This is a genomic window from Pectobacterium versatile (genome assembly GCF_003932035.1).
GTDB lineage: Bacteria > Pseudomonadota > Gammaproteobacteria > Enterobacterales > Enterobacteriaceae > Pectobacterium > Pectobacterium versatile.
The window spans coordinates 4379481-4436686 of sequence record NZ_CP034276.1; the positions used below are offsets into that span (position 1 = coordinate 4379481).

Genomic DNA, 57206 nt, shown 5'->3' on the forward strand with positions numbered 1-57206 from the left:
CATCAGGACGATACCGATTTATTACGTTGAGCGTTCGAGTGAGTGAATAATGCGGTGAGAGCGGATTTCTCCACTCTCACCGGGTTTTTCTTTAGCTTAAGGACATTTGTAAACGCTGCCGTTCATCTTGCTGTCTAGCGGCGCAAAGCTTGACCAGAAGGTTTCGCTCGAACTGGTTGTGCCATAGATGGTATTGCCACCCATCGCTGCAGCTTTATTGCGCAGATCGTTTGCCGCACTGCGCATAGAACTGCCGTCGCTATGGTTTCCTGCCAGCCAGTTAGACTGGCTACCGCTGGCTTGCCCTAATAGCTGACATTCGCTTCCTGGTTTGGTATCCGTGAACGCCACGGCTTGCCCAGCAGCGCTGAGTTGGCTGGTGCTGCTGCACCCCGCCAGCAAAACTGCTGCTGATAGCCCCAACAAAATACGAACCTGCATGTCTTCCTCCTTGCGATTGAAAAACCAAAGGGCACAGGCCCGATTAGTTACGCCACGCCTTGAAGCGGTTGATCAGTCCGTTGGTAGAACTGTCATGGCTGTCGATCGTACTGTCATTTTCCAGTTCTGGCAGAATACGGTTCGCCAGTTGTTTCCCTAACTCCACGCCCCACTGATCGAATGTGAAGATGTTCAGGATCGCGCCCTGAGTGAAGATCTTGTGCTCATACAGCGCAATCAACGCGCCCAGACTGTACGGGGTGATTTCGCGCAGCAGGATAGAGTTGGTCGGGCGATTGCCTTCAAATACTTTAAACGGCGCGACGTGTTCCACTTCTTTTGCACTTTTGCCTGCCGCCGCAAATTCGGCTTCCACCACGTCGCGGCTTTTACCGAACGCCAGCGCTTCCGTCTGTGCAAAGAAGTTCGACAGCAGCTTGCTGTGATGATCGCTTAATGGGTTGTGGCTAACCGCTGGCGCAATGAAATCACACGGAACCAGCTTGGTGCCCTGATGGATCAATTGGTAGAAGGCATGCTGGCCGTTCGTACCCGGTTCACCCCAGATAATCGGCCCGGTCTGGTAATCCACTGGATTGCCGTTGCGATCGGCAGATTTCCCGTTGGATTCCATATTTCCCTGTTGGAAATAGGCGGCAAAGCGGTGCATGTATTGGTCGTACGGCAGAATCGCTTCAGTTTCGGCACCGAAGAAATTGTTGTACCAAATGCCGATCAGCGCCAGCAGCACGGGCAGGTTTTTCTCCGCTGGCGTGGAAGCAAAGTGCTTGTCCATCGCGTGCGCACCGCTGAGCAGTTTCTCAAAGTTCTCAAAGCCCAGAGAGAGAATGATCGACAGCCCAATCGCCGACCACAGGGAGTAACGTCCGCCAACCCAGTCCCAGAATTCGAACATGTTGTCGGTATCGATACCAAACTCGCCGACGGCTTTCGCGTTGGTGGACAGCGCGGCAAAGTGCTTGGCAACGTGCTTATCGTCCTGCGCCGTTTTCAGGAACCAGTCGCGAGCGCTGTGCGCGTTGGTCATGGTTTCCTGTGTGGTGAACGTTTTCGACGCGACGAGGAACAGCGTGGTTTCTGGGTTCAGCGGCTTCAACGTTTCAGCGATATGCGTGCCGTCAACGTTGGAGACAAAGTGCATATTGAGGTGATTTTTATAAGGCTTCAGCGCTTCCGTTACCATGAACGGGCCCAGATCGGAGCCGCCGATACCGATGTTAACCACGTCGGTAATTGTTTTGCCGGTATAGCCTTTCCACTCACCGCCAATCACGCGTTCGCTGAAATTTTTCATCTTCGCCAGCACTGCGTTGACTTCTGGCATCACATCTTTGCCATCCACCAGAATCGGCGTGTTGCTGCGGTTACGCAGGGCAACGTGCAGAACAGCGCGATCTTCCGTACGGTTGATTTTCTCGCCAGCAAACATGGACTGAATCGCCGCAGACAGGTCGGTTTCTCGTGCCAGCGCGTGCAGTTTTTCCATCGTTTCTGCCGTGATGCGGTTTTTGGAGAAATCCACCAGCATCTGATCGTCAAACGTCGCGGAAAAATGCGCGAAACGATCGCTATCTTGTGCAAACAGCTCGCTGATTTGCACCTCTTTCATCGTATCAAAATGGGTTTGTAATGCCTGCCAGGCGGCAGTTTGGCTTGGATTAATATTTTTCATAATGCGACTTTCTCTCTAAGCATGAGTTCAAAGTGACTGAATCGATTGTATCCCTTAAAATCCCGATTGAGATCCCTTTTCTTGCTAAAAGCGGTTTATGCTCTGTCGTTTACTGACAGCTTGTAGTTTACAGGCAGATTGTTTATTGACAGAAACGGCATAACCCGTTATTTCTAACACCGTACTTGCACACTCGGTGTGCAAGCCAGAAGAGGCGCGTCGCCCAGGTAAGATATCGGAGGAACCGTAATCCGCTGATGATATCCGAGGGGGAGCGACGCCGAGATGCGGTGAAATACGGCTTTCACCCTATCGACTACAGAGGCTGAATCCTCTGGGTTGTCACCGGATTAGTCCTGACGGACGTCCAGCAAGGTGGAGCGCTTCTGGGTGTATCGTAGTAATTTTCTACGCCTGCCCCCTACTTTTGCTCTCCCCCTGTGCCAAGGCTGATTAATGGAATGCTGTTTACTGAAAACAGCCTACCCCCTGACACGAGGTTTTTTGACATGTCTGCAATTGAAGTATCCGCAAACGCGAATTCTACCGTTATTGCCAAATTTGGCGGCACCAGCGTGGCGGACTTTGACGCCATGAATCGCAGTGCCGATGTGGTGTTATCCAACCCGAATGTGCGCGTTGTTGTGCTGTCGGCGTCGGCAGGTATCACCAATTTACTGGTCGCGCTCGCGGAAGGTCAAACGCCCGAAACACGTGCCGAGCATCTGGCGAAAATCCGCCAAATCCAATACGCCATCATCGACAAACTGACCAACCAAAGCGTGATTCGCGATGAGATTGATCGCATGCTGGACAGCGTCACCACGCTGTCTGAAGCGGCGGCACTCGCGACATCCAACGCCCTGACCGATGAACTGGTCAGCCACGGCGAACTCATGTCTACCCTGCTGTTTGTCGAGATTCTGCGCCAGCGTGATGTCGTTGCAGAATGGTTCGATGTGCGCAAAATCATGCGTACCGACGATCACTTTGGCCGTGCACAGCCAGACTTCGAGGTTTTAGGTGAACTGACTCGCAGCCAGTTGCAGCCGCGTCTTGAGCAAGGTCTGGTGATCACTCAAGGCTTTATCGGCAGCGAAGCGAAAGGTCGCACGACCACGTTGGGTCGCGGCGGTAGCGATTATACGGCGGCGCTGCTGGGCGAAGCGCTCAACGTCAGCCGGATTGATATCTGGACCGATGTTCCCGGCATCTACACCACCGATCCACGCGTGGTGCCGACTGCAAAACGCATCGACCAAATCATGTTTGAAGAAGCCGCCGAAATGGCGACATTTGGTGCGAAAGTCCTGCATCCGGCTACGCTACTGCCTGCGGTGCGTAGCGATATTCCGGTGTTTGTCGGTTCCAGCAAAGATCCGGCCGCTGGCGGTACGCTGGTGTGCAATAAAACTGAAAATCCGCCGCTGTTCCGCGCGCTGGCGCTGCGTCGTAAACAAACGCTGCTTAAGCTGTATAGCCTGAACATGCTACACGCACGCGGTTTTCTGGCCGAAGTGTTCAGCATTCTGGCGCGTCACAACATCTCCGTTGACCTGATCACCACGTCAGAAGTCAACGTCGCGCTGACGCTCGACACAACCGGCTCCACCTCAACGGGCGATAGCCTGCTCTCCAGCGCCTTGCTGACCGAGCTGTCATCGCTGTGTCGGGTTGAGGTTGAAGAGAATCTGTCGCTGGTCGCGCTGATCGGCAACAATCTGTCTCAGGCCTGTGGCGTCGGGAAAGAAGTATTTGGCGTACTGGAACCGTTCCGTATTCGCCTGATCTGCTACGGCGCCAGCAGCAACAACCTGTGCTTCCTGGTACCGGGTGACGACGCCGAGCGTGTGGTACAGACGCTGCACCGCAGCCTGTTCGAGTAAATTCGCTATTCCAGCTGCCTCTGAGTCATATTTTTATGCAGACACGGAGGCAGTTTCGTGCGCTAGAATACCATCATTCTTATGCTACCTCGTAGCACGCGCCCGACACAGGGCGGCTCAGTTGCCGTCGCCCTGTGAACCCTGGCTTCCAGCTAAATTATGTCGCTGCGCGATGCCTTCGTCGGTATCAGGCTTAACGGACCGCTTGCGACACGTTCCCGACGTGGCGCAAGCTTTCGCCGCATCCATGCGGCTCATCCTAAGCCTGCTATCTCCTCAGCATAATTTCTTACGCCGGATAACAACCAACCCCGCTTGCACCTGCATTCATTGAGTATACAAGACAGAGCTTTTTGGGAGTTCTTCACCGAAGGTTGTCACAGCGTCAGCGGTGATTCTTCGCGTTCCTCTTCCCCATCCTGTTGCACAATCAAGACGTTATACGCTACCGCACAGAACAGTGAATTCAGTCGGTTCATGTCCCCAAGTAAGCTCAAATGGAGCGAACTGGTTTCCAGACTCTGTACGTTGTGCTGATGTAAGCGATCGACATGCGCATGGGCATAACGGCGGTTCATAATGCGGAAACGGTGTTTGGCGCGGCGCAGGCGTTTCGCACTGGTGACATCCTCCGACAGGAAAACCGACAACCCCAGACGCAGATTCGCCAGCAGTTGTTCATGTAGGTGGTTCAACTCTTCCAACCCCTGTGCGGAAAACGCCATGCGTACGCCAGATGAATGATTGGCAATGTCATCTGCCATGCGTTCGATAATGTCTCCCGCCTGTTCCAGATTCAGCGCTACCTCGATCACCTCAGCCCAGCGCCGAGAATCTCGCTCATCCAATCCGTCTTTCTGAATCTGCGCCAGATAGAGCTTAATCGCGGTGTAAAGGATATCGACATCATCATCGAGTCGGCGAATCTCCCGCCGCTGCATATGGTCGCCCTGTAAAACCTCACGGTACAAACGCAGCATTTGCTCCAGCACATCGCCAATGCGCAGCGTTTCTCGTGCAGCATTGGTCAGCGCCAACGCTGGCGTGTCCAGCGAGCTGGTGTCCAGATGACGCGGTTTCATCTGGAGATCGACCTGCGGCGAATCAGCAATCATCGCACAGGACAGCCGCGCCACTACGCCGGTAAGCGGAATCAGCAGCAAGCAACGAATCAGGTTGTAGAACAGGTGGAAGTAGATCACCAACTCTTCGGCGCTTAACGGAATACGTGTCAGCCAGCGCGAAAGCGGTTCAACCAGCGGCAGCACAACCAAACAGCCTATCAGCTTAAACAGCATGCTGCCGAGCGCGACGCGTCGGCCTGCCGCATTCTGCGTCGAGGTGCTCATCATTGTCAGTAATCCGCTGCCCAGATTGGCACCAATGACCAGGCACATCGCCACTTCCAGCGAGATCACACCGCTTGCCGTCAAGGTTGCCGTCAGCAGCACGGCTGCCAGACTGGAATAGGTAATCACCGCGAACAGCGCGCCAGCCAGTGCATCCAGCATGACGTCGCCCGTCAACGAGGAAAACAGCACTTTCACGCCCGACGTTTGCGTGATCGGCGCTGCGGCCACGACAATCATTTCCAGCGCCAGCAAAATCAGCCCGAGCCCAATCGCCACGCGACCAACCTGACCCACCCGCGTCTGCTTACGGCTGAGGAAAAATATCACGCCCAGAAAAATCAGCAGCGGAGAAAGCCAGGACAGATCGAACGTCAGAATTCGCACCATCAGTGCCGTACCGACATCCGCCCCGAGAATAATCACCAGCGCAGGCGTTAATGCCACCAGCCCCTGTGAGACAAAAGAGGTTGTCAGCAACGCGGTCGCATTGCTGCTCTGCACCAGCGCAGTGACGCCGATGCCAGCCATGAAAGCTAACGGTTTTTTCTCAACGCTATCGCTGAGAACCCGCCGTAACTGGGTGCCATAAACCCGCATGATACCAGTACGGACAATGTGAGTGCCCCATACCAGTAACGCAATCGCAGAAAGGAGATTCAGCAGTGTTAACAAAAAGTCCGCGCCTCCAGCTAAACGTGTGTTGATGAAATAAACGTGTTGATGACGTAATGAACGACCATCTTACCAGATGTTGGCAGGCCTTACTGCGAGGCGGCCCGCGTCAAAGCAAAATCGCCCTGCGATCAAGGACTGATAAAAATTAATTAACTGACAATATTTAAAAAACAGAATCCAAATCAATAAGCCCATAATTTTGCCTCACGCCTTTCCCAGTTAGCGCTATGCTCTTTTTATCCCTATAACTCTTATGGGTTATAACGCTGCACAATTTTGCAGCCCTCGAGTAAGGAAAATGGATGAAGACGAAAACCTCATATGGACTGAACTGGCTCCCGCTAATCATTATTCTCGCCATCGCCGCTTTTTTTTGGCACATGGAACCCCCAACCGGCCTAAGCCCCGCCGCCTGGCACTCCGCCGTCATTTTCGTGGCCACGATCGTCTGCATTGTCGCGAATGTTCTCCCGATTGGGGCCATCGGTATTATCAGTATCACGCTCTTTGCGCTGACGTATGCCGCGGGGGATACAACGGCCAGCGGCGCGATACAAACGGCACTCAGCGACCTGAACAGCTCGCTGATCTGGCTGATTGTTGTCGCCTTCATGATCGCACGCGGCTTTATCAAAACAGGGCTGGGCCGCCGCATCGCCTTGCAGATGATCCGCATGTTGGGAAAACGCACGCTGGGTCTGGCTTACGGGCTGGCCTTTGCCGATCTGGTGCTTTCCCCCGCGATGCCAAGTAACACTGCACGCTGCGGCGGGATTATTTATCCGATTGCCGACTCGCTATCACGCAGCTTCGATTCCAAACCGGAAGATGCCTCGCGCAGTAAGATTGGCACCTTCCTGATTACCTGCATCGGTAACGTTAACGACGTGACGGCGGCGCTGTTTATGACCGCTTACACCGGCAACCTGCTGGCGGTGAAACTCGCAGCCAACGCGGGCGTAACCATTACCTGGGGAAGCTGGTTTCTGGCGGCGCTCGTGCCCTGCTTAATCTCTCTGGCGGTTGTTCCCCTGCTCGTCTACTGGCTGACCAAGCCGGAAATTCGTCATACGCCAGATGCCCCAAAACTGGCTGTCGCCGAACTGGCAAAGATGGGCCACATGAGCCGCGGTGAATGGCTGATGGCATTCACCGTTGTCCTGCTGCTGGTGCTGTGGATTTTTGGCGATAAACTAGGCGTGGATGCCACGACGGCCTCGTTCGTCGGGCTTTCTTTCCTGCTGTTAACCGGCGTACTAAGCTGGGAAGACGTGAAGAGCGAGAAAGGAGCTTGGGATACGCTGATTTGGTTCGCCGCCCTCCTGATGATGGCAAATCAGTTGAAAAAGCTCGGCTTCACCAACTGGTTTGGCGATCTCATCGGCAGCAATATCGGTCATTTAATGCAGGGAACCAGTTGGGTATTGGTGCTGTTACTGCTGAATGCAGCCTATTTCTACACTCACTATTTCTTCGCCAGCGGCAACGCGCAGATCGCCGCGCTTTTTGCCGTATTCCTCGGTGTCGGGATCAACCTGAATATTCCAGCGGTGCCAATGGCGTTCATGCTGGCGTTTACCAGCAGCCTGTACTGTTCACTGACGCAATATACACACGCACGCGGCCCAATCCTGTTCGGCGCAGGCTACGTGCCCACCGCCGTCTGGTGGCGCACTGGTTTCGTCGTCAGTCTGGTGAATCAGGCGATTTTCATGAGCGCAGGCCTATTGTGGTGGAAAGCGATTGGCCTGTATTGATCGTTAGCTCACATAAGATGTGAAAAAGCCGGGTTACCCCGGCTTTTTCATTTCATTGCCGCAACACGCGCGATCAGAACGAATAAGAGACGCTGCCGACGACACTGCGCTCTGCACCGAAGTAGCAGAACTCCAGCGAGTTACAGGCAGCCACGTAGCGTTTGTCGGTCAGGTTGTTGACGTTAAGCTGCGCACTCAGCCCTTTCAGGCCGACCTTCGAGAGATCGTATCCCACCGCCATATCCACCAGCGTATAAGAAGGCAGCGTGTGAGTATTGGCACGATCGGAAGTCACACCGTTCACGTAACGCACGCCAGAACCAAGCGTCAGACCGTCCAGCGGACCGCTTTTAACATCATAGCTAGCCCAGGCGCTGGCCTGATTGCGTGGCGCATACACCGCACGTTTTCCTTGCTCGGCTACGCTGCTTTTCTTATAGCGAATATCCGTATAGGTATAGGCCGCTTGCAGACGCAGATTGTCGGTAATATGGCTCACAGCCTCCAGTTCCACCCCTTCAGACTCGATTTCACCCACGGAGCGATAAGGATCGTTAGGCTGAACTTTCGTCGCCACATTCTTCTGGTTAATACGGAATACCGACAGGCTGTACTGATCCTGAGAACCTTCAGGCTGATATTTCATCCCGGCTTCCCACTGCTTGCCTTTCATCGGTTCCAGCACGTTGCCGTTATCATCGGCGAAGCTGGTTGGCGTAAAGGCCGTGGAATAGCTGACATACGGCGCAAGGCCATTATCAAATAGGTAGAGTAAGGCGGCGCGCGAGCTAAAGTTGTTTTTATCCAACTCACTGTGTGTGCCGTTGGTATGGTTAACGTGGGTCACTTTCACCCGATCGTGGCGACCGCCCAGCGTTAAGCGCCAGCGCTCCCAGCTCATTTGATCCTGCATATAGATGCCCGTCTGTTGCAGCTTGTGCTTTTCCAGCGTGCCGGACATGGCCGTTGGGCCCGAACCGTAAACAGGGTTAAACGCATCGATCGCAGGGAAAGAACCCGAAGTCCAGTCCACATTATTATTACGCTGCTGATAGTCGATTCCCACCAGCAGACGGTGGTTCACCGCACCGGTATCCACGCTGCCATCGAGCTGATTATCTAACGTTAACGCAGACAGCGACTCGCGGGAACCCGAGTAATAACGGGTCAACGTGTCGGCGTTAGGCTGCGTCCAACCATAGGCGTAAACCTGATCCAAATGCACTTTGGTACGCAGATAACGCACTTTTTGACGTACAGCCCAGCCGCTATCAAAACCATGTTCAAAGTTGTATCCCACCATGTTTTGCTTACGGTCGTATTTCTCATAATTCTCTTCCCCTTCATAGAAGGTGTTTGAGATTTTCTGCCCGTTATGCGCCACCACGGTGCCTTCATACGGTAAACCTGAATGGCTACCGCCCTCAGGATCGCGTTGCAGGTAAGCCATAAATTCCAGACGGGTTTTGTCGGAAATCCGCCACAGCAGGCTAGGCGCAATCGCATAGCGTTCTTCTTTCAGCGGCCCAAATTGCGTATCCGCCTCACGCACCATCCCGCCTAGGCGGAACGCAAAACGTTCGTCATCATCTAACGGTCCGGTAACGTCAAACGCCGCGCCACGCTGCGCATTATTGCCTGCGAACAGTTTGATCTGCCCGCTGCGATCGAACGACGGCTGACGGGAATTCAGCGCCACAATCCCGCCCGGAGAAGAACGCCCGTAGAGTACGGACGCCGGGCCTCTGACCACTTCAATGCTGTCGAGGAACCAGGGATCGATAACCAGTGAGCTATGGGAGTTGGTATCCCCCATCATCTTCAGCCCGTCGAGATAGACGTTATCAAGGCTGCCATCGGAAAAGCCGCGCAGTACCATGTAGTCAAAACGGTTGGACGCGCCGATTTGGTTGTTATACACGCCCGGCGTATAACCGACCGCCTGACGAACGCTGGTCGCACCCTGCTCCTGAATCTGGTCGCGCGTAATGATAGAAACGGCCTGAGGAGTCTCAATATCGGGCGTTTCCAGCTTGGTTGCACCACGTTGTGTTTGAGACGTCACGACTAGCGTCTCGCCCTGAGAGGAAGAGGGCGTATCCTGCGCGAGTGCCGACACCGTAAATCCACTGGTGAAACAGCTAACCACCAGCGCCAGCCGCGTTTTTCTGAACATGGGAATCTCCACAGACCTTATTATTGTAAATAAGAATTATTACCGTTTTCGGTCTGGCGATAGCTATGCGCAGTGACAGCTTACGTATGCGCAATGACAAAACGGGAACTCAGCGAGAAAACCCCAGATGAGCGGCACGGCGGAAAAGTCAGGCGTAAAGGGTCAATGAGTTGATATGGATTGATGTTGATAAGGAAGGAAACGTTAGCTGACCATGCGTGCATCGCTCGGCGCCATACCGTAACGCCGCCGGAAAGCCGTGGCAAAGTTGGTCGCGTGCTGGTAGCCCGACATCCAGGCCGCCTGCTGAACGCTGTATCCCTGCACCAGATAGCGCCGGGCCAGTTCCAGCCGGCAGTCACGCAGGTAGTCAAAAACCGAATGACCATACGCCTGACGAAACTTGGTACGCAGGCTGCTGGTGCTCATCGCGGCCATCTGCGCCAGTTCATTAAGGGTGTATTCTTTTTCAGGCTGTTGCGCCAGAAGCCGACGAACGTTCTCCAGTCGATCCTGTTCGCCGGGCGGGGGCAATACGCGCCGTTCTCCCCCACGTTGCCCGAATGACAGACCTTGCCCTAGCAACTGTAGCATCACACCTTCCAGCATCAGTTGGCGCGATAATCCCGGCGCGGTATTTTCCAGCGCGTGCTGCAACCCAGATAATAAATAGCCGGGAACCTGCCATAAAAACGTCGGATTACCGCCCTGTTCCCACTCGTTCAGCAGCGAGCCCAACAGCGGATCCAAAGCGAAAGTGGTGGGGAAGATACCCAGCGACACGGTACGAAGGTGACAGTCCGCAAGGTGGCTGGCGTTCATGACTAACGGGTCACCCAACCGAGTGCTGAATGCCATACCTGAGCGCACAACAAATTCCTTACCGTTCAGACGCAGCGCGACACGACCTTCCAGCACCACCAGCGTATAGAACGGACAGCAGTGCAAAGACGTCGATTCGTACGGTTGCAACACGCGCACGTTAGAATTTGTCAGGCAAATCCCAGAGGACAGCGTCATCTCTTCGACATCGCCCTGCACCACGATACGCTTTTCTTTCGCGCGCTCGCGGCAGGACGACAGCAGCGGGAAGTGGTAATCAATCCCGTAACGTTCACCGATGTCGAAGAAATCCTCAATGGAAAAGAGTCGTTTTAGCATGAGCGGGAAGATACCCTCATCCTGTTTAACGCCCAGAATCAGGCCTGCGGTTAGTGGAAATGCGTGGAATGAAAACAGAACAGCGCTTTCTGCTTAATTGATGCTCACCTTACCATTACCATGAAATCGCATCAATAAGACTGATAACTATTCTCATTGAAATGCATTCTAAATCCTGAACACCTTAGCTAGCGTAGGAAAGGTTCTTTGGCTGGCATCAGAAATCATGCTGAGGTATCAGTGAACGCCGAGTGAGCGACAGGACGTCGCGAAAGCCAGTGCCGCGTAGGGAACGCGTCACTGGCGGCTCGATAAGCGTTCAATGATTCCGAAGGCACCGCGTAGCGGCAGGATTTCAGCCAATAGCCTGGGTACATAGGGCAAGCGGCGTTTGAGCTGCCCTATGTCGGGCGTGGCACTAGTGTCACAGAGAAAAATGTGGCTCATCACGCACGAAACGCCCACCCTGCAATACATAATTCAGACAACAATATCAGTAAGTCACTTACTCAATTTCTTAATCTGCATCATAGCCGAGGTTTGGCGCCAGCCAGCGCTCAACTTCACTCACGCTCATACCCTTACGTACCGCGTAATCTTCCACCTGATCGTGTTGGATTTGCGCGACGGCGAAGTATTTGCTGTCGGGGTGGCTGAAATACCAGCCGGATACCGACGCACCCGGCCACATGGCATAGGATTCAGTGAGCTTCATGCCGGTATGCTTTTCGACATCCAGCAACTGCCAAATTTGCACTTTCTCCGTGTGGTCAGGACAAGCCGGATAGCCCGGTGCAGGACGAATGCCTTGATAGTTCTCGCGAATCAGCAGCTCATTACTGAGATTCTCATTCGGCGCATAGCCCCAGTACACCTTGCGCACGCGTTCATGCAGGTATTCTGCAAAAGCTTCCGCCAGACGGTCAGAGATCGCTTTCACCATGATCTTGTTGTAATCATCATGTTGAGCTTCCCACAGATCGGCCAACGTATCCTCTTCCAGCCCGCCGGTCACGGCAAACGCCCCGAGATAGTCCGGCTTGCCGCTGGATTTCGGTGCCACAAAATCAGACAGGCAGTAGTTCGGGAAGTCGGTTTTTTCCGTCTGTTGACGCAGGTGGTGGCTCACTGACAGCACCGTTTCACGCCGTTCATCGGTATAAATCACCACGTCATCGCCAACGCGATTCGCCGGGAAGAGGCCTACCACGCCGCGAGGATTCAGTGCGCCACGTGCGGATAAGTCGTCCAGCATCACGTTGGCATCGGCAAACAGGCGCTTGGCCTCTTCACCCACCACCTCATCTTCCAGAATGCGAGGATATTTCCCCGCCAGCGACCAGGTCATGAAGAACGGCGTCCAGTCGATGTAGTTGCGCAGCGTTTCAATGCTGGCCGTCACTTCCTGGACACCCAGACGATGCGCAACCGGCGGCGTGTAATTTTCCCAATCCAGATCGGAGGCGTTAGCACGAGCCGCTTCCAGCGTCACGGGCGGCGTTCTCGGTTTTTTACGCGCGTGCTGAATACGCACGGTTTCATACTCTTTACGAGTGCGCGCAACAAAGTCGTCATACTGCGTACTGGACAGCAGGGCCGACACCACACCAACAGAGCGCGAGGCATTCTGCACGTAGACCGTTGGGCCGCTATAGTTCTGCTCAATCTTCACAGCGGTATGCGCTTTAGAGGTCGTCGCGCCGCCAATCAGCAGCGGCAGCGTGAAGCCCTGACGCTCCATCTCTTTCGCCACGTTGACCATTTCATCCAGCGACGGTGTAATCAGCCCGGACAGCCCGATGATATCGACATTCTCTTCACGCGCGGTCTTCAGGATTTTATCCGTCGGCACCATTACGCCAAGATCGATAATTTCGTAGTTGTTACATTGCAGCACCACGCCGACAATATTCTTGCCGATATCGTGGACGTCACCTTTTACCGTCGCCAGCAGGATTTTCCCTGCGGACGAACCTTTGTCTTTACTGGCATCAATATAGGGTTCGAGATAGGCCACCGCCTGCTTCATCACACGGGCGGATTTCACTACCTGTGGCAAAAACATTTTCCCCGCACCGAACAAGTCGCCGACCACGTTCATTCCATCCATCAGCGGGCCTTCGATCACCTCGATCGGACGCGCCGCCTGCTGGCGCGCTTCTTCCGTATCCAGCTCGATGAATTCGGTAATACCTTTAACCAGTGAATACTCCAAACGCTTCTTCACGTCCCAGCCACGCCATTCCGCCTGCGTTTTGCTGCCTTCATCTTCCGTTTTGCTGCCGCGATATTTTTCTGCCAGATCGAGCATACGCTCGGTCGCATCGCTGCGACGGTTAAGGATCACGTCTTCAACCGCATCGCGCAGCTCAACAGGCAGATCGTCATAGATCGCCAACTGGCTGGCGTTCACGATCCCCATGTCCATCCCATTGCGGATCGCGTAATACAGGAAGACGGCGTGGATCGCCTCACGGACCAGATCGTTGCCGCGGAATGAGAACGACACGTTGGACACGCCGCCGGAGATCATCGCATGCGGTAGCTGCGCCTTGATGTCCGCACAGGCTTCGATGAAATCCACCGCGTAGTTGTTGTGCTCATCGATCCCCGTTGCCACGGCGAAAATATTCGGGTCGAAAATAATGTCTTCCGGCGGGAAACCAACTTCTTCCGTCAGGATGCGGTACGCCCGGCTACAAATTTCAATTTTGCGCGCGCGGGTATCTGCCTGCCCGACTTCATCGAAGGCCATCACTACCACGGCGGCGCCATAGCGCCGCACCAGCTTAGCGTGATGAATAAAGGCCTCAACGCCTTCCTTCATGGAAATCGAGTTAACAATCCCTTTGCCCTGAATGCATTTAAGCCCTTTCTCAACCACATCCCATTTTGAGGAGTCAATCATGATCGGCACACGGGCGATATCAGGCTCACCGGCAATCAAATTCAGGAAGCGGATCATCGCCGCTTCCGCATCCAGCATGCCTTCATCCATGTTGATGTCGATGATCTGCGCGCCGCTTTCCACCTGCTGACGGGCGACATCCAGCGCTTCGTTGTATTTCTCTTCTTTGATCAGACGTTTAAAACGTGCGGAGCCGGTGACGTTTGTCCGCTCCCCGACGTTAACAAACAGCGTGTTGGCATCGATATTCAGCGGTTCCAGGCCGGATAAACGGCAAGCCACTGGAATCTCCGGCAGCTTACGTGGCGGCACGCCTTCCACCACTTTCGCCATCGCGGCAATGTGCGCAGGCGTCGAACCACAGCAACCGCCCACGATATTCAGGAAGCCGGATCGCGCCCATTCTCCGATATGTTTCGCCATATCGGCCGGATCCAGATCGTATTCCCCGAAGGCATTAGGCAGCCCCGCATTCGGGTGTGCGCTCACATAGCATTCTGAAATACGTGATAGTTCGGCGACATACTGGCGCAGCTCATCCGGCCCCAATGCACAGTTCAGGCCGAAGGAAAGTGGGCGGGAATGACGCAGAGAGTTGTAAAAGGCTTCCGTGGTTTGGCCAGATAACGTACGCCCTGACGCATCCGTGATCGTGCCGGAAATCATCACGGGCAGTACGATCCCTAGCGCCTCAAATTCACTTTCGACGGCGAAACTCGCCGCTTTAGCATTCAAGGTATCGAAAATGGTTTCGATCATGATCAGATCGACACCGCCTGCGATCAAGGCACGTGTCGATTCGCGATACGCTTCCACCAGTTGATCAAAACTCACGTTACGAAACGCCGGATCGTTAACATCGGGAGAGATCGACGCGGTGCGGTTCGTTGGGCCAAGCACACCGGCAACATAGCGCGGCTTATCCGGCGTTAAGGCAGTCCATTTGTCAGCGCTGGCACGCGCCAGCTGTGCGGCGACGGTGTTGATTTCCGCCGACAGCGCTTCCATATCATAGTCCGCCATCGCAATGGTGGTGGCGTTGAAGGTGTTGGTTTCGAGAATGTCGGCGCCGGCTTCCAGATAGGCGTCATGGATTTCACTAATCACCTGCGGCTTGGTCAGCACTAGCAGATCGTTATTTCCCTTCACATCGCTCGGCCAGTCAGCAAAGCGCTCACCGCGGTAATCTGCTTCCTGCAGGCGATAACCCTGGATCATGGTTCCCATACCACCATCCAGTACCATAATGCGTTGCGCCAACTGACGCCGCAATTCGTCTACCCGATTACTCACGCGAACCCCATCCCCGGCCAATAAATACGATATATATTGCGTCTATCCTAGCATAAGTTATGAGCACGCTAACGCCGTGTAGCATGAGACTTTTTCAGATCATTCGCCGATAAAAAGCGCAGAGAAAGAAGAGTTGCATTCTGTGGTAAAAAAACGAAAATCAATTCCATAACCCTAAAAAGGAATCGACGCCATGACGCCACCAGAGCCAGCCAAACGCGGGAAGAAACCCAGAGCCAGTACGGGCACCACCGCGCAGCCAACCGGGCAGGTTCAGTCGCTGACCCGTGGCCTGACGCTGCTTGAATATATCGCCAAAGCAAACGGCAGCGTGGCGCTAACCGATCTCGCTCAACAGGCCGGTTTACCGAATTCCACGACCCACCGCCTGCTCACCACCATGCAGCAACAGGGCTTTGTGCGTCAGGTTGGCGACTTGGGGCTGTGGACGATTGCTTCACACGCGTTTATCGTCGGCAGCAGCTTTCTGCAAAGCCGCAACCTGCTGGCCATTGTGCATCCGATACTACGCAAGCTAATGGAAGATTCTGGCGAAACTGTCAATCTGGCCGTGCTCGATCAGACCGACAGTCAGGCGATCATCATCGATCAGGTGCAATGTACGGCGCTGATGCGCATGTCCGCCCCTATCGGCGGTAAATTACCGATGCATGCCTCTGGTGCCGGAAAAGCGTTTCTGGCGCATTTACCCGATGCTCAGGTCACTCAACTGCTGCACAAGAAAGGGCTGCACGGCTACACACCACATACCTTCAGCTCGCCACAAGCGTTGAAAGAAAACCTGTCGCTGATTCGCAAACAGGGCTATTCGTTCGATGACGAAGAGCACGCGCTGGGGCTACGCTGTATCGCAGCCTGTATTCTGGATGAACATCATGAAGCCTTCGCCGCCATTTCCATCTCTGGCCCTGTGTCGCGCATCACGGACGACCGTGTCACAGAACTCGGCGCGCTGGTGATCAAAGCCGCTAAGCAGGTCATGCAGGAATACAGTGGGTTATGAATAACGTGTATGACACGAAAGGTCTTTTGGTCACATTTTTATGCCAATCTTGGGGCAGTTTCGTGCGCGATAATACCGTCATTTTCATGCTACCTCGTAGCACGCGCCCGACACAGGGCGCTCAGTCGCCGCCGCCCTGTGTACCCAGGCTTTCGGTGGGAATTATGCCGCTGACGCGGTTCCATCGGTGTTCCTGACCGCTAGTCGAGCCGCCAGTGACGCGCTCCAGACGCGGCACTGGCTTTCGCGACGTCCTGTCGCTCACTCGGCGGTCAAACCCACCGCTGCATAATTTTTTACGCCGGATAACGGCAAAAGTCAGAACCATCCTCAGCCGTTGTGTATACCGGCTCAACACGTTGACTAAAACGCTTGCGGCGTCGGTAGGCGTAAACATCCTCAATGTGCCCGTCCCTGATGCGCTGCTGTAGTGCTCGCCAGTAGTCCGCGCAAAACAGATCGCCGTGCATTTCCTCAAATAGCGTACGAATGTGACGGTCACTGCACAGGAAATGGGGGAACTCTTCGGGAAACACGTCATTCGGCGCGACGCTGTACCACGGCTCTGCGGCCAGTTCGTCCTCTGGGTGACGTGGCGGCGGTATTTTGCGGAAATTCACCTCAGTCATGTAGCAAATTTCATCGTAGTCATAAAAGACGACTCGCCCATGACGTGTGACGCCGAAATTCTTGAATAGCATGTCGCCGGGGAAAATATTTGCAGCAGCCAGCTGTTTGATGGCATTACCATACTCTTCAATCACATCGTGCAGCTGCTGTGCGTTTGCCTGTTCCAAATAAAGGTTCAGCGGCGTCATCCGGCGTTCCATATACAAATGTCGGATCACCAGTTGGTCGCCCAGATCCTCCAGTTTTTCCGGCACCTCCCGCCACAGCTCATCCAGCAACTCTGGACTGATGCGATGCTTATCAATGACGAAGTTTTCATATTCCTGCGTATCCGCCATGCGCCCGACGCGATCGTGCTCTTTCACCAGTTGATAGCACGCCATGACCCGCTCGGCGCTCACCTCTTTCTGCGGCGCGAAACGATCTTTGATGACCTTAAATACGCGATCGAAGGAAGGCAGCGTAAACACCAGCATCACCATACCTTTAACGCCGGGGGCGATAATGAATTGCTCTTTTGATTCGGCAATGTAGTGCAGATATTCGCGGTAATACTCAGTTTTACTGTGCTTCTGGCAGCCGATGGCCAGATACAGCTCCGCTGTCGTCTTCCCCGGTAAAATATCACGCAGCCAGGCCACCAGCGCCGACGGCAGGGGGGCATATACCATGAAGTAAGAACGGGCGAAACCAAACACAATGCTCGCGTCAGCCTGATTGGTTAAGCAGGTATCAATAAATAGCGCACCGCGTTCGTTGTGGTGAATCGGCAGCAGGAACGGGAAAACACCGTCAGGGAGCGACAGTTTGCCCACCAGCCAGGCCGCTTTGTTACGATAAAACAGCTCATTCGCCACCTGTAACGTCGCGTGCTCAAGCTGCTCCGTTGAGAAAGTGCGCTGTAAATACGCCGTGATATAACCAATATCACGCGGCAAATCTTCCCACGGCAAACGCAGCGGCACGTCATCCAGCAGCTTTTCCAGCATGCTCTGCCAGCCGTCAGTGGGCAAAAACGTCTTGGCGATAGGCCGGGGGATCTCACGAAATCGCTGTTCCGGCTGAGAACTGAAAACAAACAGTTTGTCAGGTGCCAGTTCCCGATGATTAAACAGCCGACAGTAGACGGAATTGAAGAAACTCTCAGCAATCTCAAAACGCGGGTAATCCGGCAGTAAGCGGGTGTAGATATGTTTCACGCGAGCCAAAAAATCCGCATCATCGCAGCGAATACCGGTAATACAGCGCAGCTGTTCGACCACCAGACCAACATGGTGATCGTATAAGTGAATACGCTGTTTCATTGCCTGTTGTACAGCGGACCAGTCAGCCTGTTCAAAGCGCTGCTGCGCCCCCGCTGTCACTTCGAGAAAACGTCCATATTGCGCATCAAACCCTTGCAGGATCGTTTGCGCCACCAACTTTTCAAGGTCACGCGTCATCATGATCTCCAGATGAGACCCGGCCAGCCAAACGCTGACCGGGTAGGATCAGAACTGCTGTTCTTCCGTCGATCCCGTCAGCGCCGTCACTGAAGACTCGCCTCCCTGAATGATGTTCGTTACCTTATCAAAGTAGCCAGTCCCGACCTCCTGCTGATGCGATGAGAAGGTATAGCCGTCTTTAATCGCTTCAAATTCAGGCTGCTGCACTTTTTCTACGTAGTGCCTCATCCCTTCGCCCTGCGCATAGGCATGCGCCAGGTCAAACATGTTGAACCACATGCTGTGGATGCCGGCCAGCGTAATGAATTGGTACTTGTAGCCCATCGCCGACAGCTCATCCTGAAAACGCGCAATCGTGCTGTCATCCAGATTCTTCTTCCAGTTAAAGGAAGGCGAACAGTTGTACGCCAGCAGCTTACCGGGGAATCTTGCATGGATGGCCTCGGCAAAACGACGCGCCAGCGATAAATCCGGCGTTGACGTTTCGCACCACACCAGATCGGCATAAGGCGCATACGCCAGACCACGTCTGATTGCCTGCTCGATCCCGGCTCGCGTGCGATAGAAGCCTTCCACCGTACGTTCTCCGGTGATGAAATCACGGTCATACTCATCGCAGTCGGAGGTCAACAAATCCGCCGCATCCGCATCGGTTCGCGCGACCAGCAAGGTGGGGACACCCAAAACATCCGCAGCCAGACGCGCTGCAACCAGCTTCTGAACGGCTTCCTGAGTCGGAACCAGCACTTTGCCGCCCATGTGGCCACATTTCTTCGCCGATGCCAGTTGATCTTCAAAGTGAACTGCAGCCGCGCCCGCTTCAATCATCGACTTCATCAGCTCAAACGCATTAAGCACGCCACCAAACCCCGCCTCCGCATCCGCAACAATCGGCAGAAAGTAGTCGGTATAACGCTTATCACCCGGCTCAATGCGGTTCGACCACTGAATCTGATCGGCGCGCCGAAAGGTATTATTGATACGTTCAATCACCGCGGGTACGGAATTCGCTGGGTAGAGCGACTGGTCGGGATACATGCTGGACGCCAGATTGGCATCCGCCGCCACCTGCCAACCGGAAAGATAAATCGCTTCGATGCCCGCTTTCGCCTGCTGTAAAGCCTGTCCTCCCGTCAGCGCGCCCAGACAATTAACATAGCCTTTGCGTGAGTCACCATGCAGCAGGTTCCATAGCTTTGCCGCGCCGAGCTGCGCGAGCGTGCATTCCGGGTTCACCGATCCCCGTAGATTAATCACATCTTCTGCGCTGTAGGGGCGCGTAATACCTTCCCAGCGAGCGGTTTTCCACTCTTTTTCGATATGCTGGACTTGTTGGGTACGAGAGATCGTCATAGCAGAGGTTCCTTTTTATTATCAGTCAGGATTAATCAAGCAATGCGTAGCCAGGTAGCGTCAGGAAGTCGATCAGCTCATCTTGCGTGGTAATTTGCTCCATTAGCCGAGCGGCTTCATCAAAGCGCCCTCCGCTGAAACGGGCATCACCGAGTTCCTCTTGAATCACGAACATCTCTTCAGCCAGCATTTGGCGGAACAGCACTTTGGTGATCACACGACCATCGCTCAACGTCTTGCCGTGGCGAATCCACTGCCAGATTGAAGTGCGAGAAATTTCTGCCGTCGCCGCATCTTCCATCAGTCCATAAATCGGGACGCAGCCATTACCGGATATCCATGCTTCGATGTACTGCACCGCAACGCGGATATTCGCGCGCATCCCCACTTCCGTGCGATCTCCCGAGCAAGGCTCCAGCAGCTCTTCTGCACGAATAGGCGCATCGTGTTCACGGCTGATATCGAGCTGATTTTTACGCTCACCTAACGCCCGATCGAACACCTCCATCACGGCATCGGCCAGCCCCGGATGGGCCACCCAAGTGCCGTCATGGCCATTGTGAGCTTCCAGCTCTTTGTCTTTACGTACCTTATCCAACACCCAGTTATTGCGTTCCGCATCCTTACTTGGGATGAACGCCGCCATCCCGCCCATGGCGAACGCACCGCGACGGTGACAGGTTTTGATCAACAGCCGCGAATAAGCACTAAGGAAGGGTTTTTCCATCGTCACCGACTGGCGATCGGGCAAAACGCGGTCGCTGTGGTTCTTTAATGTTTTGATATAGCTGAAGATATAATCCCAGCGGCCGCAGTTCAGCCCAACGATATGATCGCGTAGGTGGTAGAGGATCTCGTCCATCTGGAAAACGGCGGGCAACGTTTCAATCAACACCGTTGCTTTGATCGTCCCGCGCGGCAGATCAAAACGATCTTCCGTGTAGCAGAAGACATCGTTCCACCAGGCCGCTTCCTGCCATGACTGCGTCTTTGGCAGATAGAAATAAGGGCCACTTCCTTTCTTCAGCAGTTCCTGATAGTTGTGGAAAAAATACAGCGCGAAGTCGAACAGGCTGCCGGGAATCGCTTCCCCCTGCCAGGACACGTGCTTTTCTGGCAAATGCAAACCGCGTACCCGGCAAATCAATACGGCAGGATTGGGTTTCAGCTGGTAGATTTTTCCTGTTTCATTGATGTAGGAAATCGTACCGCGTACGGCATCACGCAAGTTGATTTGCCCGTCGATCACTTTTTCCCAACTCGGTGACAACGAATCCTCAAAGTCCGCCATGAAAACTTTCACGTTGGCATTCAATGCGTTGATCACCATCTTTCGTTCGACCGGACCGGTAATCTCAACACGACGATCCTGAAGGTCATCGGGAATACCGCGTATTGTCCATGTCTTATCACGAATGGAAGCCGTTTCTGAAATAAAATCAGGCAACTTACCCTGATCGATACTACGCTGTTGTACCTGCCGCTCGGCGAGTAATTGATTACGAGCTGGCGTAAAATGCGCGACCAACTCAGTTAAGAAATCAATCGCTTCTTCCGTAAGAATTTGCTTCTCACCTTCGCCAAAACGCTGACTAAACGCCAATTCTCTGTTTATTGTCTGCTGCATCATTCGTGGTTCCTTTTCAGATTCCGCTTCATTTATCAACAACCGCCAAATCGGCAAATCAGTATGTACATTTCTTAGCCGACAGGATTAAGCGTAATACAATAAAAAACAAAATCAAAAACAATTTCCATTTTAATAACAAAGTAAAAATAACCTCATGATAAAAATGAAAATTAAAATCAAAAAGGAAGAGAAATAACTTTCACTAACCAACAGAAATGAAATGATTCAGTACAAAAAAGAAAGGCACCCTTGAAGGTGCCTTAGAGAAAAGAAGGGGAACGGGTTAGTCCAGCGTAGGATTCATCCGGCGTAAATCGTAAGGCGTAATCTGGTAAACATAGTAATTCAGCCAGTTAACAAAAAGCAGATGCCCGTGGCTACGCCAGCTCGCTTTCGGTGCCAGTTCAGGATTGTCATCGGGGAAATAATTTACTGGCACAGTCGGATCCAATCCGGCGTCACAATCGCGGAAAAACTCACCCGCTAGCGTCAAGACATCATACTCTGGGTGTCCGGTAACAAACGCCAAACGTTTATCTTTGCTGGCAAACAGGTAAGCACCAGCCTGCTCCGACTCAACCAGAATCTCTAAATCCGTATGCTGACGAATTACATCGGCCGGAAAATCCGCATAGCGTGAATGTGGTGCCAGGAACGTTTCATCAAAACCGCGGGTCAGCAAAGCGTGGGGTTGTAACGTTTGGTGCAAGTAAACGCCAGATAGCTTTTCCTTGCGGGTCATCTTGGGAATGCCGTAGAGGATATTGAGAGCAGCCTGTACAGCCCAACACACGAATAATGTGGAGGTAACATGCTCTTTTGCCCATTCGATAACACGTGCGATCTGCGGCCAATAGACAACATCACAGAAATCGACCAATCCCAACGGTGCACCGGTCACAATCAAGCCATCAAAATTTTCGTCCTGAATATCGTCGAAATTGCAGTAAAAGTTATTCAAATGCTCGGTTGGCGTGTTCTTCGACTCACGGCTATCGATACGTAGCAGTTGGATATCGATCTGTAAGGGGGAGTTAGATAACAGGCGCAGAAACTGGTTTTCAGTCTCGATCTTTTTAGGCATCAGGTTCAGAACCAGCACTTTGAGGGGACGAATTTCCTGCGTTTTAGCACGCGAGGACGTCATCACAAAGACGTTCTCATTACGCAGAAAATTGACAGCTGGTAACTCATCAGGAACCCGAATTGGCATAACCTTATATCCTCAAAGCATACGTTTAAACGTTTAGACATCCAGATGCCCGAAGATAGCGAGTTTTCGTACTAATGTCGAGCGCTCAACGCATAAGGTGAAAATGTTTCACTGTGTCCAGAGAACGAGCCACATGCTTTATCTTTTTTTCCTTGCCAGTTCAATAAGTTCTGCATCGACTAACGCCTGAGAGCTTTCTATTACAATCAATCGCGCCCTCGGTGAAGCAGCTACGGCTATTTCCTGAAGAATACGTTCCTCAACCTGAGACAATCCACCCTCATTCATTTCAAGAGCATGAATAATCAGCACATCCTGACCAAATTTAAACCAGCTACGTTTTATAAACTTGTCGGCTAAATCTTGAAGAACTTTCTCTGCACGAAAAAAATCAGCAACCAGTAAGCGTGAATTACTAAAAACCTGGCTGGAATCACTTAGCTCCTGAGACGTTTCAGGATCACGAACAACCATTTTATTCTTACGGATCTGGATATATAAGATCGTCATTTATTTCCCTATATTTATTATTCCGTATGGGTTTCTACGTACAAACGGTGAGCAAATCTTTGCAGCTAACACCAAAAATTTCCCATAGCAAAAAGCCCCTGTCTTTCGACAGAGGCTTTCCACTTGTTTGATGCCTGGCAGTTCCCTACTCTCACATGGGGAAGCCCCACACTACCATCGGCGCTACGGCGTTTCACTTCTGAGTTCGGCATGGGGTCAGGTGGGACCACCGCGCTATCGCCGCCAGGCAAATTCTGTTTCATTCCAACCGTCATGCTTCGCTTTCGCTCTCGCATAACCATCAGAACCAATCCTAAAACAAGCTGATTATCAAAATCTCTCTGAGTCCATCTCAAAACACCTTCGGTGTTGTAAGGTTAAGCCTCTCGGGTCATTAGTACTGGTTAGCTCAACGTATCGCTACGCTTACACACCCAGCCTATCTACGTCGTAGTCTTCAACGGCCCTTCAGGGGCATCTAGTGCCCAGGGAAGACTCATCTCGAGGCAAGTTTCCCGCTTAGATGCTTTCAGCGGTTATCTCTTCCGCACTTAGCTACCGGGCAATGCAATTGGCATCACAACCCGAACACCAGTGGTGCGTTCACTCCGGTCCTCTCGTACTAGGAGCAACCCCTCTCAATCTTCCAACGCCCACGGCAGATAGGGACCGAACTGTCTCACGACGTTCTAAACCCAGCTCGCGTACCACTTTAAATGGCGAACAGCCATACCCTTGGGACCTACTTCAGCCCCAGGATGTGATGAGCCGACATCGAGGTGCCAAACACCGCCGTCGATATGAACTCTTGGGCGGTATCAGCCTGTTATCCCCGGAGTACCTTTTATCCGTTGAGCGATGGCCCTTCCATTCAGAACCACCGGATCACTAAGACCTGCTTTCGCACCTGCTCGAGCTGTCACTCTCGCAGTCAAGCTAGCTTATGCCTTTGCACTAACCTCCTGATGTCCGACCAGGATTAGCTAACCTTCGTGCTCCTCCGTTACGCTTTGGGAGGAGACCGCCCCAGTCAAACTACCCACCAGACACTGTCCGCAACCCGGATCACGGGCCCACGTTAGAACATCAAACATTAAAGGGTGGTATTTCAAGGTTGGCTCCACGCAGACTGGCGTCCACGCTTCAAAGCCTCCCACCTATCCTACACATCAAGGCTCAAGGTTCAGTGTCAAGCTATAGTAAAGGTTCACGGGGTCTTTCCGTCTTGCCGCGGGTACACTGCATCTTCACAGCGAGTTCAATTTCACTGAGTCTCGGGTGGAGACAGCCTGGCCATCATTACGCCATTCGTGCAGGTCGGAACTTACCCGACAAGGAATTTCGCTACCTTAGGACCGTTATAGTTACGGCCGCCGTTTACCGGGGCTTCGATCAAGAGCTTCGCCTTGCGGCTGACCCCATCAATTAACCTTCCGGCACCGGGCAGGCGTCACACCGTATACGTCCACTTTCGTGTTTGCACAGTGCTGTGTTTTTATTAAACAGTTGCAGCCAGCTGGTATCTTCGACTGATTTCAGCTCCATGAGCAAGTCACTTCACCTACCATCAGCGTGCCTTCTCCCGAAGTTACGGCACCATTTTGCCTAGTTCCTTCACCCGAGTTCTCTCAAGCGCCTGAGTATTCTCTACCTGACCACCTGTGTCGGTTTGGGGTACGATTTGATGTTACCTGGAGCTTAGAGGCTTTTCCTGGAAGCGTAGCATTGGTTACTTCATCACCGTAGTGACTCGTCATCACGCCTCAGTGTTAATGACGACCCGGATTTACCAAAGTCATCCACCTTCACGCTTAAACCGGGACAACCGTCGCCCGGATAACCTAGCTTTCTCCGTCCCCCCTTCGCAGTAACACCGAGTACAGGAATATTAACCTGTTTCCCATCGACTACGCTTTTCAGCCTCGCCTTAGGGGTCGACTCACCCTGCCCCGATTAACGTTGGACAGGAACCCTTGGTCTTCCGGCGTGCGGGTTTTTCACCCGCATTATCGTTACTTATGTCAGCATTCGCACTTCTGATACCTCCAGCAACCCTCACAGGCCACCTTCGACGGCTTACAGAACGCTCCCCTACCCAACAACACCTGAGTGTCGCTGCCGCAGCTTCGGTGCATGGTTTAGCCCCGTTACATCTTCCGCGCAGGCCGACTCGACCAGTGAGCTATTACGCTTTCTTTAAATGATGGCTGCTTCTAAGCCAACATCCTGGCTGTCTGTGCCTTCCCACATCGTTTCCCACTTAACCATGACTTTGGGACCTTAGCTGGCGGTCTGGGTTGTTTCCCTCTTCACGACGAACGTTAGCACCCGCCGTGTGTCTCCCGTGATAACATTCTTCGGTATTCGTAGTTTGCATCGGGTTGGTAAGTCGGGATGACCCCCTAGCCGAAACAGTGCTCTACCCCCGAAGATGAATTCACGAGGCGCTACCTAAATAGCTTTCGGGGAGAACCAGCTATCTCCCGGTTTGATTGGCCTTTCACCCCCAGCCACAAGTCATCCGCTAATTTTTCAACATTAGTCGGTTCGGTCCTCCAGTTAGTGTTACCCAACCTTCAACCTGCCCATGGCTAGATCACCGGGTTTCGGGTCTATACCCTGCAACTTAACGCCCAGTTAAGACTCGGTTTCCCTGCGGCTCCCCTATACGGTTAACCTTGCTACAGAATATAAGTCGCTGACCCATTATACAAAAGGTACGCAGTCACCCTGATTAATCAAGGCTCCCACTGCTTGTACGTACACGGTTTCAGGTTCTATTTCACTCCCCTCGCCGGGGTTCTTTTCGCCTTTCCCTCACGGTACTGGTTCACTATCGGTCAGTCAGGAGTATTTAGCCTTGGAGGATGGTCCCCCCATATTCAGACAGGATGTCACGTGTCCCGCCCTACTCATCGAACTCACAATTTGTGCATTTTTGTGTACGGGACTATCACCCTTTACTGTGCGACTTTCCAGACGCTTCCACTAACACACAAACTGATTCAGGTTCTGGGCTCCTCCCCGTTCGCTCGCCGCTACTAGGGGAATCTCGGTTGATTTCTTTTCCTCGGGGTACTGAGATGTTTCAGTTCCCCCGGTTCGCCTCATTACGCTATGTATTCACGTAATGATAGTGTGTCGAAACACACTGGGTTTCCCCATTCGGGTATCGTCGGGTATAACGCTTCATATCAGCTTACCGACGCTTATCGCAGATTAGCACGCCCTTCATCGCCTCTGACTGCCTAGGCATCCACCGTGTACGCTTAGTCGCTTAACCTCACAACCCGAAGGTGTCTTTGATAAATCAAAGCCACTGTCGCGCTGCGATTATTTGAGAGACTCATTGACACACTGATACACCATTCATACCCGCAGGTACCAATGCATGTTCAGCTGTCATGTTTCAATTTTCAGCTTGTTCCAGATTGTTAAAGAGCAATATCGTAAACATGACTCCGAAGAATCATCTTTAAGATATTCATGATAATGTCTTTCACTCATTATCGGATTGGCGTCCCCAAGGGGATTCGAACCCCTGTTACAGCCGTGAAAGGGCAGTGTCCTAGGCCTCTAGACGATGGGGACACGAAAAATCCGTACCGAATCAGAAATTCGGCACTATCGTGTCAGCATGAGTTTACACTCATCGCATCAACAGGTGCGCTTGCTCAGTATTTTCATCAGACAATCTGTGTGAGCACTTCACTTAACACACATCTTCTTGGTAAGGAGGTGATCCAACCGCAGGTTCCCCTACGGTTACCTTGTTACGACTTCACCCCAGTCATGAATCACAAAGTGGTAAGCGCCCTCCCGAAGGTTAAGCTACCTACTTCTTTTGCAACCCACTCCCATGGTGTGACGGGCGGTGTGTACAAGGCCCGGGAACGTATTCACCGTAGCATTCTGATCTACGATTACTAGCGATTCCGACTTCATGGAGTCGAGTTGCAGACTCCAATCCGGACTACGACGTACTTTATGAGGTCCGCTTGCTCTCGCGAGGTCGCTTCTCTTTGTATACGCCATTGTAGCACGTGTGTAGCCCTACTCGTAAGGGCCATGATGACTTGACGTCATCCCCACCTTCCTCCGGTTTATCACCGGCAGTCTCCTTTGAGTTCCCGACCGAATCGCTGGCAACAAAGGATAAGGGTTGCGCTCGTTGCGGGACTTAACCCAACATTTCACAACACGAGCTGACGACAGCCATGCAGCACCTGTCTCAGAGTTCCCGAAGGCACTCAGCTATCTCTAGCTAATTCTCTGGATGTCAAGAGTAGGTAAGGTTCTTCGCGTTGCATCGAATTAAACCACATGCTCCACCGCTTGTGCGGGCCCCCGTCAATTCATTTGAGTTTTAACCTTGCGGCCGTACTCCCCAGGCGGTCGATTTAACGCGTTAGCTCCGGAAGCCACGCCTCAAGGGCACAACCTCCAAATCGACATCGTTTACAGCGTGGACTACCAGGGTATCTAATCCTGTTTGCTCCCCACGCTTTCGCACCTGAGCGTCAGTCTTTGTCCAGGGGGCCGCCTTCGCCACCGGTATTCCTCCAGATCTCTACGCATTTCACCGCTACACCTGGAATTCTACCCCCCTCTACAAGACTCTAGCCTGTCAGTTTTGAATGCAGTTCCCAGGTTAAGCCCGGGGATTTCACATCCAACTTAACAGACCGCCTGCGTGCGCTTTACGCCCAGTCATTCCGATTAACGCTTGCACCCTCCGTATTACCGCGGCTGCTGGCACGGAGTTAGCCGGTGCTTCTTCTGCGAGTAACGTCAATCGATAAGGTTATTAACCTTACCGCCTTCCTCCTCGCTGAAAGTGCTTTACAACCCGAAGGCCTTCTTCACACACGCGGCATGGCTGCATCAGGCTTGCGCCCATTGTGCAATATTCCCCACTGCTGCCTCCCGTAGGAGTCTGGACCGTGTCTCAGTTCCAGTGTGGCTGGTCATCCTCTCAGACCAGCTAGGGATCGTCGCCTAGGTGAGCCATTACCTCACCTACTAGCTAATCCCATCTGGGCACATCTGATGGCGAGAGGCCCGAAGGTCCCCCTCTTTGCTCTTGCGAGGTTATGCGGTATTAGCTACCGTTTCCAGTAGTTATCCCCCTCCATCAGGCAGTTTCCCAGACATTACTCACCCGTCCGCCGCTCGTCACCCAGAGAGCAAGCTCTCCTGTGCTACCGCTCGACTTGCATGTGTTAGGCCTGCCGCCAGCGTTCAATCTGAGCCATGATCAAACTCTTCAATTTAAGATTTGTTTGATTTGCTGAACTCGTCAGCGATGCTCAAAGAATTAGTAACTGTTCATTCGTAATGAATTTTACTGTTGTTCACTCTTCAAGACTTTTTATATCGTTTAAGATACGGTCTTGTGAGTGCCCACACAGATTGTCTGATTAAATTGTTAAAGAGCAATGCGTTGCGGTCTTAACCACTTCGCGAGGTGGCGTATATTACGCTTTTCACCTTCAGAGTCAACGCTTATTTTAAAGTGTTTTCTCTTTCTTTATCGACCCGGTTGTGTGTTCACAGCGCCGTGTCGATGGAGGCGCATTATAGGGATCCGTTTTCGTTACACAACAACTTTCTTGATCTTTTTTTCTGTTCGCGTGTTTTTCGACCCTTTCGATGAGATCTTACTCGATCCACGCCACTTTTCAGTTGCCGACATCCCATATCTGTCGATATTTTGTCTAATAACGAGTAATCAGTATGTGGCAAATAACTACGAGGCTGTCGATGAGTACAAAAACATTCCGTCGTTATAACGGTATTTCTCCCGTTTTAGGCGAAAGAGTCATGGTCGATCATTCCAGCGTGGTGATTGGTAAGGTAACACTAGGCGATGATGTCGGCATATGGCCTCTTGTCGCCATACGAGGTGATGTTAACTACATTACTATTGGTGCAAGGAGTAATGTTCAGGACGGATCTGTACTTCACATCACCCACTGCTCAGAGAAAAAACCAGAAGGTAATCCACTTATTATTGGTGAAGACGTCACGGTAGGCCATAAAGCGATGCTGCACGGTTGCCAAATAGGAAATCGGGTTTTGGTCGGAATGGGATCAATACTTCTGGATGGAGCGGTTGTTGAAGATGACGTCATGATTGGCGCTGGTAGCTTGGTCCCCTCAGGAAAACGGCTAGAGAAGGGGCATCTATACCTCGGCAGCCCAGTCAAAAAAATTCGACCACTAACACAAGCAGAAATAGAGGGATTGATTTACTCGGCAAACAACTATGTTCGTTGGAAAGATGAATACCTTGCTCAGGACAACGAGTAACAACCTTCATCATCCCATTCTTCAGCAACGATCATTTGTTCCAGTTCATCTTCAAGATCCCATCGATATTCCCTGAACAGTGCCAGCCACCGTTCAGGGCTATCACCGCCATAACGTTGCTGGAGCTGCTCCGCGCTCACTAAACATTCCTGCTGAAAGCCATTCACTAAAACGGGAAAGCGGATCGCCATGACCTTATCATCCCAGCTTTCACGATCGGGGAACTGGATCGCCTGATTCATTTAGCAAGATCCTGCTTTAGTAAAGCAATCACTGGCTCCACGTCCGGCATAACACCATGCCAAAGTTTAAACGCATGTGCCGCTTGCCCCACCAGCATTCCCAAACCATCTGCATAATGGAGAGCGCCATGCTGTACGCACCATGACAAAAAGGGGGTTAGCTGTGGCAGGTAAAACATGTCATAACAGCACGTTTCCGGCGAAATGAGTTCTGGCGGTAAGTTAGGAACGCTGTCGTACATACCAGAAGATGTGGCGTTGATTATCAGATCGAACGACTGCCCCTGTAAATCATCGAAAGCAACAGCGTGAATATCACCAATATCACGGAAGATCTTAGCTAAGGCATCGGCCTTGGAAAAGGTCCTATTCGCCAGCACCACTGTACAGCCATAAGCCAGCAGAGGTTGGATAACACCCCGCGCCGCACCACCTGCACCAACCAGCAAAACACGATCCAACGGCTTCACCAGCGCCAATCGTTGTAGATCGCTGAGCAAACCGATGCCATCGGTATTATCAGCAAACAGGCGACCGTCGCTCAATCTCTTCAATGTATTGACCGCCCCCGCAAGCGCAGCACACTCGCTACACTCATCGGCTTCGGCAAAGGCCAGCTCTTTAAAGGGCGCTGTCACATTCGCTCCACCAGCACCATCACGAAAATACTGGCGCAGCATCTGCTCAAAATTATCCAGAGGCGCTAACACGCGCTGGTACGTCAACGTTATCCCCGTCTGTGCAGCAAATAGCTCATGTATGCGAGGTGATTTACTATGCGCAATCGGATTACCAAAAACCGCAAAAGACGTTACTTCAGACACGTTCCTCTCCAACTTGTCGTTACCCCTGACGAATAAGCTCGCCTGTTAATACATCCCTGATTTCTGATGGGTTCATTCTTCCACCTACGTCCCCAACTAGCACAGGAAAATCATCACCAAACTGCTGAGAGACTTCCTGAGCAGTACGGCAGGGCGGTTGACCACTTAAATTGGCACTGGTCGACACCAACGGTTTACCGTAACGCTGGCATAGTTCCTTGACTAGCGGATGGTCACTAACACGCACCGCAAGCGAAGAAAATTGCCCTGTTAGCCACTGCGGAGTCGTGCGTTTTGCTGGCAATACCCAAGTAACCGGACCTGGCCACGTGGAAAACATCACAGCCTTCTGCTCATCGGATAACGCACTGTCATCAATATAAGAAGCCAGTTGGCTAAAATCTGCCGCAATCAGGATCAACCCTTTTTGCCAAGGGCGTTGTTTTAACGCCAGCAGGCGATTAACCGCCACTTCACTATCAGGATCGCATCCCAGCCCAAATACCGCTTCAGTCGGGTACGCAATAACCTGCTCGTTGTGTAATTCCCGCAAAACGGGGATCATTAGTTCATCAGACACATCACTCATTCTTATCAACTTCTGCCGCTATCGGTTTTCCACATAATTTACTGGCACAAAATAGCTTAATGCCTTGTGCCGTTTTTTTCTCAAACAATAAAGCGTAATGGCAAGAAGGACATTCACCCGCTACCGGCTTATGGTTTAACGTAAACTGGCAATCGGGATAGCGATCGCAAGAATGAAACACCTTGCCGTAGCGAGATTTACGCTGCAACAGCGTGCCTTCATTACACTGTGGACATCGAATCGCCGTTTCATCAGGGCGATCGATAGTCTCGGTATGATGGCATTCGGGGTAATTGCCACAGCCGATGAACATCCCATAACGACCTTGTCGTAAGACCAAGGTCGACTGACAAAGCGGACATTGCTGCCCATCTAACACTTTGACAATATGTCCGTCAGCTTGTGCTTTCAGCGGGCGAATGAACTCACATTCTGGATACGCAGAACAGCCAAGAAATGGGCCGTGCCGACCAGAACGGATAACCAGCACTGACCCACAGTCTGGACATATTTCCTGTTTTTTTTCAGCAAACAGTGCAGGCTTAGCCATTCGAACTGTTATTCCTCTGGCTATTGCACATAACCGTCATTGACCTCAAAGAGTAATTCTTCCATTTGCTGATAAGCATTCTCACAACCTGGTACATTGAAAAGCACCATGAGAATGACCCACTTCAGATCTTCCAGATCAAACTCCTGCGTTTCCAACGCCATGACGCGTTCAATAATCATTTCCCGCGTTTCAAGGTTCAGAACCTGAATTTGCTCAAGGAACAATAAAAAGCCACGACATTCCGCATCAAGACGCAGCACCTCATCCTGCGTATAGATCCGCATAGCCAGAGGATCGTTCGCTAAATAAAGCGGCGCAGTCTGCCCTTCCTGAATATCGGCCAGTTTTTCCAGCCAACTCAACGCGCTATAGATATCGTTACGATGGAATCCAGCGCGGGTGAGGTCATCAGTTAACGTATCCTGATCGACACGCATTTCAGTTTCATTGTGGATGTAACTCTCAAACAAGTACATGAGTACGTCGAACATGGCCTGCCCTCCTTAATCGGACATAGCCGCCGGGTACTGCTGCGATCCACCCTGCTAACTCCAGCTCTAATAGCTTAGTGACTATCTCTGGCACAGGTTGGCCGGCACGTTCAGCGACAACGTCAACAGGTGTAACCTCATCTCCTACGTTAGCCAACACGTCGGCAAATGGCAATTCGCCATCCTCTTCTTCGTTAGAAATAGTTTGTCCGCTTTGCATCGGTAGCCACTGCAATTCACTCACCAACTGTTCAAGAATATCTTTCGGATGTGTAACTAGACTGGCCCCTTGCTGGATCAGCCAGTGTGTCCCCTCAGTCATAGGGTTACCGATAGGCCCCGGCAGAGCAAAAACTTCCCGTCCTTGTTCCAAAGCATAACGCGCTGTAACCAACGACCCACTGCGGATAGACGCTTCAATGACCAGGACACCCAGCCCTAGCCCGCTGATAATACGATTTCTTCTGGGAAAGTTGGTTGGGAAAGGCGGCATAGCGAGGGGAAATTCGGAAACCAGCGCGCCACCATCACCACAAATACGTTCGGCAAGCTTAGCGTGCCGCTTAGGATAAATATTCTCCAGTCCGCTTCCCAGCACGGCAATGGTTCTCCCTCCCGTATCCAAAGCGGCACGATGAGCAATACCATCAATGCCAATCGCTAGCCCGCTTGTCACCGTGAGTTCATTTGCGGCCAGCTCCTGAGCAAAAAAGCATCCCCAGCGTTCACCGTAAGCACTGTTCCCCCGGCTACCAATAATCGATATTTGTGGCGATGCCAGCAACTCAGGAGAACCAGAAACAAAGAGCAGAAGCGGAAAATCACGAATATTGCTCAGCAGAAAGGGATACAAGGCATCTTCACACGTAACGATATGGTGATTGGGGTAAGACAACCAATTGAGTGTTCCTTCCAGAATCTTACGATCATAGGTACAGAATTGGGCTATTTGAGCATCAGACAGGCCTAACGCTCTCAAGGTCTCGTTATCGAACGTGTTTAAATCAATAAGCTTTCTGACAATCGCCCGGGCACGCCTGACACCGAGGTGCCGTACGCCCGTCATACGTAGCCAGATTTCCGTTGATAGCATCGGCGTCCCTTACTCAACTCTGTTCAGATAAGTGCTGCAATTCAGTGCTGATGCTGTCAATCGGGGCAGGAAATGTCTAGAATGAGCGTTAAGACTCTCTCACTATTCAGATACAGATCTAAACATATATGTCAGTTTTGCAGGTATTACATTTTCCAGACGAGCGGCTCCGCATCACTGCGCAGCCCGTAAAAGAAGTCAATGCAGATATTCAACATATCGTGGATGATATGTTCGATACCATGTACGAAGAAGAAGGTATTGGCCTGGCAGCGACACAAGTCGATATTCATCAACGTATTATTGTTATTGACGTCTCTGAAGAACGAGACCAACGACTGGTGCTGATCAATCCTGAGTTGATTGAAAAGAGCGGTGATACGGGCATCGAAGAAGGTTGCCTGTCGATCCCTGAAACGCGTGCGCTGGTTCCTCGTGCAGAGCATGTGAAAGTGCGCGCATTGGATCGTGAAGGTAAAGCGTTCGAACTTGAAGCAAGCGAACTACTCGCCATTTGTATTCAGCATGAAATGGACCATCTGGTTGGGAAACTGTTTATCGATTACCTTTCCCCACTTAAACGCCAGCGCATTCGTCAAAAACTGGAAAAACTGGCTAAGCAGAATAGCCGAGCCCGATAATTTTCATCCTGACAGGAAGCACCGTGTCTGATTCTTTACGCATAATCTTTGCCGGAACCCCTGACTTTGCAGCGCGTCACCTTGACGCGCTTTTATCATCGGGCCATGAGGTCGTTGGCGTTTTCACCCAACCTGATCGCCCAGCAGGCAGAGGCAACAAGCTCACTCCCAGCCCAGTAAAAATACTGGCAGAGCAACACAGCATCCCCGTTTTCCAGCCTAAATCTCTGCGACCAGAAGAGAATCAGGCGATGGTTCAGGCGTTAGATGCCGATGTGATGGTCGTTGTCGCCTACGGCTTAATTCTGCCGCAGCCCGTATTATCCATGCCTCGTCTCGGCTGCATTAATGTCCACGGTTCTCTGTTGCCTCTTTGGCGTGGTGCAGCCCCTATTCAGCGTGCATTATGGGCTGGAGATAGTGAAACCGGTGTGACGATCATGCAAATGGATGTTGGACTTGATACTGGCGCAATGCTGCACAAAATTTCGTGCCCTATCCTGCCACAGGATACCAGCGCAACGTTGTACGATAAACTTGCGGAGCTGGGCCCACGTGGCTTATTGGAAACGCTGGAACAGCTTGCTGATGGCAGCGCTGTTTCTGAAGCACAAAATGATGCCCTTGCCACCTATGCAGAAAAGCTCAGCAAAGAAGAAGCACGTTTAAACTGGCAGTTATCTGCCGAACAGCTTGAGCGCTGTATTCGTGCTTTTAACCCTTGGCCAGTCAGCTATTTCATCGTAGATGAACAGCCAGTGAAAATCTGGAAAGCTGAGGTCATCGCCAAAGCACATGCCTCACAGCCCGGTACAATCATACAGGCAGACAAGCAGGGCATTCAGGTAGCAACAGCCGATGGCATCCTGAATATTCAGGAATTGCAGCCCGCAGGCAAAAAAGTCATGGGTGCGCAGGATCTGCTTAACTCACGTCGTGAGTGGTTCGTTCCCGGTAATACACTGGACTAATCTATTTTTCATACCGGCGCCATGCCGGTATATCCTCTCTCTTTTACGTATACGTCATCGCTAACACATGAAAAGCTCATACAATCTACGCAGTATTGCCGCACAAGTGGTGGGACAGGTTCTGGATCAGGGGCAATCACTCAGTGCCTTATTGCCTGTCCATCAGCGTGAAGTCTCCGATAAAGATCGCGCACTTTTGCAAGAGCTTTGCTTCGGCGTATTACGCGTTTTACCGCAGTTGGAATGGTGTATTCAACAACTGATGGCTAAACCCCTAACGGGCAAACAACGCACATTGCATTACCTCATTATGGTCGGCATCTATCAACTGCAATATACGCGGATCCCGCCACATGCAGCGCTGGCTGAAACAGTAGAAGGTGCTGTGGCGTTAAAAAAACCGCAACTCAAGGGGCTGATTAATGGCGTATTACGCCAATTCCAGCGTCAGCAGGAAGAACTGATCCAACGTGAGGCAACTCACTCATCTCACTACCTGCACCCGAGCTGGCTGCTGGCGCGCATTGAGCGTGCCTATCCAAATCACTGGCAAAACATCGTTGAGGCGAATAATCAACGCCCTCCGATGTGGCTACGTGTAAATCGGTTACACCACACACGTGAAGCATATTTAAACTTGTTAGTACAAGAGGGAATCGAGGCATTTCCTCATGCTGAATACAGCGATGCGATACGACTTGCCTCTCCCTGTGCGGTCGATCAATTGCCAGGATTTTCGCAAGGATGGGTAACAGTACAAGATGCATCTGCTCAAGGCTGCGTCTATTGGCTCGATCCACAAGATGGCGAACAGATCCTCGATCTCTGCGCTGCACCCGGTGGCAAAACGACACACATTTTAGAAGCGGCACCAAAATCTCATGTGCTCGCTGTCGATGTAGATGAAACACGTTTAGGCCGAGTAAAAGAAAATTTACTGCGGTTACAAATGCATGCCGAAGTAAAACAAGGCGATGGACGTTACCCCGATTCATGGTGCGAAGGACGTGTGTTTGATCGCATTCTGTTGGATGCCCCATGCTCAGCCACGGGTGTGATTCGTCGTCATCCTGATATTAAGTGGTTGCGCCGAGACAGAGATATTGAAGAGCTGGTTGCGCTACAAAAAGAGATCCTTGATGCCATTTGGCCACATCTCAAAACCGGAGGCACAATGGTCTATGCTACCTGCTCCATTCTGCCGCAAGAAAATGCTCAACAAGTTACAGATTTCCTAACTCGCCATGCCGATGCAAAACTGGTTGATACCGGTACAAGAGAAATGCCAGGTATACAGATGCTTCCTCATGCAGATGGTGGTGATGGTTTCTTTTATGCGAAGCTGGTAAAAAACTGATATTGAACCCAGTATTGTCTGCAACAGACGGCAATCAATAAACGGCATGGCTTATTATGAAAATTATCATTCTTGGCGCGGGTCAGGTCGGCGGAACACTGGCGGAAAATCTAGCGGGTGAAAACAATGACATTACTGTCGTTGATACTGATGCAAATCGGTTACGCCAGCTTCAGGATAAGTTTGACCTGCGTGTCGTTACAGGATATGCCTCTCACCCACGAGTGCTGCGTGAAGCAGGGGCAGAAGATGCCGATATGCTGGTCGCCGTTACCAATTCAGATGAAACGAATATGGTAGCCTGCCAGATTGCTTATTCTCTTTTTAAAACTCCAAACCGGATTGCACGCATTCGTGCCGCTGAATACATTCGTGAGTCAGAACAGCTGTTTTTACCAGAAGCGGTTCCCATCGATCACTTGATCTCCCCAGAACAGTTGGTTATCGATAACATTTACAAACTGATCGAATATCCTGGAGCACTTCAGGTCGTCAACTTCGCTGAAGGCAAAGTGAGTCTTGCCGCAGTTAATGCCTACTATGGCGGCCCACTAGTGGGTAATGCCCTTACCTCCCTCCGCGAACACATTCCGCACGTAGATACCCGCGTTGCGGCTATTTTTCGTCACGATCGCCCTATTCGCCCACAGGGTTCCACCATCATCGAAGCTGGCGATGAAGTGTTTTTTGTCGCCGCTTCGCAGCATATTCGCGCGGTGATGAGCGAATTGCAGCGCCTTGAAAAACCCTATAAAAGGATCATGATCGTTGGTGGAGGGAATGTCGGTGCAGGGTTAGCGCAGCGGTTAGAAAAAGATTACAGCATTAAGTTGATAGAACGAAATGCAGACCGAGCTGTGGAACTGGCTGAGCTTCTGCAAAATACGGTCGTATTCCATGGTGATGCTTCAGATCAAGAGCTCCTCGCCGAAGAACATATCGAGCAGATCGATGTATTCATCGCCATTACCAACGATGACGAAGCGAATATTATGTCAGCTATGCTGGCTAAACGCATGGGCGCGAAAAAAGTAATGGTGCTTATCCAGCGCCGAGCTTATGTCGATCTGGTTCAGGGCAGCGTCATCGATGTCGCAATATCTCCGCAGCAGGCAACAATTTCTGCGCTACTCAGCCATGTCCGTAAAGCGGATATCGTAAGCGTATCCTCTTTACGTCGTGGTGTAGCCGAAGCAATCGAGGCCATCGCCCACGGTGATGAGGGCACATCGAAAGTTGTCGGCAGAATGATCGAAGATATTAAGCTTCCACCCGGTACCACTATCGGCGCAATTGTTCGCGGTGATGACGTCATCATTGCCAACGCAAATAGCAAAATTGAACAAGGTGATCATGTCATCATGTTCTTGGCTGACAAGAAGTTTGTGCCTGATGTTGAACGTCTATTTCAACCAAGCCCCTTCTTTTTGTAATGTAGGAACAGATTTATTGCTAATCGATAATCTGGCAAAGATACGGCTATTGGTTAGAATTAATTTATAATTTTTTGGCAAGGAGAACGGATATGAGCATCATTAAAGAATTCAGAGAGTTTGCCATGCGTGGCAACGTTGTCGATTTGGCGGTGGGTGTCATTATTGGTGCAGCTTTCGGCAAGATCGTTTCTTCTCTGGTATCAGATATTATTATGCCGCCACTTGGACTTTTGATTGGTGGGGTCGATTTTAAACAATTCAGCCTTATTCTTCGTGACGCCCAAGGTGAAATTCCCGCCGTTGTCATGAACTATGGCGCTTTCATCCAGAATATTTTCGACTTTATCATCGTCGCTTTCGCGATTTTTATAGCGATCAAGCTTATGAATAAAATGCGTCGGAAACAGGAAGATACGCCTGCCGCACCGCCAAAACCTAGCGCAGAAGAGAAGCTATTAGCTGAAATTCGCGATTTACTTAAAGAACAGCAGCCCAAACAGTAAAAATTGAGTTTCTATTAGACCTCTGCTTCATTACGCAGAAAGTAGAAAGGCCAGAGGTAAATAATCATTTGATTGCTTACCACTGGCCTCCCAATTACCTTTCTTCATGTGCTTCCCTTTTCTACGATAACTTCCCTTCCCTTTTTCATTCACTTCAATTCGTTGGCGAAACAGTGGGTCATGTAGCAATGCCTCAATGGCGTTGTCTTGGATTTTCCCACGTTTATGTCGGTATGTGGTCATCATTACTCCTAAGAAACTCGGGTTGGTATGTACATCAATAAAACATGCAGAGTATATAGTCGAAATGGGTAGATGAGAACAGGTGGGATATATTTTTCAACTCACTCAGACACAGGTAGTTGCTCACCATGTATATTTATGCGAAAGCATGACTTATTTCAGATATAAAAAAACCGGGTTTCCCCGGTTTTTTTACGCTCTTACAGATTACTCTGCAGTAGCAACTTCTTCTGTCTGCGAAACTGAGCGATCAACGAGCTCGATGTATGCCATCGGCGCATTGTCACCAGCACGGAAGCCACACTTCAGAATACGAGTGTAACCACCGGCACGGCTCGCGAAACGCGGGCCCAGTTCATTAAACAGTTTTGCCACGATCTCGTTATCACGAGTACGGGCGAATGCCAGACGACGATTAGCAACGCTGTCGGTCTTGGCAAGAGTAATCAGCGGTTCAACAACGCGACGCAGCTCTTTCGCTTTCGGCAGGGTCGTCTTGATGATTTCATGACGAACCAAAGAACTAGCCATGTTACGGAACATAGCCTGACGATGGCTGCTGTTACGGTTCAGTTGACGACCACTCTTACGATGGCGCATGACCTTATCCTTCTCAGTAAAACCTTAACCTGTGATCTGGTTACTCATCAGCAATGCTTGCCGGTGGCCAGTTTTCCAAGCGCATGCCCAGAGACAAACCACGGGAAGCCAGTACGTCTTTAATCTCAGTAAGAGATTTTTTACCAAGGTTAGGCGTTTTGAGCAGCTCAACCTCGGTACGCTGTACCAGATCACCGATGTAGTGGATAGCTTCTGCCTTAAGGCAGTTAGCAGAGCGGACAGTCAATTCCAGATCGTCAACAGGGCGCAGCAGAATCGGATCGAATTCTGGTTTCTCTTCTTTAACTTCTGGCTGACGAACATCACGTAAGTCAACAAAAGCTTCAAGTTGTTCAGCCAGAATGGTAGCCGCACGGCGGATCGCCTCTTCAGGATCGATCGTGCCATTGGTTTCCATTTCGATGACTAGCTTGTCCAGGTCAGTACGCTGTTCTACACGAGCTGCTTCAACATTGTAGGCAATACGCTCTACAGGGCTGTAGCAAGCATCAACTAACAGACGACCAATCGGGCGCTCATCTTCTTCCGTATGAATACGGGCAGATGCCGGCACATAACCACGACCACGTTGAACTTTGATACGCATGCTAATAGATGCGTTTTCATCGGTCAGGTGGCAAATTAAGTGCTGCGGCTTGACGATTTCGACATCACCATCATGGATGATGTCGGCTGCAGTCACAGGGCCAATGCCAGATTTATTCAGGGTAAGAATAACTTCATCTTTGCCTTGAACTCTCACCGCCAGCCCTTTCAGGTTGAGCAGGATTTCCAGGATATCTTCCTGTACGCCTTCTTTGGTGCTGTACTCATGCAGTACACCATCAATCTCAACCTCGGTCACCGCGCAACCTGGCATGGATGAAAGCAGAATACGGCGCAGTGCGTTGCCAAGAGTATGGCCGAAGCCCCGCTCTAATGGCTCAAGGGTCACCTTGGCGTGCGTCGAACTCACTTGCTCGATATCAACCAGGCGCGGTTTTAGAAACTCTGTCACAGAACCCTGCATTGTGTCCTCTCTTTGGTACTAAGCTTTACTTGGAGTAAAGCTCGACGATCAGGTGTTCATTAATGTCCGCAGACAGATCGGTACGTTCAGGAATACGTTTGAACACACCTTCCATCTTGGCAGCATCAACTTCCAGCCAAGTTGGCTTTTCACGCTGTTCAGCCAGCTCCAGAGCGGCTTTCACGCGAGATTGCTTTTTCGCTTTCTCACGGATGCTGACTACGTCATTCGGGGATACCTGATAAGAAGCGATGCTAACAACGCGACCGTTTACCATGATAGCTTTGTGGCTTACCATCTGACGTGCTTCAGCACGAGTGGCACCAAAACCCATACGATAAACAACGTTATCCAGACGACCTTCCAGCAGTTGCAGCAGGTTTGCACCTGTGTTGCCTTTCAGACGTGCAGCTTCTTTATAATAGTTACGGAACTGACGCTCCAGAACACCGTAGATACGGCGAACTTTTTGCTTTTCACGCAACTGTACACCATAGTCAGACAGACGCGGTTTACGCGCACCGTGCTGGCCAGGAGCTTGTTCAATTTTACACTTGGAATCGATCGCACGAACACCAGACTTCAGAAACAGGTCGGTGCCTTCACGACGGCTCAGCTTGAGCTTAGGACCCAAATATCTTGCCATTTTCTTTCTCCAACAATCCTAAAAGCGGCGTTATACGCGGCGCTTTTTCGGCGGACGACAACCGTTATGAGGGATCGGAGTCACATCAGTAATATTAGTGATGCGGAAACCAGCCGCGTTCAACGCGCGGATAGTAGACTCACGGCCCGGACCAGGTCCTTTAACCATAACTTCCAGGTTCTTAATACCGTACTCTTTCACTGCTTCAGCACAGCGTTCTGCTGCAACTTGAGCTGCGAACGGAGTGGATTTGCGAGAACCACGGAAGCCGGAACCACCGGCAGTTGCCCAACCTAGCGCATTACCCTGACGATCAGTAATGGTTACGATGGTGTTGTTGAAAGAAGCATGGATATGAGCCACACCGTCAGAGACTTGCTTTCTGACACGCTTACGTGCACGAATAGGTGCCTTTGCCATTATTCAATCACCCCGATTATTTCTTGATCGGTTTGCGCGGACCCTTACGGGTACGGGCGTTAGTCTTGGTACGCTGACCGCGAACCGGCAGACCACGACGATGACGCAAACCACGATAAGTACCAAGGTCCATAAGACGCTTGATGCTCAGGGTAACTTCACGACGCAGATCACCTTCTACAACAAACTTGGCAACTTCGTCACGCAGCTTATCGATTTGCTCTTCAGACAGCTCACTGATCTTAACATTTTCGGCAATTCCTGTTGCAGCACAAATAGCCTGCGACCGAGTTTTACCGATACCGAAAATCGACGTTAATGCAATAACGGTATGTTTATGATCAGGAATGTTAATGCCTGCTATACGGGCCACTATGCACTCCTACAATTTTATACGGCAACACCATTCTGAAAAGCCCGTTTTCAGGATACTCAAATAATGTTGCAGCTACATACAAAAGATTGGCTGGCTAATCTAGCCAGCTCAATCCAACTTTGCAAGAAAAATATGCGAGATAATCAGCCTTGACGCTGTTTATGCTTCGGTTCGGCACTGCAGATCACACGAACGACACCGTTACGCTTAACAATCTTACAGTTACGACATAATTTCTTGACGGAAGCACGAACTTTCATTTTTACTCTCCGTAACTTCTCAAGCTCACCTAATTAACGGTTATAGCCTTTCAGGTTTGCTTTCTTCAATGCAGACTCATATTGACTCGACATCATTAGAGTTTGCACTTGAGCCATAAAGTCCATGATGACGACAACAACGATCAATAAAGATGTACCCCCAAAATAGAAAGGCACTTTCATTGCGTCACGCATAAACTCCGGGATCAGGCAGATAAAAGTAATATACATCGCACCAATCAGAGTAAGGCGAGTCATCACTTTATCGATATACTTCGCCGTTTGCTCTCCCGGACGAATTCCTGGCACGAATGCACCGGACTTCTTCAGGTTATCTGCTGTTTCGCGCGGGTTGAAAACCAACGCAGTGTAGAAGAAACAGAAGAAGATGATTGCAGACGCATAGAGTAACACATAAAGCGGTTGTCCGGGCTGCAAATACAGCGAAATAGTTGTCAGCCAGTTCCAACCGGTACCGCCCCCAAACCAAGATGCAATCGTGGCTGGGAACAGAATAATGCTGGAGGCAAAAATTGCAGGGATAACCCCAGCCATGTTCACCTTCAGCGGTAAATGCGTACTCTGTGCTGCATAAACACGACGACCCTGTTGACGTTTTGCATAGTTAACAACGATACGACGTTGGCCACGTTCAACGAAAACAACGAAGAAGGTTACTGCAAACACTAAGACTGCAACCAACAGCAACAGGAGGAAGTGCAGGTCGCCTTGCCGAGCTTGCTCGATGGTATGGCCAATGGCCGGCGGTAGTCCCGCAACAATACCAGCGAAGATTATGATCGAGATACCGTTACCGATACCACGTTCCGTAATCTGTTCTCCCAGCCACATCAGGAACATTGTCCCAGTAACTAGGCTCACAACAGCGGTAAAGTAGAAAGCAAAGCCTGGGTTTATAACCAAGTCTTGCATTCCAGGCATATTCGGCAAACCGGTAGCAATACCGATCGACTGGAATATAGCCAATACCAAGGTACCGTAGCGAGTGTACTGGCTTATCTTACGACGGCCAGCTTCACCTTCTTTCTTTATTTCAGCCAACGCTGGATGAACCACCGTCAGCAACTGGATAATAATCGACGCCGAAATATACGGCATAATACCCAGTGCAAAGATAGAAGCACGGCTGAGAGCACCACCAGAGAACATGTTAAACATTTCAATGATGGTGCCTCGCTGCTGTTCAAGCAATTTGGCAAGCACAGTGGCATCAATACCAGGAATTGGGATAAAAGAGCCAATACGGAAAACAATTAGCGCACCGATAACAAACAAAAGTCTGCGCTTCAGTTCACCAACTCCGCCTTTAGCACTTTGAAAATCTAATCCTGGTTGCTTAGCCATCTGCTACTTATTCCTCAATTTTACCGCCAGCAGTTTCGATAGCAGCACGAGCACCTTTAGTGACACGCAGACCACGAATCGTTACCGGACGAGCAACTTCACCAGACAGAATCACTTTCGCGAACTCAATCTGAATGCCAATAACATTAGCGGCTTTCAGCGTATTCAGGTCAACCACGTCGCCTTCTACTTTAGCTAAATCAGACAGACGAACTTCTGCCGTGATCATCGCTTTGCGAGAAGTAAAACCGAATTTCGGCAGACGACGATATAAAGGCATCTGACCACCTTCAAAACCACGACGTACGCCACCGCCAGAACGAGAGTTCTGACCTTTGTGACCACGACCACTGGTTTTGCCCAGGCCAGAACCGATACCACGACCTAAACGCTTCGGTGCGTGTTTAGCACCTTCGGCCGGAGACAGAGTATTTAAACGCATCTGTTACTCCTCTACTTTAACCATGTAGGAAACCGCGTTGACCATACCGCGAACCGCAGGAGTATCCTCACGTTCAACTGTATGCCCAATACGACGCAGACCCAGGCCAAGCAGTGTCGCCTTATGTTTCGGCAGACGACCGATTGCACTACGGGTTTGAGTAATTTTAATAGTCTTTGCCACGGTCATTACCCCAGAATTTCTTCAACGGATTTACCACGCTTGGCAGCGACCATTTCCGGGGACTTCATATTGGCCAAACCATCAATCGTTGCACGAACCACGTTAATCGGGTTAGTGGAACCATAGGCTTTAGCCAATACGTTGTGAACCCCTGCAACTTCCAAAACGGCGCGCATTGCACCACCGGCAATAATACCGGTACCTTCGGAAGCTGGCTGCATGAACACACGAGAACCCGTGTGAGCACCTTTAACTGGGTGCTGCAGGGTGCCGTTGTTCAGCGCGACATTCATCATATTGCGACGGGCTTTTTCCATCGCTTTCTGGATCGCTGCTGGAACTTCGCGAGCTTTACCGTAACCAAAACCAACGCGGCCGTTGCCATCACCCACTACAGTCAGTGCGGTGAAGCTGAAAATACGACCACCTTTAACGGTTTTAGATACGCGATTTACCGCGATCAGCTTTTCCTGCAGTTCGCCAGCTTGTTTCTCGATGTGAGCCATCTTACACCTCTACCTTAGAACTGAAGGCCAGCTTCACGGGCAGCATCTGCCAGTGCTTGGACTCGACCATGATATTGGAAACCGGAACGGTCGAAAGAGACATCTTTGATGCCTTTTTCTAACGCGCGTTCTGCAATAGCTTTACCTATTGCGATAGCTGCGTCTTTATTACCGGTAGACTTCAGTTGTTCAGCGATAGCTTTTTCTACAGTAGAAGCGGCTACCAGGACTTCAGAACCGTTCGGTGCAATGACCTGCGCATAAATATGGCGTGGCGTACGATGTACCACCAGACGCGTCGCACCCAGTTCCTGGAGCTTGCGGCGTGCGCGGGTCGCACGACGGATACGAGCTGCTTTCTTATCCATAGTGTTACCTTACTTCTTCTTAGCCTCTTTGGTACGCACGACTTCGTCGGCGTAACGGACACCCTTGCCTTTATAAGGCTCAGGACGACGGTAGGCGCGTAATTCCGCAGCAACCTGACCAATAACCTGTTTATCAGCACCTTTCAGTACGATTTCAGTTTGGCTTGGGCATTCTGCAGTAATACCTGCCGGCAGTGCATGCTCTACTGGGTGAGAAAACCCAAGAGACAGGTTAACCACATTGCCTTTAACAGCAGCACGGTAACCAACACCAACCAGTTGCAGCTTCTTAGTGAAGCCTTCGGTAACACCGATAACCATTGCGTTCAACAGAGCTCGAGTAGTACCCGCTTGGGCCCATCCGTCAACGAAACCTTCGCGCGGAGCGAAAGTCAGAGCGTTGTCAGCTTGTTTCACTTCAACAGCATCATGGATCTTACGACTCAGCTCGCCGTTTTTACCCTTAATCGAAACATCCTGACCGTTGAGTTTTACCTCTACGCCGGCAGGAATGACGACGGGTGCTTTTGCAACACGAGACATTTTTCCTCCCGATTAAGCTACGTAGCAGATAATCTCGCCACCAAGACCAGCTTGGCGAGCTGCACGATCAGTCATAACACCTTTAGAGGTAGAAACAACAGCGATACCCAAACCGGCCATAACTTTTGGCAGCTCATCTTTTCTTTTATAGATGCGCAGACCTGGACGGCTTACTCGCTGAATGCTTTCTACCACTGCCTTGCCCTGGAAATATTTAAGTTCTAATTCCAGAACTGGCTTGGTGTCGCCTTCGATTTTGAAATCTTCAATGTAACCTTCTTCCTTCAGCACGTTGGCAATTGCCACTTTCAGCTTGGAGGAAGGCATGGTGACCGCAACTTTGTTCGCGGCTTGACCGTTACGGATACGGGTCAGCATATCCGCGATCGGATCTTGCATGCTCATCTGTCTTTACTCCCGTGATTCAATTGGTGACAATTACCAGCTAGCCTTTTTCAGACCCGGAATTTCACCGCGCATAGCGGCTTCACGGACCTTGATACGGCTCAACCCGAACTTCCGCAGGAAAGCGTGCGGACGACCAGTTTGGCGGCAGCGGTTACGCTGACGAGACGGGCTGGAATCACGCGGCAGAGTCTGCAGCTTAAGAACAGCATCCCAACGATCTTCGTCGGATGAGTTCACACCAGAGATGATAGCTTTTAATTCCTCGCGTTTAGCGCGGTATTTTTCAGCCAGTTTCACACGAACAACTTCGCGTGCTTTCATGGATTGCTTAGCCATTAGTAACCCTACCTTACTTGCGGAATGGGAAGTTAAAGGCGGCCAACAGCGCACGGCCTTCATCATCGGATTTCGCAGTAGTGGTGATGGTAATGTCCAAACCACGAACGCGATCGACTTTATCGTAGTCGATTTCCGGGAAGATGATCTGCTCACGCACACCCATGCTGTAGTTACCACGACCATCGAATGACTTGGCGGACAAGCCACGGAAGTCACGAATACGCGGTACAGCAATGGAAATCAGACGCTCAAGGAACTCCCACATGCGTTCGCCACGCAGAGTTACTTTACAGCCGATCGGATAGCCCTGACGGATTTTGAAGCCTGCAACAGATTTGCGTGCTTTGGTGATCAACGGTTTTTGACCGGAGATTGCTGCCAGATCGGCTGCTGCGTTATCCAGCAGTTTCTTGTCAGCGATCGCTTCACCAACACCCATATTCAGGGTGATCTTCTCGACCCGAGGGACTTGCATGACAGAATTGTAGCTAAACTCAGTCATGAGTTTTTTAACTACTTCGTCTTTGTAGTAATCATGCAGTTTCGCCATCGTACTACTCCAAATTACTTGATAGTTTCGCTATTAGATTTAAAGAAACGGACTTTTTTTCCGTCTTCGAATCTAAAGCCTACACGGTCAGCCTTACCAGTTGCCGCATTGAAGATTGCAAGGTTAGAAACTTGAATTGCAGCTTCTTTTTCAACGATGCCACCTGGTTGATTCAGGGCCGGAACCGGCTTCTGATGTTTTTTAACCAGGTTAATACCTTCAACAATGACCTTACTAGCAGACAGGACATTTTTTACTTTACCGCGCTTACCTTTATCTTTACCGGTTAGCACAATAACTTCGTCATCACGACGGATTTTCGCTGCCATGATTCGCTCCTTAAAGTACTTCTGGTGCCAGAGAGATAATTTTCATGAACTTCTCATTACGCAGTTCACGAGTTACCGGCCCAAAAATACGCGTACCGATAGGCTGTTCGCTGTTATTGTTTAAAATAACGCAAGCATTACCATCGAAGCGAATGACAGAACCGTCCGGGCGACGAACACCCTTCTTGGTGCGCACCACTACCGCCTTCAGAACATCGCCTTTCTTCACCTTACCGCGAGGAATTGCTTCCTTGATGGTAATTTTGATGATATCGCCGACGCCTGCGTAGCGACGGTGCGAGCCACCTAGAACCTTGATACACATTACGCGACGTGCACCGGAATTATCGGCCACGTTCAGCATAGTCTGTTCTTGGATCATTTTAGTGCTCCGCTTGTCAACTACTACTCTAGGACCCTTTCGGGCCATTAAATACCCCATAATTGAGGGCGCAGCATTATAACACCGCTTCCTTGGTATGGGTAGAAAAAATAAACGGCCCTTTGCAGAGCCGTTTATCATAAGAGAAGAGCGCTACTTTATTACAGAATCGCTTTCTCTACAACGCGAACAAGTGTCCAAGACTTATTTTTGGACAGCGGACGGCATTCGCGGATTTCAACCACGTCACCGATACCGCATTCATTGTTCTCGTCATGTACGTGCAGCTTAGTCGTACGCTTAATGAATTTACCGTAAAGCGGGTGTTTCACAAAACGTTCGATAGCGACAACCATGGATTTCTCCATTTTGTCGCTTACAACACGACCTTGCAGAGTACGGATTTTATCGGTCATTACGCACCCGCCTTCTCAGTCAGTAAAGTCTTAACACGTGCAATATTGTGACGCACTTGTTTTACCAGGTGAGTCTGTTGCAACTGACCACTGGCAGCCTGCATACGCAGGTTAAATTGCTCGCGCAGCAGGCCGAGCAGTTCAGTGTTCAGCTCTTCGACGCTTTTTTCACGCAGCTCATTTGCTTTCATTACATCACCGTCTTAGTTACAAAGGTGGTTTTGATAGGCAGTTTCGCTGCTGCCAGTTGGAATGCCTCACGGGCTAACTCTTCCGGCACACCGTCCATTTCGTACAGGACTTTACCTGGCTGAATCAAGGCAACCCAATATTCCACGTTACCTTTACCTTTACCCATACGAACTTCAAGCGGTTTCTCGGTGATCGGTTTGTCCGGGAATACACGGATCCAGATCTTACCTTGACGCTTAACAGCACGAGTCATGGCACGACGTGCAGCTTCGATTTGACGAGCAGTCAGGCGACCGCGGCCAACAGCTTTCAGACCGAAAGTGCCGAAGCTAACATCCGTACCCTGCGCCAGACCACGGTTGCGGCCCTTGTGCACCTTACGGAATTTTGTACGCTTTGGTTGTAACATCAGCGACTCTCCTTACTTGCGGCCTTTACGCTGCTGCTTTTTAGGTTGAGCAGCCGGTTTTTCCGGTTGTTCAACGGCAGCCATACCACCCAGGATCTCACCTTTGAAGATCCACACTTTCACACCGATAACACCATAAGTGGTGTGCGCTTCGGAGGTGTTGTAGTCGATATCCGCACGCAGTGTATGCAATGGAACACGACCTTCACGGTACCATTCGGTACGCGCGATTTCAGCGCCGCCAAGACGGCCACTTACTTCAACTTTAATACCTTTAGCGCCCAGACGCATGGCGTTCTGTACCGCACGCTTCATAGCACGACGGAACATCACACGACGCTCCAGCTGAGAAGTGATGCTGTCAGCAACCAGTTTTGCGTCCAGTTCAGGTTTACGAACTTCTGCGATATTGATCTGTGCAGGTACGCCAGCGATATCCGCTACGACTTTGCGCAGTTTTTCAACATCTTCACCTTTTTTACCGATCACGATACCCGGGCGAGCAGTGTGAATAGTCACACGGATGCTTTTTGCCGGACGTTCGATAACGATACGAGAAACGGAAGCCTTCTCCAGTTCCTTCGTCAGGTATTTACGAACTTTAAAATCGCTGTCCAGGTTGTCAGCGAATTCTTTGGTATTCGCATACCAGGTAGAGTTCCAAGGTTTGACAATACCCAGGCGAATACCATTAGGATGTACTTTCTGACCCATTGCTAGTCTCCAGAGTCTCAGCGATCGGACACAACCACAGTAATGTGGCTGGTACGCTTCAGGATGCGATCCGCACGACCTTTAGCACGCGGCATAATGCGCTTCATGCTTGGGCCTTCGTCAACGAAGATTTTCGCGACTTTCAGATCATCAATGTCAGCGCCATCGTTGTGTTCTGCGTTAGCAATAGCAGACTCCAGCACTTTTTTAACCAGACCAGCAGCTTTCTTGTTGGTGTAGGTCAGAACTTCCAGAGCTTGCGACACTTTCTTACCGCGAATCAGGTCTGCCACCAGGCGAACCTTTTGAGCAGAAGAACGAGCGTGGCAATGTTTAGCGATAGTTTCCATCTCTTCCTCCTACCTTAGCGCTTCTTGGCCTTTTTGTCGGCCGCATGGCCGCGATAAGTACGAGTCGGCGCGAATTCACCCAGTTTGTGACCGACCATTTCATCGGAAACAAACACCGGAACGTGCTGACGACCATTATGGACAGCGATGGTCAAACCGATCATATTTGGAAAGATCGTTGAACGACGGGACCAAGTGCGCAAAGGCTTCTTGTCTCCGCTTTCCACCGCTTTCTCTACCTTCTTCAGCAAGTGCAGGTCAATAAATGGACCTTTCTTGAGAGAACGTGGCATGGTTTATCCTCTAAGATTATTTAGTACGGCGACGTACGATAAATTTATCAGTACGCTTGTTGCTGCGGGTCTTCTTACCTTTGGTCTGGAGGCCCCACGGACTAACCGGGTGCTTACCAAAGTTACGACCTTCACCACCACCGTGTGGGTGGTCGACTGGGTTCATTGCCGTACCGCGAACGGTAGGACGAACACCACGCCAGCGTGCAGCACCAGCTTTACCCAGAACGCGCAGCATATGCTCAGCGTTGCCAACTTCGCCCAGCGTAGCGCGGCAGTCGGATTCGACTTTACGCATTTCGCCAGAACGCAGACGCAGGGTAACGTAAGAACCGTCACGAGCAACGATCTGAACGTAAGTACCAGCAGAACGAGCCAATTGGCCGCCTTTACCTGGTTTCATTTCTACGTTGTGAACCGTTGAACCGACTGGAATGTTACGCATCGGCAGGGTGTTACCCGCTTTAATCGCAGCATCAACGCCAGATTGGATCTGGTCGCCGGCTTTCAGGCCTTTCGGCGCCAGGATGTAACGACGCTCGCCGTCTTTGTACAGAACCAGCGCGATATTCGCGGAACGGTTCGGATCATACTCGAGACGCTCAACAACCGCAGGAATACCATCTTTATTGCGTTTGAAGTCAACCAGACGATACTGCTGTTTGTGACCACCACCGATGTGACGGGTAGTGATGCGGCCATTGTTGTTACGGCCACCGGATTTGCTGTTCTTTTCCAGCAATGGGGCGTAAGGCTTGCCCTTGTGCAGCTCAGGGTTAACCACTTTAACAACGTGGCGACGACCCGGAGATGTCGGTTTACATTTAACAACTGCCATTGTCTTTCTCCTCCGACTTACTCAGCGCCGCCGATGAAGTCCAGATTCTGGCCTTCTTTCAGGGTGACGTAAGCTTTTTTCCAGTCGCTACGACGACCAATACGCTGTCCGTGACGCTTAACTTTACCCTTAACTACCAGGGTGTTTACGTCTTTAACTTCTACTTCGAACAGTTTCTCGACAGCAGCAACGATCTCTGCTTTAGTCGCGTCTTTAGCAACTTTGAGAACGATGGTGTTAGTTTTTTCCATCGCGGTAGATGCTTTTTCAGATACGTGCGGCGCGCGCAGTACTTTCAGCAGACGTTCTTCACGGATCATGCCAGCATCTCCTCAACTTGCTTAACTGCATCAGCAGTCATAACGACTTTGTCGAAGGCGATCAAGCTAACTGGGTCGATACCTGCTGCATCACGCACGTCAACCTTGTACAGGTTACGAGCGGCCAGGAACAGATTCTCATCCAGTTCACCGGTGATGATCAACACGTCTTCCAGTGCCATTTCTTTCAGTTTCTGCGCCAGCAACTTAGTTTTCGGTGCTTCTACAGAGAACGTCTCGACAACGATCAGACGATCTTGACGTACCAATTCGGACAGAATGCTTTTCAGCGCGCCGCGGTACATCTTTTTGTTAACTTTCTGACTGTGGTCCTGTGGCTTAGCAGCGAAGGTCACACCACCGGAACGCCAGATCGGGCTCTTAACAGAACCAGAACGCGCACGGCCAGTACCTTTCTGACGCCAAGGTTTTTTACCGGAACCAGTTACTTCAGCACGGGTCTTCTGGGCGCGAGTACCTTGACGGGCACCTGCTGCATAAGCAACAACAACCTGATGTACCAGCGCTTCGTTGAAATCACGACCGAAGGTAGTTTCGGAAACAGTCAGCGCGCTTTGCGCGTCTTTCAATACTAATTCCATTGCTATCTCCTCACGCCTTCACAGCTGGTTTAACGATCAGGTCGCTACCGGTAGCTCCCGGAACAGCACCTTTAACCAGCAGCAGGTTGCGCTCAGCGTCAACACGCACTACGTCCAGGCTCTGAACGGTTACACGTTCGTTACCCAGCTGGCCTGCCATTTTCTTGCCTTTAAACACTTTGCCCGGAGTCTGGTTCTGACCGATAGAACCCGGAACGCGGTGGGACAAGGAGTTACCGTGAGTAGCATCCTGAGTACGGAAATTCCAGCGCTTAACTGTGCCAGCAAAACCTTTACCTTTAGATGTACCAGTAACGTCTACTTTTTTAACGTCTGCGAAAATTTCGACACTGATGCTCTGACCTACAGTGAACTCTTCGCCTTCAGAAAGACGGAATTCACGCAGAGTACGGCCAGCTTCTACGCCAGCTTTAGCAAAGTGACCTGCTTCTGGCTTAGTAACACGGTTTGCTTTTTTAGCACCAGTAGTTACTTGCACAGCGCGGTAACCGTCGTTAGCCAGGTCTTTAACCTGAGTTACGCGGTTTGCTTCAATTTCGATAACGGTTACGGGGATAGATACGCCATCTTCAGTGAAGATACGGGTCATGCCCACTTTTTTACCGACTAAACCAATCATTGTTTCAACCTCTCAATCGCTCAATGACCTGATTAACCCAGGCTGATCTGCACGTCTACACCAGCAGCCAGATCCAGACGCATCAGAGCATCAACGGTTTTCTCGGTTGGCTCAACGATGTCAACCAGACGCTTGTGAGTGCGAATCTCGTACTGATCGCGCGCATCTTTATTGACGTGCGGAGAAATCAGAACGGTAAAGCGCTCTTTGCGGGTCGGCAGCGGGATCGGACCACGTACTTGCGCACCAGTGCGCTTAGCAGTCTCGACGATTTCCGCAGTTGATTGATCAATCAGACGATGATCAAACGCTTTCAGGCGGATACGGATTCTTTGGTTCTGCATGAGACCAGAGCTCCAATTATTTATAAACGTAAATGATTACTCCTCACACCCATTTCGATTGATGGGGGAGTGTAATCGTCAGCACATAACCCCCATATCGGGAGTATTGTTTTGGGCAATAAATGAATATTGACCGTCTGATTCGGATTGAATCAGGCTTACCTAGTTTCGGTAAGCTCGCGCATTATACGCAAATTGGCAGGGGAAGCAACAAGCGGGATGAAATGATTTTAAATCCGGCCGGACGATGTGTGCGAATCCAGCCGGATTGGGGATAACAATACATAGCAGCGTACCTGCTATGTTACTCAGCTTTTAGCTGAGCTTGAAGATAGTTTTGTATGCCAAGACGTGAAATCAAATCTAATTCTGTTTCCAGCCAGTCTATGTGACCTTCTTCATCGGCAAGAATTTCTATCATTAAATCCCTACTGACGTAGTCATGCACCGAATCAGCATAGGCAATTGCCTCACGCAAATTCTTTGCGCCATCCAATTCAAGTTGAAGGTCAGAACGTAAAATCTCTTCGACATCTTCACCAATATTTAACTTACCCAAATCCTGTAGATTCGGGATGCCTTCAAGAAATAGGATTCGTTCGATGTAGCGATCAGCATGCTTCATTTCGTCAATAGACTCATGATATTCGTGATCGTTTAGACGGGTTAAGCCCCAGTTTTTAAACATTCGGGCATGAAGAAAATATTGGTTAATGGCTACCAGCTCGTTGCCCAATAACTTATTCAGGTGTGTGATGACTTTTTTATCGCCTTTCATGACATGCTCCTCCGCTCCAGTTCTTAAAGTGTAGAACCGGTAAGCAGAGAGTCAAAAAAACGACCCTACATTTTATGCTACTTCATACATATCAGGAATTTTAGCCTGCTCTTCCTCAAAAATGACACGCGCCTGACGAATACACTTACCACAATCTGTCCCAATAGGAACGAGCTTGCGTAATTGTTGCATAGATTGAGGCTGGTGCTGACGAACAGCATTACGAATGACTTTGTCAGAAATTGCGTTACACAAACAAACATACATACCAGAATGACTCATTGTTATCGCGAGTGTCTTTCACGCTACCTTTCGGGACACTGCAAACGGTATTTGAAACCGCTCCTAGCGATTTTTTAACCAACGAAGTTATTCTAAATAAGAATTATTTTTATTTCAATTTCCATTTGATCATTAAGACGTAAAAAAGGCACCGAAGTGCCTTTTTCATGCATTGAGTTTATCAGCGATTAAGCGATAACTTTAGCAACAACGCCCGCGCCTACTGTACGGCCGCCTTCACGGATTGCGAAACGCAAACCATCGTCCATCGCGATTGGGTGGATCAGGGTAACAACCATTTTGATGTTGTCGCCCGGCATGACCATCTCTACGCCTTCTGGCAGTTCGATGGTGCCCGTTACGTCAGTCGTACGGAAGTAGAACTGAGGACGGTAGCCTTTGAAGAACGGAGTATGACGGCCGCCTTCATCTTTGCTCAGGATATACACTTCTGATTCGAACTGAGTGTGCGGCTTGATTGAACCCGGCTTAGCCAGTACCTGACCACGCTCGATTTCTTCACGCTTGATACCACGCAGCAGAACACCAACGTTCTCGCCTGCACGACCTTCGTCCAGCAGTTTGCGGAACATTTCTACGCCAGTACAGGTAGATTTCGCAGTATCTTTGATACCTACGATTTCAACTTCTTCACCCACTTTAACGATACCGCGCTCTACACGACCGGTAACAACGGTACCACGACCGGAGATGGAGAATACGTCTTCGATTGGCAGCAGGAACGGCTTGTCAATCGCACGCTCTGGTTCTGGAATATAAGAATCCAGGTAGCCTGCCAGTTCGATGATTTTTGCTTCCCACTCAGCTTCGCCTTCCAGCGCTTTCAGAGCAGAACCACGAACCACTGGGGTATCGTCGCCTGGGAAGTCGTACTGAGACAGCAGCTCACGCACTTCCATCTCAACCAGTTCCAGCAGCTCTTCATCATCAACCATGTCACATTTGTTCAGGAACACGATGATGAAAGGAACGCCAACCTGACGACCCAGCAGGATGTGCTCACGGGTCTGAGGCATTGGGCCGTCAGTCGCAGCAACAACCAGGATCGCGCCGTCCATCTGGGCAGCACCGGTGATCATGTTTTTCACATAGTCGGCGTGTCCTGGGCAGTCAACGTGCGCATAGTGGCGAGACGGGGTATCGTATTCAACGTGAGAGGTGTTGATGGTGATACCACGTGCTTTTTCTTCCGGTGCGTTATCGATCTGGTCGAATGCACGCGCGTTACCACCGTAGGTTTTAGCCAGAACGGTAGTAATTGCAGCGGTCAGAGTAGTTTTACCATGGTCAACGTGGCCGATAGTACCGACGTTAACGTGGGGTTTTGTACGTTCAAATTTTTCTTTAGACACGGCGATATTCCTTACTCAAATGCTCTCCCCCTATGGAGAGAGCACGGGATTTTGTTTTAACCCTGAGGTTTATTTACCACGGGCTTCAATTACGGCCTGAGCAACGTTGTTAGGCGCATCATCGTACTTCAGGAACTCCATGGAGTAAGAAGCACGGCCTTTGGTCAGAGAACGCAGTTGAGTTGCGTATCCGAACATTTCAGACAGCGGAACTTCAGCATGAATCACAACGCCAGTAACGTTGGACTCTTGGCCACGCAGCATACCACGACGACGGCTAAGGTCACCGATGACATCACCAGTGTTCTCTTCTGGCGTTTCAACTTCAACCTTCATGATCGGCTCAAGCAGAACAGGTTTCGCTTTCTTAAAGCCATCTTTAAAGGCGATAGAAGCGGCCAGTTTAAACGCCAGCTCAGAGGAGTCAACGTCATGGTAAGAACCGAAGTGCAGACGCACGCCGAGATCCACAACTGGGTAACCGGCCAGTGGACCTGCTTTCAGCTGTTCCTGAATGCCTTTATCAACGGCAGGGATGTATTCACCAGGAATTACACCACCTTTAATATCGTTGGTGAACTCGTAACCTTTCGGATTTGAGCCCGGCTCCAGCGGGTACATGTCGATAACAACATGACCATACTGACCACGACCACCAGACTGCTTGGCATGTTTACCTTCGATATCGGTAACTTTCGCACGAATCGCTTCACGATAAGCAACCTGTGGTTTACCCACGTTCGCTTCAACGTTGAATTCACGCTTCATACGGTCAACGATGATATCAAGGTGCAATTCACCCATACCAGCGATGATAGTCTGGTTAGATTCTTCGTCAGTCCATACGCGGAAAGACGGGTCTTCTTTAGCCAGACGGCCCAATGCCAGACCCATTTTTTCTTGGTCAGCTTTGGTTTTCGGTTCTACCGCGATGGAGATTACCGGCTCAGGGAATTCCATACGTTCCAAAATGATGACGTTATCTGGATCACACAGAGTGTCACCCGTCGTTACATCTTTCAGACCGATAGCAGCAGCGATATCGCCCGCACGAACTTCTTTGATCTCTTCACGCTTGTTAGCGTGCATCTGAACGATACGACCAAAACGCTCACGTGCTGATTTAACTGGGTTCAGTACGGTGTCGCCGGAGTTAACTACACCAGAGTACACGCGGAAGAACGTCAGGTTACCAACAAACGGGTCGGTAGCAATTTTGAACGCCAGTGCAGCAAACGGCTCTTCATCACTTGCGTGACGCTCAGCCGGCGTGTCTTTACCGTCATCCAAAAGACCATTGATCGCAGGTACGTCAACTGGGGATGGCAGGTAGTCAACTACCGCATCCAGCATCGCCTGAACACCTTTGTTCTTAAATGCAGAACCACAGGTTACCAGGATGATTTCGTTGTTCAGAACGCGCTGACGCAGAGCTTTTTTGATCTCTTCTTCAGTCAGTTCTTCACCACCCAGGTATTTCTCCATCAGCTCTTCAGAAGCTTCTGCTGCGGATTCGATCAGGTTTTGGTGCCATTCTTCAGCCAGTTCTTGCATATCAGCCGGGATATCTTCGTATTCGAAGGTCACGCCCTGATCGGCATCATTCCAGTTGATGGCTTTCATTTTCACCAGGTCAACGACACCAGTGAAACCTTCTTCAGCACCAATTGCCAGCTGCAGCGGAACAGGGTTCGCGCCCAGACGAGCTTTGATCTGACCAACAACTTTCAGGAAATTCGCACCCATGCGGTCCATTTTGTTAACGAACGCAATGCGTGGAACTTTATATTTGTTTGCCTGACGCCATACGGTTTCAGACTGCGGCTGAACACCACCAACTGCGCAGTAAACCATTACCGCACCATCAAGTACACGCATAGAACGTTCTACTTCGATAGTGAAGTCAACGTGTCCTGGGGTGTCGATGATGTTTACACGATGCGGTTCATACTGCTTAGCCATACCAGACCAGAATGCAGTAGTCGCTGCGGAAGTGATAGTAATACCACGCTCCTGCTCCTGCTCCATCCAGTCCATGGTAGCTGCGCCGTCATGAACTTCACCGATTTTATGGTTTACACCAGTGTAGAACAGAATACGTTCGGTAGTAGTGGTTTTACCGGCGTCGATGTGCGCACTGATACCAATGTTACGGTAGCGTGCGATGGGTGTTGTACGAGCCATTTGTATCCTCTGTTTACTAGGGCGTTCAATTTAGTTAACCCAAGCGGGTTGGCTATTTTTAGCGCCCGCTTGGTTAGCATGACTACAACGAAGGGATTACCAACGGTAGTGAGCGAACGCCTTGTTAGCTTCGGCCATACGGTGAACGTCTTCACGTTTCTTAACAGCAGTACCTTTGTTCTCTGCTGCATCAGAAAGTTCGTTCGCCAGGCGCAGAGCCATAGATTTATCACCGCGTTTACGAGCAGCTTCTACGATCCAACGCATTGCCAACGCATTACGACGAACCGGACGGACTTCTACTGGTACCTGATAAGTAGAA

At 50.8% G+C, this 57206-nt stretch carries 61 protein-coding genes, 1 tRNA gene, 3 rRNA genes and 1 riboswitch (2 of these 66 cut by a window edge); of the genes, 10 read left to right on the forward strand and 55 right to left on the reverse strand.

Going from position 1 to position 57206, the window contains the following annotated elements; translation table 11 throughout:
• On the forward strand, window positions 1-30 hold the 3' end of the coding sequence (epmB, locus tag EIP93_RS19795; protein WP_125233171.1) for an EF-P beta-lysylation protein EpmB. The gene continues 1023 nt to the left of window position 1, outside the view; only the last 30 of its 1053 coding nucleotides appear in the window; its start codon lies beyond the left edge, outside the window; the stop codon is at window positions 28-30.
• A gap of 66 nt (window positions 31-96) precedes the next feature.
• On the opposite strand, the gene EIP93_RS19800 is transcribed toward epmB, so the two are convergent.
• A complete protein-coding gene (locus EIP93_RS19800; protein ID WP_039487234.1) occupies window positions 97-441 on the reverse strand; it encodes a DUF4156 domain-containing protein in 345 nt (114 codons plus the stop codon).
• Between the two features lie 43 nt (window positions 442-484).
• On the reverse strand, window positions 485-2134 hold the full coding sequence (gene pgi / locus EIP93_RS19805) for a glucose-6-phosphate isomerase (protein ID WP_109225536.1): 1650 nt from the start codon (window positions 2132-2134) through the stop codon (window positions 485-487).
• 201 nt (window positions 2135-2335) lie between these two features.
• Window positions 2336-2528, forward strand: a riboswitch (Lysine riboswitch).
• Between the two features lie 115 nt (window positions 2529-2643).
• Here pgi and lysC point away from each other — a divergent pair.
• Window positions 2644-4020, forward strand: a complete 1377-nt coding sequence (lysC, locus tag EIP93_RS19810; RefSeq protein WP_010295540.1) for a lysine-sensitive aspartokinase 3 — start codon at window positions 2644-2646, stop codon at window positions 4018-4020.
• A 377-nt stretch (window positions 4021-4397) separates the two neighbouring features.
• On the opposite strand, the gene EIP93_RS19815 is transcribed toward lysC, so the two are convergent.
• Window positions 4398-6044, reverse strand: coding sequence for a Na/Pi cotransporter family protein (locus EIP93_RS19815; protein ID WP_039490955.1), 1647 nt, complete (start codon window positions 6042-6044; stop codon window positions 4398-4400).
• A 305-nt stretch (window positions 6045-6349) separates the two neighbouring features.
• Between EIP93_RS19815 and EIP93_RS19820 the strand changes: the two genes are divergently transcribed.
• The gene (locus EIP93_RS19820) at window positions 6350-7804 is read left to right on the forward strand and encodes a DASS family sodium-coupled anion symporter (RefSeq protein WP_010308903.1); all 1455 of its coding nucleotides are present in this window, start codon (window positions 6350-6352) and stop codon (window positions 7802-7804) included.
• Between the two features lie 73 nt (window positions 7805-7877).
• Here EIP93_RS19820 and foxA read toward each other — a convergent pair whose 3' ends face one another.
• The 3 genes from foxA to metH all read right to left on the reverse strand — a co-directional run bounded on the left by foxA (window position 7878) and on the right by metH (window position 15342).
• Window positions 7878-9980, reverse strand: coding sequence for a ferrioxamine B receptor FoxA (gene foxA / locus EIP93_RS19825; RefSeq protein ID WP_125233172.1), 2103 nt, complete (start codon window positions 9978-9980; stop codon window positions 7878-7880).
• A gap of 204 nt (window positions 9981-10184) precedes the next feature.
• A complete protein-coding gene (locus EIP93_RS19830) occupies window positions 10185-11141 on the reverse strand; it encodes a helix-turn-helix transcriptional regulator (protein WP_103943678.1) in 957 nt (318 codons plus the stop codon).
• A 517-nt stretch (window positions 11142-11658) separates the two neighbouring features.
• Window positions 11659-15342 (reverse strand): methionine synthase, encoded by a 3684-nt coding sequence (metH, locus tag EIP93_RS19835; RefSeq protein ID WP_103943674.1) that lies wholly within the window; start codon window positions 15340-15342, stop codon window positions 11659-11661.
• Window positions 15343-15535: 193 nt separating this feature from the next.
• On the opposite strand from metH, the gene iclR reads away from it, so the two are divergent.
• Window positions 15536-16366, forward strand: coding sequence for a glyoxylate bypass operon transcriptional repressor IclR (gene iclR / locus EIP93_RS19840; RefSeq protein ID WP_010310516.1), 831 nt, complete (start codon window positions 15536-15538; stop codon window positions 16364-16366).
• Window positions 16367-16662: 296 nt separating this feature from the next.
• Here the strand turns inward: iclR and aceK are convergent, their stop codons facing one another.
• The 9 genes from aceK to EIP93_RS19885 all read right to left on the reverse strand — a co-directional run bounded on the left by aceK (window position 16663) and on the right by EIP93_RS19885 (window position 28420).
• Window positions 16663-18438, reverse strand: coding sequence for a bifunctional isocitrate dehydrogenase kinase/phosphatase (gene aceK / locus EIP93_RS19845; RefSeq protein ID WP_125233366.1), 1776 nt, complete (start codon window positions 18436-18438; stop codon window positions 16663-16665).
• Window positions 18439-18486: 48 nt separating this feature from the next.
• Window positions 18487-19794 carry an isocitrate lyase gene (aceA, locus tag EIP93_RS19850; protein WP_125233173.1) on the reverse strand — a complete coding sequence of 436 codons (1308 nt, stop codon included), beginning with the start codon at window positions 19792-19794 and terminating at the stop codon, window positions 18487-18489.
• A 31-nt stretch (window positions 19795-19825) separates the two neighbouring features.
• A complete protein-coding gene (gene aceB, locus EIP93_RS19855; protein ID WP_040032147.1) occupies window positions 19826-21424 on the reverse strand; it encodes a malate synthase A in 1599 nt (532 codons plus the stop codon).
• Window positions 21425-21707: 283 nt separating this feature from the next.
• Window positions 21708-22637 (reverse strand): homoserine O-acetyltransferase MetA, encoded by a 930-nt coding sequence (metA, locus tag EIP93_RS19860; protein WP_040032149.1) that lies wholly within the window; start codon window positions 22635-22637, stop codon window positions 21708-21710.
• 138 nt (window positions 22638-22775) lie between these two features.
• Window positions 22776-23147, reverse strand: a complete 372-nt coding sequence (locus EIP93_RS19865; protein ID WP_103861975.1) for a YjaA family stress response protein — start codon at window positions 23145-23147, stop codon at window positions 22776-22778.
• Window positions 23148-23279: 132 nt separating this feature from the next.
• Window positions 23280-23395, reverse strand: a 5S ribosomal RNA gene (gene rrf, locus EIP93_RS19870).
• A gap of 125 nt (window positions 23396-23520) precedes the next feature.
• A 23S ribosomal RNA gene (locus EIP93_RS19875) occupies window positions 23521-26430 on the reverse strand.
• A 232-nt stretch (window positions 26431-26662) separates the two neighbouring features.
• Window positions 26663-26738: transfer RNA gene (locus EIP93_RS19880), tRNA-Glu, on the reverse strand.
• A gap of 140 nt (window positions 26739-26878) precedes the next feature.
• Window positions 26879-28420: ribosomal RNA gene (locus EIP93_RS19885) — 16S ribosomal RNA — on the reverse strand.
• Together the 16S, 23S and 5S rRNA genes with 1 tRNA gene alongside form the textbook arrangement of a ribosomal RNA operon.
• Before the next feature lie 490 nt (window positions 28421-28910).
• Between EIP93_RS19885 and EIP93_RS19890 the strand changes: the two genes are divergently transcribed.
• Entirely contained in the window at window positions 28911-29459 is a 549-nt protein-coding gene (locus EIP93_RS19890) for a gamma carbonic anhydrase family protein (protein WP_103972398.1), read from the forward strand.
• On the opposite strand, the gene EIP93_RS19895 is transcribed toward EIP93_RS19890, so the two are convergent.
• Genes EIP93_RS19895 through dprA form a run of 6 tightly spaced genes read right to left on the reverse strand, consistent with a single transcriptional unit; the run spans window position 29444 to window position 33251 of the window.
• Complete coding sequence (locus tag EIP93_RS19895; protein WP_125233174.1) at window positions 29444-29701, reverse strand: DUF1488 family protein; 258 nt, start codon at window positions 29699-29701, stop codon at window positions 29444-29446. The genes EIP93_RS19890 and EIP93_RS19895 overlap by 16 nt on opposite strands.
• A complete protein-coding gene (aroE, locus tag EIP93_RS19900; protein WP_125233175.1) occupies window positions 29698-30525 on the reverse strand; it encodes a shikimate dehydrogenase in 828 nt (275 codons plus the stop codon). Before aroE ends, EIP93_RS19895 begins: the two co-directional genes overlap by 4 nt.
• A 19-nt stretch (window positions 30526-30544) precedes the next feature.
• Window positions 30545-31114, reverse strand: a complete 570-nt coding sequence (tsaC, locus tag EIP93_RS19905; protein WP_103863034.1) for an L-threonylcarbamoyladenylate synthase type 1 TsaC — start codon at window positions 31112-31114, stop codon at window positions 30545-30547.
• Window positions 31107-31664: a DNA topoisomerase family protein gene (locus EIP93_RS19910; RefSeq protein WP_125233176.1), complete on the reverse strand. Its 558-nt coding sequence runs from the start codon at window positions 31662-31664 to the stop codon at window positions 31107-31109. Before EIP93_RS19910 ends, tsaC begins: the two co-directional genes overlap by 8 nt.
• 20 nt (window positions 31665-31684) lie before the next feature.
• A complete protein-coding gene (locus tag EIP93_RS19915; protein ID WP_039508516.1) occupies window positions 31685-32158 on the reverse strand; it encodes a DUF494 family protein in 474 nt (157 codons plus the stop codon).
• Window positions 32130-33251 carry a DNA-protecting protein DprA gene (dprA, locus tag EIP93_RS19920; protein ID WP_125233177.1) on the reverse strand — a complete coding sequence of 374 codons (1122 nt, stop codon included), beginning with the start codon at window positions 33249-33251 and terminating at the stop codon, window positions 32130-32132. Before dprA ends, EIP93_RS19915 begins: the two co-directional genes overlap by 29 nt.
• Before the next feature lie 128 nt (window positions 33252-33379).
• Here dprA and def point away from each other — a divergent pair, with 128 nt between their 5' ends.
• The 5 genes from def to mscL all read left to right on the forward strand — a co-directional run bounded on the left by def (window position 33380) and on the right by mscL (window position 38159).
• Window positions 33380-33892 carry a peptide deformylase gene (def, locus tag EIP93_RS19925; RefSeq protein WP_125233178.1) on the forward strand — a complete coding sequence of 171 codons (513 nt, stop codon included), beginning with the start codon at window positions 33380-33382 and terminating at the stop codon, window positions 33890-33892.
• A gap of 23 nt (window positions 33893-33915) precedes the next feature.
• The gene (gene fmt, locus EIP93_RS19930) at window positions 33916-34863 is read left to right on the forward strand and encodes a methionyl-tRNA formyltransferase (RefSeq protein ID WP_107333513.1); all 948 of its coding nucleotides are present in this window, start codon (window positions 33916-33918) and stop codon (window positions 34861-34863) included.
• A gap of 67 nt (window positions 34864-34930) precedes the next feature.
• Complete coding sequence (rsmB, locus tag EIP93_RS19935) at window positions 34931-36220, forward strand: 16S rRNA (cytosine(967)-C(5))-methyltransferase RsmB (protein WP_125233179.1); 1290 nt, start codon at window positions 34931-34933, stop codon at window positions 36218-36220.
• A 56-nt stretch (window positions 36221-36276) separates the two neighbouring features.
• Complete coding sequence (gene trkA / locus EIP93_RS19940; RefSeq protein ID WP_010304922.1) at window positions 36277-37653, forward strand: Trk system potassium transporter TrkA; 1377 nt, start codon at window positions 36277-36279, stop codon at window positions 37651-37653.
• Between the two features lie 92 nt (window positions 37654-37745).
• Window positions 37746-38159 carry a large-conductance mechanosensitive channel protein MscL gene (mscL, locus tag EIP93_RS19945; protein ID WP_010304925.1) on the forward strand — a complete coding sequence of 138 codons (414 nt, stop codon included), beginning with the start codon at window positions 37746-37748 and terminating at the stop codon, window positions 38157-38159.
• Window positions 38160-38189: 30 nt separating this feature from the next.
• On the opposite strand, the gene EIP93_RS19950 is transcribed toward mscL, so the two are convergent.
• The 34 genes from EIP93_RS19950 to rpsG all read right to left on the reverse strand — a co-directional run.
• Window positions 38190-38402: an alternative ribosome-rescue factor A gene (locus tag EIP93_RS19950; RefSeq protein WP_125233367.1), complete on the reverse strand. Its 213-nt coding sequence runs from the start codon at window positions 38400-38402 to the stop codon at window positions 38190-38192.
• A gap of 207 nt (window positions 38403-38609) precedes the next feature.
• Window positions 38610-39002 (reverse strand): 50S ribosomal protein L17, encoded by a 393-nt coding sequence (rplQ, locus tag EIP93_RS19955; protein ID WP_005970246.1) that lies wholly within the window; start codon window positions 39000-39002, stop codon window positions 38610-38612.
• Between the two features lie 40 nt (window positions 39003-39042).
• Complete coding sequence (locus tag EIP93_RS19960; protein WP_005970247.1) at window positions 39043-40032, reverse strand: DNA-directed RNA polymerase subunit alpha; 990 nt, start codon at window positions 40030-40032, stop codon at window positions 39043-39045.
• Window positions 40033-40057: 25 nt separating this feature from the next.
• Window positions 40058-40678: a 30S ribosomal protein S4 gene (rpsD, locus tag EIP93_RS19965; RefSeq protein WP_010286047.1), complete on the reverse strand. Its 621-nt coding sequence runs from the start codon at window positions 40676-40678 to the stop codon at window positions 40058-40060.
• 30 nt (window positions 40679-40708) lie between these two features.
• Entirely contained in the window at window positions 40709-41098 is a 390-nt protein-coding gene (gene rpsK, locus EIP93_RS19970) for a 30S ribosomal protein S11 (RefSeq protein ID WP_002919257.1), read from the reverse strand.
• Between the two features lie 16 nt (window positions 41099-41114).
• Window positions 41115-41471, reverse strand: coding sequence for a 30S ribosomal protein S13 (gene rpsM, locus EIP93_RS19975; protein WP_005970252.1), 357 nt, complete (start codon window positions 41469-41471; stop codon window positions 41115-41117).
• A gap of 146 nt (window positions 41472-41617) precedes the next feature.
• Window positions 41618-41734 carry a 50S ribosomal protein L36 gene (gene rpmJ, locus EIP93_RS19980; RefSeq protein WP_002227352.1) on the reverse strand — a complete coding sequence of 39 codons (117 nt, stop codon included), beginning with the start codon at window positions 41732-41734 and terminating at the stop codon, window positions 41618-41620.
• A gap of 33 nt (window positions 41735-41767) precedes the next feature.
• The gene (gene secY, locus EIP93_RS19985; RefSeq protein WP_010286083.1) at window positions 41768-43099 is read right to left on the reverse strand and encodes a preprotein translocase subunit SecY; all 1332 of its coding nucleotides are present in this window, start codon (window positions 43097-43099) and stop codon (window positions 41768-41770) included.
• A gap of 7 nt (window positions 43100-43106) precedes the next feature.
• Entirely contained in the window at window positions 43107-43541 is a 435-nt protein-coding gene (gene rplO / locus EIP93_RS19990) for a 50S ribosomal protein L15 (RefSeq protein WP_010286086.1), read from the reverse strand.
• A gap of 3 nt (window positions 43542-43544) precedes the next feature.
• Window positions 43545-43724, reverse strand: coding sequence for a 50S ribosomal protein L30 (gene rpmD / locus EIP93_RS19995; RefSeq protein ID WP_004846568.1), 180 nt, complete (start codon window positions 43722-43724; stop codon window positions 43545-43547).
• A gap of 5 nt (window positions 43725-43729) precedes the next feature.
• Window positions 43730-44230 carry a 30S ribosomal protein S5 gene (gene rpsE / locus EIP93_RS20000; protein ID WP_005970257.1) on the reverse strand — a complete coding sequence of 167 codons (501 nt, stop codon included), beginning with the start codon at window positions 44228-44230 and terminating at the stop codon, window positions 43730-43732.
• Between the two features lie 14 nt (window positions 44231-44244).
• On the reverse strand, window positions 44245-44598 hold the full coding sequence (rplR, locus tag EIP93_RS20005; RefSeq protein WP_039487912.1) for a 50S ribosomal protein L18: 354 nt from the start codon (window positions 44596-44598) through the stop codon (window positions 44245-44247).
• 9 nt (window positions 44599-44607) lie between these two features.
• Window positions 44608-45141 carry a 50S ribosomal protein L6 gene (gene rplF, locus EIP93_RS20010; RefSeq protein ID WP_005970259.1) on the reverse strand — a complete coding sequence of 178 codons (534 nt, stop codon included), beginning with the start codon at window positions 45139-45141 and terminating at the stop codon, window positions 44608-44610.
• A gap of 12 nt (window positions 45142-45153) precedes the next feature.
• Window positions 45154-45546: a 30S ribosomal protein S8 gene (gene rpsH / locus EIP93_RS20015; protein ID WP_005970261.1), complete on the reverse strand. Its 393-nt coding sequence runs from the start codon at window positions 45544-45546 to the stop codon at window positions 45154-45156.
• Between the two features lie 33 nt (window positions 45547-45579).
• The gene (rpsN, locus tag EIP93_RS20020) at window positions 45580-45885 is read right to left on the reverse strand and encodes a 30S ribosomal protein S14 (RefSeq protein ID WP_010286114.1); all 306 of its coding nucleotides are present in this window, start codon (window positions 45883-45885) and stop codon (window positions 45580-45582) included.
• Between the two features lie 13 nt (window positions 45886-45898).
• On the reverse strand, window positions 45899-46438 hold the full coding sequence (gene rplE / locus EIP93_RS20025; RefSeq protein ID WP_039487909.1) for a 50S ribosomal protein L5: 540 nt from the start codon (window positions 46436-46438) through the stop codon (window positions 45899-45901).
• A 14-nt stretch (window positions 46439-46452) separates the two neighbouring features.
• Complete coding sequence (gene rplX, locus EIP93_RS20030) at window positions 46453-46767, reverse strand: 50S ribosomal protein L24 (protein WP_005970267.1); 315 nt, start codon at window positions 46765-46767, stop codon at window positions 46453-46455.
• 10 nt (window positions 46768-46777) lie between these two features.
• Window positions 46778-47149 carry a 50S ribosomal protein L14 gene (rplN, locus tag EIP93_RS20035; protein WP_000613954.1) on the reverse strand — a complete coding sequence of 124 codons (372 nt, stop codon included), beginning with the start codon at window positions 47147-47149 and terminating at the stop codon, window positions 46778-46780.
• 161 nt (window positions 47150-47310) lie between these two features.
• A complete protein-coding gene (gene rpsQ / locus EIP93_RS20040) occupies window positions 47311-47565 on the reverse strand; it encodes a 30S ribosomal protein S17 (RefSeq protein ID WP_010286161.1) in 255 nt (84 codons plus the stop codon).
• Window positions 47565-47756 (reverse strand): 50S ribosomal protein L29, encoded by a 192-nt coding sequence (gene rpmC / locus EIP93_RS20045; protein WP_005970272.1) that lies wholly within the window; start codon window positions 47754-47756, stop codon window positions 47565-47567. Before rpmC ends, rpsQ begins: the two co-directional genes overlap by 1 nt.
• Window positions 47756-48166, reverse strand: a complete 411-nt coding sequence (rplP, locus tag EIP93_RS20050; protein WP_005970273.1) for a 50S ribosomal protein L16 — start codon at window positions 48164-48166, stop codon at window positions 47756-47758. Before rplP ends, rpmC begins: the two co-directional genes overlap by 1 nt.
• A 12-nt stretch (window positions 48167-48178) precedes the next feature.
• Complete coding sequence (rpsC, locus tag EIP93_RS20055) at window positions 48179-48880, reverse strand: 30S ribosomal protein S3 (RefSeq protein ID WP_005970274.1); 702 nt, start codon at window positions 48878-48880, stop codon at window positions 48179-48181.
• Between the two features lie 17 nt (window positions 48881-48897).
• A complete protein-coding gene (gene rplV / locus EIP93_RS20060) occupies window positions 48898-49230 on the reverse strand; it encodes a 50S ribosomal protein L22 (RefSeq protein ID WP_005970275.1) in 333 nt (110 codons plus the stop codon).
• Window positions 49231-49244: 14 nt separating this feature from the next.
• On the reverse strand, window positions 49245-49523 hold the full coding sequence (rpsS, locus tag EIP93_RS20065) for a 30S ribosomal protein S19 (protein WP_004929772.1): 279 nt from the start codon (window positions 49521-49523) through the stop codon (window positions 49245-49247).
• Between the two features lie 16 nt (window positions 49524-49539).
• Complete coding sequence (rplB, locus tag EIP93_RS20070; RefSeq protein WP_095700748.1) at window positions 49540-50361, reverse strand: 50S ribosomal protein L2; 822 nt, start codon at window positions 50359-50361, stop codon at window positions 49540-49542.
• A gap of 17 nt (window positions 50362-50378) precedes the next feature.
• Entirely contained in the window at window positions 50379-50681 is a 303-nt protein-coding gene (gene rplW / locus EIP93_RS20075; protein WP_005970277.1) for a 50S ribosomal protein L23, read from the reverse strand.
• A complete protein-coding gene (rplD, locus tag EIP93_RS20080; protein ID WP_039362752.1) occupies window positions 50678-51283 on the reverse strand; it encodes a 50S ribosomal protein L4 in 606 nt (201 codons plus the stop codon). Before rplD ends, rplW begins: the two co-directional genes overlap by 4 nt.
• 10 nt (window positions 51284-51293) lie before the next feature.
• A complete protein-coding gene (rplC, locus tag EIP93_RS20085) occupies window positions 51294-51923 on the reverse strand; it encodes a 50S ribosomal protein L3 (RefSeq protein ID WP_010304941.1) in 630 nt (209 codons plus the stop codon).
• Between the two features lie 32 nt (window positions 51924-51955).
• Entirely contained in the window at window positions 51956-52267 is a 312-nt protein-coding gene (gene rpsJ / locus EIP93_RS20090) for a 30S ribosomal protein S10 (RefSeq protein WP_001181005.1), read from the reverse strand.
• Window positions 52268-52571: 304 nt separating this feature from the next.
• Window positions 52572-53045, reverse strand: coding sequence for a bacterioferritin (gene bfr, locus EIP93_RS20095; RefSeq protein ID WP_010286186.1), 474 nt, complete (start codon window positions 53043-53045; stop codon window positions 52572-52574).
• A gap of 72 nt (window positions 53046-53117) precedes the next feature.
• A complete protein-coding gene (gene bfd / locus EIP93_RS20100) occupies window positions 53118-53312 on the reverse strand; it encodes a bacterioferritin-associated ferredoxin (protein WP_005970281.1) in 195 nt (64 codons plus the stop codon).
• Between the two features lie 203 nt (window positions 53313-53515).
• A complete protein-coding gene (gene tuf, locus EIP93_RS20105; protein WP_095700750.1) occupies window positions 53516-54700 on the reverse strand; it encodes an elongation factor Tu in 1185 nt (394 codons plus the stop codon).
• Between the two features lie 69 nt (window positions 54701-54769).
• Window positions 54770-56884 carry an elongation factor G gene (fusA, locus tag EIP93_RS20110; protein ID WP_103862614.1) on the reverse strand — a complete coding sequence of 705 codons (2115 nt, stop codon included), beginning with the start codon at window positions 56882-56884 and terminating at the stop codon, window positions 54770-54772.
• 96 nt (window positions 56885-56980) lie between these two features.
• Window positions 56981-57206: the 3' portion of a 30S ribosomal protein S7 gene (gene rpsG / locus EIP93_RS20115; protein WP_009111198.1), read on the reverse strand. 245 nt of this gene lie beyond the right edge of the window; 226 of the gene's 471 nt are visible here — the last part of the coding sequence; the start codon falls outside the window, past its right edge; its stop codon occupies window positions 56981-56983.

Coding starts and splice junctions, on each gene's coding strand:
- EIP93_RS19820 (WP_010308903.1), top strand. CDS start 6,350: ATGAAGACGAAAACCTCATATGGACTGAACTGGCTCCCGCTAATCATT.
- dprA (WP_125233177.1), bottom strand. CDS start 33,251: ATGCTATCAACGGAAATCTGGCTACGTATGACGGGCGTACGGCACCTC.
- rpsH (WP_005970261.1), bottom strand. CDS start 45,546: ATGAGCATGCAAGATCCGATCGCGGATATGCTGACCCGTATCCGTAAC.
- rplB (WP_095700748.1), bottom strand. CDS start 50,361: ATGGCAGTTGTTAAATGTAAACCGACATCTCCGGGTCGTCGCCACGTT.
- rplO (WP_010286086.1), bottom strand. CDS start 43,541: ATGCGTTTAAATACTCTGTCTCCGGCCGAAGGTGCTAAACACGCACCG.
- bfd (WP_005970281.1), bottom strand. CDS start 53,312: ATGTATGTTTGTTTGTGTAACGCAATTTCTGACAAAGTCATTCGTAAT.
- aceK (WP_125233366.1), bottom strand. CDS start 18,438: ATGACGCGTGACCTTGAAAAGTTGGTGGCGCAAACGATCCTGCAAGGG.
- EIP93_RS19960 (WP_005970247.1), bottom strand. CDS start 40,032: ATGCAGGGTTCTGTGACAGAGTTTCTAAAACCGCGCCTGGTTGATATC.
- rpmJ (WP_002227352.1), bottom strand. CDS start 41,734: ATGAAAGTTCGTGCTTCCGTCAAGAAATTATGTCGTAACTGTAAGATT.
- rplP (WP_005970273.1), bottom strand. CDS start 48,166: ATGTTACAACCAAAGCGTACAAAATTCCGTAAGGTGCACAAGGGCCGC.
- EIP93_RS19895 (WP_125233174.1), bottom strand. CDS start 29,701: ATGAATCAGGCGATCCAGTTCCCCGATCGTGAAAGCTGGGATGATAAG.
- rplF (WP_005970259.1), bottom strand. CDS start 45,141: ATGTCTCGTGTTGCAAAAGCACCCGTCGTCATTCCTGCCGGCGTAGAG.
- rplX (WP_005970267.1), bottom strand. CDS start 46,767: ATGGCAGCGAAAATCCGTCGTGATGACGAAGTTATTGTGCTAACCGGT.
- rpsJ (WP_001181005.1), bottom strand. CDS start 52,267: ATGCAGAACCAAAGAATCCGTATCCGCCTGAAAGCGTTTGATCATCGT.
- rplE (WP_039487909.1), bottom strand. CDS start 46,438: ATGGCGAAACTGCATGATTACTACAAAGACGAAGTAGTTAAAAAACTC.
- rpmC (WP_005970272.1), bottom strand. CDS start 47,756: ATGAAAGCAAATGAGCTGCGTGAAAAAAGCGTCGAAGAGCTGAACACT.
- rpsK (WP_002919257.1), bottom strand. CDS start 41,098: ATGGCAAAGGCACCTATTCGTGCACGTAAGCGTGTCAGAAAGCAAGTC.
- iclR (WP_010310516.1), top strand. CDS start 15,536: ATGACGCCACCAGAGCCAGCCAAACGCGGGAAGAAACCCAGAGCCAGT.
- rpsD (WP_010286047.1), bottom strand. CDS start 40,678: ATGGCAAGATATTTGGGTCCTAAGCTCAAGCTGAGCCGTCGTGAAGGC.
- secY (WP_010286083.1), bottom strand. CDS start 43,099: ATGGCTAAGCAACCAGGATTAGATTTTCAAAGTGCTAAAGGCGGAGTT.
- pgi (WP_109225536.1), bottom strand. CDS start 2,134: ATGAAAAATATTAATCCAAGCCAAACTGCCGCCTGGCAGGCATTACAA.
- rplV (WP_005970275.1), bottom strand. CDS start 49,230: ATGGAAACTATCGCTAAACATTGCCACGCTCGTTCTTCTGCTCAAAAG.
- def (WP_125233178.1), top strand. CDS start 33,380: ATGTCAGTTTTGCAGGTATTACATTTTCCAGACGAGCGGCTCCGCATC.
- mscL (WP_010304925.1), top strand. CDS start 37,746: ATGAGCATCATTAAAGAATTCAGAGAGTTTGCCATGCGTGGCAACGTT.
- EIP93_RS19800 (WP_039487234.1), bottom strand. CDS start 441: ATGCAGGTTCGTATTTTGTTGGGGCTATCAGCAGCAGTTTTGCTGGCG.
- rplR (WP_039487912.1), bottom strand. CDS start 44,598: ATGGATAAGAAAGCAGCTCGTATCCGTCGTGCGACCCGCGCACGCCGC.
- EIP93_RS19910 (WP_125233176.1), bottom strand. CDS start 31,664: ATGGCTAAGCCTGCACTGTTTGCTGAAAAAAAACAGGAAATATGTCCA.
- fusA (WP_103862614.1), bottom strand. CDS start 56,884: ATGGCTCGTACAACACCCATCGCACGCTACCGTAACATTGGTATCAGT.
- rpsQ (WP_010286161.1), bottom strand. CDS start 47,565: ATGACCGATAAAATCCGTACTCTGCAAGGTCGTGTTGTAAGCGACAAA.
- lysC (WP_010295540.1), top strand. CDS start 2,644: ATGTCTGCAATTGAAGTATCCGCAAACGCGAATTCTACCGTTATTGCC.
- rplQ (WP_005970246.1), bottom strand. CDS start 39,002: ATGCGCCATCGTAAGAGTGGTCGTCAACTGAACCGTAACAGCAGCCAT.
- aceA (WP_125233173.1), bottom strand. CDS start 19,794: ATGACGATCTCTCGTACCCAACAAGTCCAGCATATCGAAAAAGAGTGG.
- tsaC (WP_103863034.1), bottom strand. CDS start 31,114: ATGAGTGATGTGTCTGATGAACTAATGATCCCCGTTTTGCGGGAATTA.
- rplD (WP_039362752.1), bottom strand. CDS start 51,283: ATGGAATTAGTATTGAAAGACGCGCAAAGCGCGCTGACTGTTTCCGAA.
- bfr (WP_010286186.1), bottom strand. CDS start 53,045: ATGAAAGGCGATAAAAAAGTCATCACACACCTGAATAAGTTATTGGGC.
- rpsN (WP_010286114.1), bottom strand. CDS start 45,885: ATGGCTAAGCAATCCATGAAAGCACGCGAAGTTGTTCGTGTGAAACTG.
- rpsE (WP_005970257.1), bottom strand. CDS start 44,230: ATGGCTCACATCGAGAAACAAGCTGGCGAACTGCAGGAAAAGCTGATC.
- EIP93_RS19830 (WP_103943678.1), bottom strand. CDS start 11,141: ATGCTAAAACGACTCTTTTCCATTGAGGATTTCTTCGACATCGGTGAA.
- rplC (WP_010304941.1), bottom strand. CDS start 51,923: ATGATTGGTTTAGTCGGTAAAAAAGTGGGCATGACCCGTATCTTCACT.
- metA (WP_040032149.1), bottom strand. CDS start 22,637: ATGCCAATTCGGGTTCCTGATGAGTTACCAGCTGTCAATTTTCTGCGT.
- rpsS (WP_004929772.1), bottom strand. CDS start 49,523: ATGCCACGTTCTCTCAAGAAAGGTCCATTTATTGACCTGCACTTGCTG.
- rpsC (WP_005970274.1), bottom strand. CDS start 48,880: ATGGGTCAGAAAGTACATCCTAATGGTATTCGCCTGGGTATTGTCAAA.
- EIP93_RS19890 (WP_103972398.1), top strand. CDS start 28,911: ATGAGTACAAAAACATTCCGTCGTTATAACGGTATTTCTCCCGTTTTA.
- EIP93_RS19865 (WP_103861975.1), bottom strand. CDS start 23,147: ATGACGATCTTATATATCCAGATCCGTAAGAATAAAATGGTTGTTCGT.
- rplN (WP_000613954.1), bottom strand. CDS start 47,149: ATGATCCAAGAACAGACTATGCTGAACGTGGCCGATAATTCCGGTGCA.
- rsmB (WP_125233179.1), top strand. CDS start 34,931: ATGAAAAGCTCATACAATCTACGCAGTATTGCCGCACAAGTGGTGGGA.
- rplW (WP_005970277.1), bottom strand. CDS start 50,681: ATGATCCGTGAAGAACGTCTGCTGAAAGTACTGCGCGCGCCGCACGTA.
- EIP93_RS19950 (WP_125233367.1), bottom strand. CDS start 38,402: ATGACCACATACCGACATAAACGTGGGAAAATCCAAGACAACGCCATT.
- aceB (WP_040032147.1), bottom strand. CDS start 21,424: ATGATGCAGCAGACAATAAACAGAGAATTGGCGTTTAGTCAGCGTTTT.
- foxA (WP_125233172.1), bottom strand. CDS start 9,980: ATGTTCAGAAAAACGCGGCTGGCGCTGGTGGTTAGCTGTTTCACCAGT.
- trkA (WP_010304922.1), top strand. CDS start 36,277: ATGAAAATTATCATTCTTGGCGCGGGTCAGGTCGGCGGAACACTGGCG.
- EIP93_RS19915 (WP_039508516.1), bottom strand. CDS start 32,158: ATGTTCGACGTACTCATGTACTTGTTTGAGAGTTACATCCACAATGAA.